46 protein-coding genes and 1 pseudogene (1 of these 47 running past the window's edge) are annotated in these 57,671 nt (G+C 69.1%); 17 read left to right on the top strand and 30 right to left on the bottom strand.

All coding sequences use genetic code 11. From position 1 onward, the window contains the following. The 3 genes in view from QM626_RS03255 to QM626_RS03245 are tightly spaced (each overlapping or abutting the next) and all read left to right on the top strand, a layout consistent with a single transcriptional unit that may run on beyond the window. Positions 1–785, top strand: partial view of a 3-hydroxyacyl-CoA dehydrogenase NAD-binding domain-containing protein gene (locus QM626_RS03255; protein ID WP_415073922.1) — the 3' portion only. 1,237 nt of this gene lie to the left of the window's left edge; only the last 785 of its 2,022 coding nucleotides appear in the window; its start codon lies off the left edge, out of view; its stop codon occupies positions 783–785. Next, complete coding sequence (locus QM626_RS03250) at positions 782–2,008, top strand: acetyl-CoA C-acyltransferase (RefSeq protein ID WP_415073920.1); 1,227 nt, start codon at positions 782–784, stop codon at positions 2,006–2,008. Before QM626_RS03255 ends, QM626_RS03250 begins: the two co-directional genes overlap by 4 nt. After that, the gene (locus tag QM626_RS03245) at positions 2,005–3,342 is read left to right on the top strand and encodes an aldehyde dehydrogenase (RefSeq protein ID WP_415073918.1); all 1,338 of its coding nucleotides are present in this window, start codon (positions 2,005–2,007) and stop codon (positions 3,340–3,342) included. The genes QM626_RS03250 and QM626_RS03245 overlap by 4 nt, the downstream gene beginning before the upstream one ends. A 25-nt stretch (positions 3,343–3,367) precedes the next feature. Here the strand turns inward: QM626_RS03245 and QM626_RS03240 are convergent, their stop codons facing one another. Next, on the bottom strand, positions 3,368–3,799 hold the full coding sequence (locus QM626_RS03240; RefSeq protein ID WP_415073916.1) for a hotdog fold thioesterase: 432 nt from the start codon (positions 3,797–3,799) through the stop codon (positions 3,368–3,370). A gap of 142 nt (positions 3,800–3,941) precedes the next feature. Here QM626_RS03240 and QM626_RS03235 point away from each other — a divergent pair, with 142 nt between their 5' ends. Beyond that, positions 3,942–4,778 carry a PaaX family transcriptional regulator C-terminal domain-containing protein gene (locus QM626_RS03235; protein ID WP_415073914.1) on the top strand — a complete coding sequence of 279 codons (837 nt, stop codon included), beginning with the start codon at positions 3,942–3,944 and terminating at the stop codon, positions 4,776–4,778. Positions 4,779–4,816: 38 nt separating this feature from the next. Here QM626_RS03235 and QM626_RS03230 read toward each other — a convergent pair whose 3' ends face one another. The 3 genes from QM626_RS03230 to QM626_RS03220 are packed head-to-tail and all read right to left on the bottom strand — an operon-like array spanning position 4,817 to position 7,204. Beyond that, positions 4,817–5,932: a glycerate kinase gene (locus tag QM626_RS03230; protein ID WP_415073912.1), complete on the bottom strand. Its 1,116-nt coding sequence runs from the start codon at positions 5,930–5,932 to the stop codon at positions 4,817–4,819. Further along, a complete protein-coding gene (locus QM626_RS03225; protein ID WP_415073910.1) occupies positions 5,929–6,969 on the bottom strand; it encodes a LacI family DNA-binding transcriptional regulator in 1,041 nt (346 codons plus the stop codon). The genes QM626_RS03230 and QM626_RS03225 overlap by 4 nt, the downstream gene beginning before the upstream one ends. Before the next feature lie 10 nt (positions 6,970–6,979). Beyond that, positions 6,980–7,204 carry a hypothetical protein gene (locus QM626_RS03220; RefSeq protein WP_415074039.1) on the bottom strand — a complete coding sequence of 75 codons (225 nt, stop codon included), beginning with the start codon at positions 7,202–7,204 and terminating at the stop codon, positions 6,980–6,982. A gap of 126 nt (positions 7,205–7,330) precedes the next feature. Here QM626_RS03220 and QM626_RS03215 point away from each other — a divergent pair, with 126 nt between their 5' ends. Next, the gene (locus QM626_RS03215) at positions 7,331–8,998 is read left to right on the top strand and encodes a glycoside hydrolase family 13 protein (RefSeq protein WP_415073908.1); all 1,668 of its coding nucleotides are present in this window, start codon (positions 7,331–7,333) and stop codon (positions 8,996–8,998) included. 7 nt (positions 8,999–9,005) lie between these two features. Here the strand turns inward: QM626_RS03215 and QM626_RS03210 are convergent, their stop codons facing one another. Genes QM626_RS03210 through QM626_RS03190 form a run of 5 tightly spaced genes read right to left on the bottom strand, consistent with a single transcriptional unit; the run spans position 9,006 to position 16,221 of the window. Then, a complete protein-coding gene (locus tag QM626_RS03210) occupies positions 9,006–11,183 on the bottom strand; it encodes a DUF6807 family protein (RefSeq protein ID WP_415073906.1) in 2,178 nt (725 codons plus the stop codon). Continuing rightward, positions 11,074–12,861 carry a hypothetical protein gene (locus tag QM626_RS03205; RefSeq protein WP_415073904.1) on the bottom strand — a complete coding sequence of 596 codons (1,788 nt, stop codon included), beginning with the start codon at positions 12,859–12,861 and terminating at the stop codon, positions 11,074–11,076. The genes QM626_RS03210 and QM626_RS03205 overlap by 110 nt, the downstream gene beginning before the upstream one ends. A 20-nt stretch (positions 12,862–12,881) precedes the next feature. After that, the gene (locus QM626_RS03200; RefSeq protein WP_415073902.1) at positions 12,882–14,324 is read right to left on the bottom strand and encodes an ABC transporter substrate-binding protein; all 1,443 of its coding nucleotides are present in this window, start codon (positions 14,322–14,324) and stop codon (positions 12,882–12,884) included. 57 nt (positions 14,325–14,381) lie between these two features. Next, positions 14,382–15,224: a carbohydrate ABC transporter permease gene (locus tag QM626_RS03195; protein ID WP_415073900.1), complete on the bottom strand. Its 843-nt coding sequence runs from the start codon at positions 15,222–15,224 to the stop codon at positions 14,382–14,384. Positions 15,225–15,282: 58 nt separating this feature from the next. Continuing rightward, the gene (locus QM626_RS03190; protein ID WP_415073898.1) at positions 15,283–16,221 is read right to left on the bottom strand and encodes a carbohydrate ABC transporter permease; all 939 of its coding nucleotides are present in this window, start codon (positions 16,219–16,221) and stop codon (positions 15,283–15,285) included. A 166-nt stretch (positions 16,222–16,387) separates the two neighbouring features. Between QM626_RS03190 and QM626_RS03185 the strand changes: the two genes are divergently transcribed. Further along, positions 16,388–17,458 (top strand): LacI family DNA-binding transcriptional regulator, encoded by a 1,071-nt coding sequence (locus QM626_RS03185; RefSeq protein WP_415073896.1) that lies wholly within the window; start codon positions 16,388–16,390, stop codon positions 17,456–17,458. After that, complete coding sequence (locus QM626_RS03180; RefSeq protein WP_415073894.1) at positions 17,455–19,113, top strand: FAD-dependent oxidoreductase; 1,659 nt, start codon at positions 17,455–17,457, stop codon at positions 19,111–19,113. The genes QM626_RS03185 and QM626_RS03180 overlap by 4 nt, the downstream gene beginning before the upstream one ends. A gap of 5 nt (positions 19,114–19,118) precedes the next feature. On the opposite strand, the gene QM626_RS03175 is transcribed toward QM626_RS03180, so the two are convergent. The 5 genes from QM626_RS03175 to QM626_RS03155 are packed head-to-tail and all read right to left on the bottom strand — an operon-like array spanning position 19,119 to position 27,069. Beyond that, the gene (locus QM626_RS03175) at positions 19,119–20,822 is read right to left on the bottom strand and encodes a hypothetical protein (RefSeq protein WP_415073892.1); all 1,704 of its coding nucleotides are present in this window, start codon (positions 20,820–20,822) and stop codon (positions 19,119–19,121) included. A 23-nt stretch (positions 20,823–20,845) separates the two neighbouring features. After that, positions 20,846–24,010: an alpha-mannosidase gene (locus QM626_RS03170; RefSeq protein ID WP_415073890.1), complete on the bottom strand. Its 3,165-nt coding sequence runs from the start codon at positions 24,008–24,010 to the stop codon at positions 20,846–20,848. After that, the gene (locus tag QM626_RS03165) at positions 23,892–24,764 is read right to left on the bottom strand and encodes a sugar phosphate isomerase/epimerase family protein (RefSeq protein ID WP_415073888.1); all 873 of its coding nucleotides are present in this window, start codon (positions 24,762–24,764) and stop codon (positions 23,892–23,894) included. The genes QM626_RS03170 and QM626_RS03165 overlap by 119 nt, the downstream gene beginning before the upstream one ends. After that, positions 24,761–25,936 carry a dihydrodipicolinate synthase family protein gene (locus tag QM626_RS03160; protein ID WP_415073886.1) on the bottom strand — a complete coding sequence of 392 codons (1,176 nt, stop codon included), beginning with the start codon at positions 25,934–25,936 and terminating at the stop codon, positions 24,761–24,763. Before QM626_RS03160 ends, QM626_RS03165 begins: the two co-directional genes overlap by 4 nt. A gap of 5 nt (positions 25,937–25,941) precedes the next feature. Beyond that, a complete protein-coding gene (locus QM626_RS03155; RefSeq protein ID WP_415074037.1) occupies positions 25,942–27,069 on the bottom strand; it encodes a Gfo/Idh/MocA family protein in 1,128 nt (375 codons plus the stop codon). A 358-nt stretch (positions 27,070–27,427) separates the two neighbouring features. Between QM626_RS03155 and QM626_RS03150 the strand changes: the two genes are divergently transcribed. Then, positions 27,428–28,414, top strand: coding sequence for a serine hydrolase domain-containing protein (locus QM626_RS03150; RefSeq protein ID WP_415073884.1), 987 nt, complete (start codon positions 27,428–27,430; stop codon positions 28,412–28,414). A 63-nt stretch (positions 28,415–28,477) separates the two neighbouring features. On the opposite strand, the gene QM626_RS03145 is transcribed toward QM626_RS03150, so the two are convergent. After that, positions 28,478–29,566 (bottom strand): Gfo/Idh/MocA family protein, encoded by a 1,089-nt coding sequence (locus QM626_RS03145; protein ID WP_415073882.1) that lies wholly within the window; start codon positions 29,564–29,566, stop codon positions 28,478–28,480. 81 nt (positions 29,567–29,647) lie between these two features. Between QM626_RS03145 and QM626_RS03140 the strand changes: the two genes are divergently transcribed. Continuing rightward, positions 29,648–30,976 (top strand): Gfo/Idh/MocA family protein, encoded by a 1,329-nt coding sequence (locus QM626_RS03140; protein WP_415073880.1) that lies wholly within the window; start codon positions 29,648–29,650, stop codon positions 30,974–30,976. 112 nt (positions 30,977–31,088) lie between these two features. Here QM626_RS03140 and QM626_RS03135 read toward each other — a convergent pair whose 3' ends face one another. The 5 genes from QM626_RS03135 to uxaC form a co-directional block, all read right to left on the bottom strand. After that, positions 31,089–32,396: an ABC transporter substrate-binding protein gene (locus QM626_RS03135; protein ID WP_415073878.1), complete on the bottom strand. Its 1,308-nt coding sequence runs from the start codon at positions 32,394–32,396 to the stop codon at positions 31,089–31,091. Positions 32,397–32,474: 78 nt separating this feature from the next. Continuing rightward, positions 32,475–33,377: a carbohydrate ABC transporter permease gene (locus QM626_RS03130; protein ID WP_415073876.1), complete on the bottom strand. Its 903-nt coding sequence runs from the start codon at positions 33,375–33,377 to the stop codon at positions 32,475–32,477. Beyond that, positions 33,370–34,290 carry a carbohydrate ABC transporter permease gene (locus QM626_RS03125; RefSeq protein WP_415074035.1) on the bottom strand — a complete coding sequence of 307 codons (921 nt, stop codon included), beginning with the start codon at positions 34,288–34,290 and terminating at the stop codon, positions 33,370–33,372. The genes QM626_RS03130 and QM626_RS03125 overlap by 8 nt, the downstream gene beginning before the upstream one ends. Before the next feature lie 142 nt (positions 34,291–34,432). Beyond that, on the bottom strand, positions 34,433–35,848 hold the full coding sequence (locus QM626_RS03120) for a mannitol dehydrogenase family protein (protein WP_415073874.1): 1,416 nt from the start codon (positions 35,846–35,848) through the stop codon (positions 34,433–34,435). Further along, positions 35,845–37,257 carry a glucuronate isomerase gene (gene uxaC / locus QM626_RS03115; RefSeq protein ID WP_415073872.1) on the bottom strand — a complete coding sequence of 471 codons (1,413 nt, stop codon included), beginning with the start codon at positions 37,255–37,257 and terminating at the stop codon, positions 35,845–35,847. Before uxaC ends, QM626_RS03120 begins: the two co-directional genes overlap by 4 nt. A 110-nt stretch (positions 37,258–37,367) precedes the next feature. Here uxaC and QM626_RS03110 point away from each other — a divergent pair, with 110 nt between their 5' ends. The 5 genes from QM626_RS03110 to QM626_RS03090 all read left to right on the top strand — a co-directional run bounded on the left by QM626_RS03110 (position 37,368) and on the right by QM626_RS03090 (position 45,797). Next, positions 37,368–38,375: a LacI family DNA-binding transcriptional regulator gene (locus tag QM626_RS03110; RefSeq protein WP_415073870.1), complete on the top strand. Its 1,008-nt coding sequence runs from the start codon at positions 37,368–37,370 to the stop codon at positions 38,373–38,375. A 96-nt stretch (positions 38,376–38,471) separates the two neighbouring features. Further along, a complete protein-coding gene (uxuA, locus tag QM626_RS03105; RefSeq protein WP_415073868.1) occupies positions 38,472–39,656 on the top strand; it encodes a mannonate dehydratase in 1,185 nt (394 codons plus the stop codon). Beyond that, positions 39,653–40,579: a sugar kinase gene (locus QM626_RS03100; protein ID WP_415073866.1), complete on the top strand. Its 927-nt coding sequence runs from the start codon at positions 39,653–39,655 to the stop codon at positions 40,577–40,579. The genes uxuA and QM626_RS03100 overlap by 4 nt, the downstream gene beginning before the upstream one ends. Continuing rightward, positions 40,579–41,184, top strand: coding sequence for a bifunctional 4-hydroxy-2-oxoglutarate aldolase/2-dehydro-3-deoxy-phosphogluconate aldolase (locus QM626_RS03095; protein ID WP_415073864.1), 606 nt, complete (start codon positions 40,579–40,581; stop codon positions 41,182–41,184). The genes QM626_RS03100 and QM626_RS03095 overlap by 1 nt, the downstream gene beginning before the upstream one ends. Before the next feature lie 284 nt (positions 41,185–41,468). Beyond that, positions 41,469–45,797, top strand: coding sequence for a carboxypeptidase regulatory-like domain-containing protein (locus QM626_RS03090; protein ID WP_415073862.1), 4,329 nt, complete (start codon positions 41,469–41,471; stop codon positions 45,795–45,797). 76 nt (positions 45,798–45,873) lie between these two features. On the opposite strand, the gene QM626_RS03085 is transcribed toward QM626_RS03090, so the two are convergent. The 3 genes from QM626_RS03085 to QM626_RS03075 form a co-directional block, all read right to left on the bottom strand. Beyond that, positions 45,874–47,883 (bottom strand): glycosyl hydrolase 115 family protein, encoded by a 2,010-nt coding sequence (locus QM626_RS03085; RefSeq protein WP_415073860.1) that lies wholly within the window; start codon positions 47,881–47,883, stop codon positions 45,874–45,876. Positions 47,884–48,075: 192 nt separating this feature from the next. Then, positions 48,076–49,149, bottom strand: a complete 1,074-nt coding sequence (locus tag QM626_RS03080) for a Gfo/Idh/MocA family protein (RefSeq protein WP_415073858.1) — start codon at positions 49,147–49,149, stop codon at positions 48,076–48,078. A gap of 21 nt (positions 49,150–49,170) precedes the next feature. Next, positions 49,171–50,331: a Gfo/Idh/MocA family protein gene (locus QM626_RS03075; protein ID WP_415073855.1), complete on the bottom strand. Its 1,161-nt coding sequence runs from the start codon at positions 50,329–50,331 to the stop codon at positions 49,171–49,173. A 233-nt stretch (positions 50,332–50,564) separates the two neighbouring features. Here QM626_RS03075 and QM626_RS03070 point away from each other — a divergent pair, with 233 nt between their 5' ends. The 3 genes from QM626_RS03070 (at position 50,565) to QM626_RS03060 (ending at position 52,134) form a co-directional block, all read left to right on the top strand. Further along, positions 50,565–51,221: a ThuA domain-containing protein gene (locus QM626_RS03070; RefSeq protein WP_415073852.1), complete on the top strand. Its 657-nt coding sequence runs from the start codon at positions 50,565–50,567 to the stop codon at positions 51,219–51,221. Between the two features lie 225 nt (positions 51,222–51,446). After that, positions 51,447–51,740, top strand: coding sequence for a type II toxin-antitoxin system Phd/YefM family antitoxin (locus tag QM626_RS03065; RefSeq protein WP_415073850.1), 294 nt, complete (start codon positions 51,447–51,449; stop codon positions 51,738–51,740). Then, complete coding sequence (locus QM626_RS03060) at positions 51,733–52,134, top strand: PIN domain-containing protein (RefSeq protein WP_415073848.1); 402 nt, start codon at positions 51,733–51,735, stop codon at positions 52,132–52,134. Before QM626_RS03065 ends, QM626_RS03060 begins: the two co-directional genes overlap by 8 nt. 26 nt (positions 52,135–52,160) lie before the next feature. Here QM626_RS03060 and QM626_RS03055 read toward each other — a convergent pair whose 3' ends face one another. The 7 genes and pseudogenes from QM626_RS03055 to QM626_RS03025 form a co-directional block, all read right to left on the bottom strand. Continuing rightward, a complete protein-coding gene (locus tag QM626_RS03055) occupies positions 52,161–52,787 on the bottom strand; it encodes a bifunctional 4-hydroxy-2-oxoglutarate aldolase/2-dehydro-3-deoxy-phosphogluconate aldolase (protein WP_415073846.1) in 627 nt (208 codons plus the stop codon). After that, entirely contained in the window at positions 52,784–53,734 is a 951-nt protein-coding gene (locus QM626_RS03050; protein WP_415073844.1) for a sugar kinase, read from the bottom strand. Before QM626_RS03050 ends, QM626_RS03055 begins: the two co-directional genes overlap by 4 nt. Next, positions 53,734–54,579, bottom strand: a complete 846-nt coding sequence (gene kduI, locus QM626_RS03045) for a 5-dehydro-4-deoxy-D-glucuronate isomerase (protein WP_415073842.1) — start codon at positions 54,577–54,579, stop codon at positions 53,734–53,736. The genes QM626_RS03050 and kduI overlap by 1 nt, the downstream gene beginning before the upstream one ends. A gap of 23 nt (positions 54,580–54,602) precedes the next feature. Beyond that, positions 54,603–55,367: a 2-dehydro-3-deoxy-D-gluconate 5-dehydrogenase KduD gene (gene kduD / locus QM626_RS03040; RefSeq protein WP_415073840.1), complete on the bottom strand. Its 765-nt coding sequence runs from the start codon at positions 55,365–55,367 to the stop codon at positions 54,603–54,605. Then, the gene (locus tag QM626_RS03035) at positions 55,364–56,224 is read right to left on the bottom strand and encodes a fumarylacetoacetate hydrolase family protein (protein WP_415073838.1); all 861 of its coding nucleotides are present in this window, start codon (positions 56,222–56,224) and stop codon (positions 55,364–55,366) included. The genes kduD and QM626_RS03035 overlap by 4 nt, the downstream gene beginning before the upstream one ends. Then, the gene (locus tag QM626_RS03030) at positions 56,221–57,396 is read right to left on the bottom strand and encodes a glycoside hydrolase family 88 protein (protein WP_415073836.1); all 1,176 of its coding nucleotides are present in this window, start codon (positions 57,394–57,396) and stop codon (positions 56,221–56,223) included. Before QM626_RS03030 ends, QM626_RS03035 begins: the two co-directional genes overlap by 4 nt. A gap of 23 nt (positions 57,397–57,419) precedes the next feature. Next, positions 57,420–57,671 (bottom strand): annotated as a pseudogene (locus QM626_RS03025) (ferredoxin-NADPH reductase); the annotation flags it as partial.

Genomic DNA, 57,671 nt, shown 5'->3' with positions numbered 1-57,671 from the left:
TGCTGGCGGCCGCTACGAGCCGGCCGGCGGACGTCGTGGGCATGCACTTCTTCAGCCCGGCCGACGTGATGCGACTCGTGGAGGTGGTGCAGGGCAGACTCACCTCACCGGCGGCGCTGGCCACGGCCGTGGCCACGGCGAAGCGCCTGGGCAAGCTCGCGGTCGTCGCACAGGTGGGTCCGGGCTTCATCGGGAACCGGATCTTCGACGCCTACCTGCGACAGGCCAACCTGCTGCTGGGCATGGGCGTGCGGCCCGAGCGCATCGACCGCGCCCTCGAGGCCTGGGGCATGGCGATGGGGCCGTTCCGGGTGCTCGACCTCGTGGGAAACGACGTGCCCTGGCAGGCGCGACAGGGCGCACCCGCGGATCCCGCATGGCGGTGGGCCGACGCGGTGGTCGAACGCGGATGGTACGGCCGCAAGACCGGACGCGGCTGGTACACGTACTCCGAGGACGCCGCCGTCCCCACACCGGAGCTGGCCGACGTGCTGCCGGCGGCGACCGCCGGGATCGACGACGACGAGATCGTGCAGCGCTGCGTCCTGGCGATGGTGAACGAGGCGGCCGCGGTGCTCGAGGAGGGGATCGCCGCCGATCCCGCCGACGTCGACACCGTGATGGTGCACGGGTACGGCTTTCCCGCGCATCGCGGCGGCCCGTGGTTCTGGGCCGGGCTGCGGGGAATGGACCGGGTGGTGCGCCAGATGCGCCGGTGGACGGCCGACGACCCGTCATGGCAGCCGCATCCGGCGCTGTACGCGGCCGAGGCGGTGAACGCATGACCGCCGCGATGATCGTCTCCGCCGCACGAACGCCGTTCAGCCGTTCCTGGTCGGGCGCGTTCAACCTGACGCCCGGCGCCGAGCTCGCCGGTCACGCCGTCGCCGCGGCGGTGGCCCGGGCCGGGGTGGAGCCCGACCGCATCGACGACGTCGTGCTGGGCTGCGCCAACGCCGAGGGCGCGACCGGGGGGAACATCGCCCGTCAGGCGGCGCTGCGCGCCGGACTGCCGCCGGCCACCGCGGGTGTGACGGTGAGCAGGTTCTGCGCGTCGGGCCTGGAATCCGTGGCGACCGCGGCCCAGCGCGTGCTCACCGGGCAGTATGACGTCGCCGTCGCCGGCGGCGTCGAGTCGATATCGCTGGTGCAGGAGCACATGACCGCGTTCATGGCGCAGGACCCTGCGCTGGTCGCGACGATCCCGAGCCTGTACTGGCCGATGCTGCGCACCGCGGAGGTGATCGCCCAGCGCTACGGCATCTCGCAGGAGCGCCAGGACGAGTACGGTCTGCGCAGCCACCTGCGCGCGGCCGAGGCCCGTGCGGCGGGCCGCTTCCGCGACGAGATCGCGCCGATCGAGGTACGACGTGCGCACTACCGGAAGGGCTCGATCGTGCCGGTGATCGAGCCCGAGACGATCGCGGAGGACGACGGCATCCGGGCCGACTCGACACTGGCCGGTGTGTCGGCGATCCGCCGCGCGATCCCCGGCGGCACGGTCTCCGCGGGCAATGCGAGCGGCTTCTCCGATGGGGCGGCCGCCTGCGTCGTGATGTCGGAGGAGGAGGCGACGCGTCGCGGGCTGGCGCCGCTCGGCCGCTTCGTCGACTACGCCGTGGCCGGCTGCGCCCCGGACGAGATGGGCGTGGGTCCCGTGTACGCCGTCCCGCGGCTGTTGGAGCGCAATGGCCTGCGTGTCGAGGACATCGACCTCTGGGAGCTCAACGAGGCCTTCGCGGTCCAGGTGATCCACTGCCGCGATGTGCTCGGCATCCCCGACGAGCGGCTCAACGTCAGCGGCGGGGCGATCGCGCTCGGCCACCCCTACGGAGTATCCGGCACCCGCATGACGGCGCATGCCCTCTGGGAAGGCCGGCGGCGGGGAGCGAGACTTGCCGTGGTGACCATGTGCGTCGGCGGCGGCCAGGGCGCAGCCGCGCTGTTCGAGATCCTCCCCGACCCCGGGACCGGGGCGGGGAACACCGAGAAAGGAACCGTTCGATGACGAATCCGATCGACGACGCCGTGGGCGCCGCTGCCGCCGCGTTCCCGGGCTGGTCCGGGCAGGGGCCTGGCGCACGCCGGGCCGTCCTCCTCGCAGCCGCCGACGAGCTCGCGGCCATGACCGACGAGGTCGTCGAGACGGTGCAGACCGAGCTCGGCGCCACGACCGGCTGGGCGATGTTCAACGTCGGCCTGGCTGCGGACATGCTTCGCGAGGCCGCGGCGCTGACCACGGCCGTGCAGGGCCGGACGATCCCCTCGGACAAGCCGGGGACGGTGTCGCTCTCGCTCCGGGTCCCGGCCGGCGTCGTGCTGGGCATCGCCCCGTGGAACGCCCCGATGATCCTGGGCGTGCGGGCCATCGCCACGCCTCTCGCCTGCGGGAACACCGCGGTCCTGAAGGCGTCGGAGCTGTGCCCCCGCACGCACGGCCTCATCGTCGAGGCGTTCCGCCGATCGGGTGCGCCCGCCGACATCGTCACGCTGGTGACGAACCGGCCGGCGGATGCCGCGGAGACCGTCGGCCGCCTCATCGACCACCCGGCCGTCCGGCGCGTCAACTTCACCGGCTCCACCGCCGTCGGACGCATCATCGCCCAGCGCGCCGCCGCGAACCTGAAGCCGGCGCTGCTGGAGCTGGGCGGGAAGGCCCCGTTCCTCGTGCTGGCGGATGCCGACCTCGACGAGGCGGTCACCGCGGCGCGGTTCGGCGCCTTCATGAACCAGGGCCAGATCTGCATGTCGACGGAGCGCATCATCGTGGTGGACGCCGTCGCGGACGAGTTCGTGACCCGGTTCTCCCGTGCCGCGGCCGCACTGGAGGCCGGCGACCCCGGCTCCTCCGACGCGGCCCTCGGCGCGATCGTCTCCGATGCCGCCGCCGACCACGTGCGAGAGCTGGTGGCGGACGCGGCGACCCGCGGCGCCACGATCACCGCCGGCGACGCCGGCGACGGCAGGTTCATGCCCGCGATCGTCCTGGACGGGGTGACCGCCGACATGCGCATCTACGGGGAGGAGAGCTTCGGCCCGGTCGTCTCGGTGATCCGGGCGCGCGACACCGAGGACGCCGTGCGCATCGCCAACGACACCTCGTACGGACTGAGCTCGTCGGTGTTCACGAGGGATCTGACGACCGCGATGACGGTCGCCCAGCAGCTGCGGACCGGCATGTGCCACATCAACGGCGCATCGGTGCACGACGAGGCGCAGATGCCGTTCGGCGGCGTGGGCGACTCCGGCTACGGACGCTTCGGCGGCGAGGCCGGGATCGCGGAGTTCACGGACCTGCGGTGGATCACCATTGACACCCTCCCCGGCGTCTACCCGCTCTGAGCAGGCCAGGAGCTCCGGAGGCCGGTCACACCATGGGCGGGCGGGCGACACCGTGGAAGCGGAACTCGCCGATGACCTCGTCCGGCCCGGCGTCCGCCGCGCGCGTCACGGTGACGTCGTACACGGCGCTGCGGGCGGCGCGGTGACGTTCCCGTCCGGTCGCGGTGAGGACGTCACCGCGACCGGACGGAGCGAGGAAGGCCACGTCCGCGGTCCGGGTGACCGGATGGGCGGTGCGCGTGCCGTAGGCGTACGCGAAGGTCGTGTCGGCCAGCAGGAACACGTAGCCGCCGTGACTGATGCCGTGCGCGTTGAGCATGGCGTCCATGACGGGCATGCGCATCTCTGCGCCCCCGGGCCATACCCGGACGAGCTCGATGTCGAGCGCGCGGACGGCGTCGTCGGACGCGTGCCTGTCGGCAGCGACCGCCGCCAGCTGCTCGGGGGACTCGGTCATGTGCGCTCCAGGGGACGGGGCCGGCCGGACACCGGCCATCCGGGACGGACGGGTAGAAATAGTACATATTGGTTACGATCGTATAGTCTATGTTGTGAATGCTCATCTCGGCTCAGCCCCTCCCCGCGATATGGTTCGGTACATGCCCCGGTCGAGCCTGGAACCGTCGACGGGAACGCGCCGCACCAAGACCTGGCTGCTGACCCTGCTTGGCGAGGCGGTGCTGCCCCTCACGCGTTACGTCTGGCAGGGATCGCTCGTCGACGGCCTGGTGGCTCTGGGCGCGTCCACGGCGGCGGCGCGTCAGACCGTGAGCCGCGCGATCGCAGACGGCTGGCTCATCAGCGAGCGGGTGGGACGCCGGTCGCGACTCGCGATCAACGATTCGGCAGCCATCCAGCTCCGGGAGGGACGCGCTCGCACGCTCAGCTTCGGTCAGCCGCAGGAGTGGGATGGGCGCTGGCTGCTCGTCGCACTCACGGTTCCCGAAGACAGCCGCTCGATGCGGTATCACTTCCGCACCGAGCTCGCCTGGCTCGGCTTCGGCTCGATGGGCAACGGGCTGTGGATCTCACCGCATGCCGTGAACGAGGCCGCGACCACCCGCCTGTTCGCGTCGGTCGACGGCCCGCAGGGCGCGTACGTGTTCACACACGCCGAGCCCGCGAATCGCAGCCCTCGCGAGATCGCCGCCGAGGCCTGGGATCTGGAGAACCTGCGCACGCGCTACGAGGGGTTCATCGAGCATTTCACGCAGCTCGCTCCGTCCACCCCGGACGCCGTCTTCGTCGCCTGGGTGGACCTGTTCACCAGGTGGCGGCATTTTCCCCTCTTCGACCCGGAGCTGCCGGACTCCCTGCTTCCCGCCGACTGGCCGAGATCACGAGCCCATGCGCTCTTCCACCGTCTGATCGAGCAGTGGACCGCCGAGGCGCTCGACTACTTCCACGAGCTGGAGAGCCGGGCGAGCGGCGCCTGAGCACGTCCCGCCCGCAGGGAGGCAGAACCCGGCACGCGTCAGCGGAGGCGGGCGGCCAGCTCGGCACTGGCGACGCGCAGCCAGCGCGCGGGCTCGGCGAGGGCGGCCTCGGGCGAGCCGGCGAGCTCGGTGAGCGAGACGGATGCGGCGAAGGCCGCGGTGTCCGCGCCGGGGTCGATGCGGCCGGCGACCAGGGCTGCGGGAACACCCGCGTCGGCGGCGAGCGCCGCCGCGTGCGCCGGCGCCTTGCCCGCGGCGGACTGGCCGTCGTACGCGCCCTCCCCGGTCACGACGACGGATGCCGTGGCGACGACCTCCGAGAGTCCGACCAGCCGCGCCACCTCGGACGCGCCCGGCACGAGCCGCGCGCCCCAGGCCAGCAGTGCGAAGCCGGTTCCTCCCGCCGCGCCGGCTCCGGGTGTCTCGGGATCGACGTCGAAGAGCGCCGCATACCGGGCGAGGGCGGCGTCCACGTCGGCGATCTCGTCCGGCGAGAATCCCTTCTGGGGGCCGAACACGGCTGCGGCTCCGCGGGGTCCGAGCAGGGGGTTGGTCACGTCGGTGAGCACGACGGCGCCTGCCGGGGGCAGCGGCCGCAGCCCGGTCGGGTCGACGGCGTCGACGGCTGCGAGGTGCGCCGCACCCCGAGCCCCGTCGTCGCCGGTGAACCGGCCGCCGAGCGCGCGCAGCATGCCGGCACCCCCGTCGGTGGAGGCGCTGGAGCCGATCGCGAGCACCAGACGGGAGACGCCGGCATCCAGCGCGGCGGCGATGGCGACGCCGAAGCCCTCGGTCGAGGCGTGCCACGGATCGCGGGCGTCGCCGAACAGCTCGATGCCGCACGTCGCCGCGAGCTCGACCACGCCTGTGCCGGCCGGCGCGTCGGGCGTCGGCGGCAGCAGCAGCCACTCCGCGTCGATGCCCGGGCCGGTCCCCGCGGGCGGTGGCACCGCGACGCGGATCCGCCGGGCACCGGGCACCGCGACGGCGAACGCGTCGAGCGTGCCCTCGCCGCCGTCGGCCATCGGACGCAGGACGAGGTCGGCGTCCGGGTCGGCGTCGTGCCATCCCGCCGCGAGCGCGGATGCCGCCTCCGCCGCTGCGATCGAGCCCTTGAAGCTGTCGGGAGCGAGGACGACGCGTCGCGCGCTCATGCCCGGAGCGGCGGCGTGCTGTCGCGCAGCACCACCTCGAGCGGGAGTGGCGCGGCCGGCTGCCAGTCGGCATCCACCGCCGCCCGCAGCGCCCGGTAGCCCACCTCGTCGAGCGGCACCCGCACCGTGGTCAGCGCCGGGGACACGTCACGGCCGGTGGGGATGTCGTCGAACCCGGCGAGCGCGACGTCGCTGCCGACGCGGCGGCCCGCCTCGCGCAGCGCGGAGAGCGCGCCGATGGCGACGACGTCGCTGATCGCGAAGACGAGCGTGCCGGGTTCGAGCCCGTCCGAGAGCGCCTGCGAGACCAGACCGGCTCCCGATTCCCGGGTGAACGCCCCGCGGTAGACGCGATCGACGGCGCCGCCGGCGGCGCCGAAGCCCTCGCCGAAGCCGGCGACGCGGTCGTCGGAGGTGCGCACGCCCTCGGCCGCGGCCAGGACGACCGCGCGGCGATATCCCTGGCCGGCGACCGCCGCCCCCAGCGCCTGCGCCCCGCCGCGGTTGTCGACGAGCACCGAGCGGACGCCGTCCGCGCCGGGGCCGAGCGCGACCACCCGGCCGCCGAACGCCGCGATCCTCGCGATCTCGTCTTCCAGCGCCGGCTCGGCGGACTCAGTGGATCGCGAGGCGGCGAGGATGACGCCGCGCGGGCGCTGGCCGCGCAGGGCCCGCAGCAGGCGCACCTCGCGATCGAGGTCGCGCTCCGTGATCGCGATCGTCACCACCAGCCCCGCTTCGTCGGCTCCGCGCACCACCCCGGCCGCGATCTGGCCGAAGTACGGGTCGGCGATGTCCGCGACGAGCAGAGCGATGATCGCGGCGGTGCCGCGGGCGGTCGCCTGCGCCGACAGGTTGGCGGTGTAGCCGAGCCGGACGGCGGCGGCCTCGACCCGCTCCCGGTAGGAGTCGGCCACCTTGCGGGTCGAGCCGTTGAGCACGCGCGACGCCGTGGCGAGCGACACGCCCGCCTCCCGGGCGACATCGTGCAGCGTCGAGGCGGCAGTGCGCCCGGAGTCCTCGCTGGTGTCCGACATCATCGTGAGTCTAGGTGTATTGGTCCCGACAAGCTGCTGCGGCTACACCATCACAGCCGGGACGACACGATCCGATCGCCAGTTCGACGAGGAACGGCCCCAGGCAGACCGCGAGGAAGACGGATTCGACGTCGTGGTGGTTGTGCGGCTCGGCGGCGATCGCATGATTTGCCTCTACACCGTTCGGGATGGTCACCTCGAGCCGGAATCCTCCACCGTCAATCGACCACGACACCTTTGCTTGACAGAACGGCGTGAAATGCGCCGCGTCCAACGAGGTGACGCCAGCACCCCGGCAGCCGTGCGATACGAGACCCAGGTGTGGAAAGCGCTTGCCTATACGTCTAAACTTCTCCGTGTCATGAGCGCAATAGAGCAGTGGTGGGTTGATGCCGTCGTCTATCAGATCTATCCAAGGAGCTTCGCTGACTCGAACGGAGATGGAATCGGCGACATACGCGGGATCTCCTCGCGCGTGCCCTATCTCTCGTCGCTCGGGATCGACGCCGTCTGGCTGAGCCCTTTCTATCCTTCGGCGCTGGCCGACGGCGGTTATGACGTCGACGACTATCGCGATGTGGATCCCCGTCTCGGTACGCTGGACGACTTCGATGAACTGGTAGATCGGTTGCACGCCGCGGGCATCCGGCTCTTGGTGGACATCGTCGCCAATCACACGTCAAGTCGTCACCCATGGTTCGTCGAGGCCCTCGCCTCCCCGCGCGGCTCAGCCGCGAGAGACCGCTATCATTTCCAAGACGGGCGCGGGCCCGGTGGCGGCGAGCCCCCTTCGGACTGGGAGTCGATGTTCGGCGGCTCGATCTGGGAACGCGTCCACTCATCTGGACGGGAACCCGACCAATGGTACTTTCACATCTTCGCCCGCGAACAGCCTGACCTGAACTGGGACCATCCCGACGTCCGGGCGGACTTCATTCGGACCATAAGGTTCTGGGCGGACCGTGGAGTAGACGGGTTCCGCGTCGACGTCGCCCACGCCCTCGCCAAGGACCTCACGCCTCCCCTGCCCGCTTGGCGGGACATCCACGTGGCGGACGCGATCGCCGACGGGTTCGAGAACGGGAGCCATCCGTATTGGGACCGCGATGACGTCCACGCGATCTACGCCGAATGGCGACAGGTGTTCGACGCTTATGACCCGCCGCGCACCGCCGTTGCGGAGGCGTGGGTGCACAGTTCGCGCCGCGAACGATATGCCAGTGGATCCGGACTAGGGCAGGTTTTCAACTTCGACCTATTGCAGGCCAATTTCGACGCAAACGCGTTTCGTACGACGATACGGCGCAATCTGGACGCGGCGGACACGGCGAGTACCTCATCGACGTGGGTACTCTCCAATCACGACGTTGTGCGCCACGCGTCGCGCTTCGGCCTTCCCGCGGGACCGTGGAAAGGCGGCCCAGTGGACCAGTGGCGGAAATCTCGCGGCATAGCGCCCGAACTGGACAGCGCCATGGGCGAACGGCGAGCGCGCGCAGCCACACTGCTCGTTCTCGCGTTACCCGGGTCGGTATACCTCTTCCAAGGCGAGGAGCTCGGTCTCCACGACGTTCCAGACATCCCCGACGAATTGCGCCAGGATCCTACCTTTGCGCGCACCGCCGGAGCAGATCCTGGGCGCGACGGCGCACGCGTGCCGCTCCCGTGGACGGCCGCCCGCCCCACGTTCGGGTTCGGCGGTCGGCCGCAGCTGCCACAACCGAACTGGTTCGCGCAATACGCGGTCGCTGAGCAGGCGGGAACCCCCGGCTCGACACTAGAGATGTACCGTCAAGCGCTGGACATCAGACGGCGTCTGCGCGGTACGGACGCTGTGACGTGGGTCGAGGATGCACCGAAGGATGTCGTCCACTTCGCACGCGCCGGCGGATGGCATTCGGTCACGAACTTCGGGGACACCCCTGTCACGATGCCTTCCGGATCGTTGATGCTTGCAAGTGGCGAGGTGACGGGCCGCGACCTACCACCCGCAACAACCGTGTGGTTGTTGGACGCCAATCGATCATGACCGCCACTCACCGGGCGAGCGCGATCCAATCGGCGATCTCGCCCGGTGCCGCGCGTCCGTCGGCCACGGCGACGACGAACGAGCGGTTGAGGGAGTCACCGCCTGCGATAACGATGTCCCGCTGCCCGGCGACGGCGGATCCGACTCCGGGGTACTCGCGCGTTCGGACGAACCACGGATCACCCGCGGTGGCCTCGTCGTACGGAGCGAAGGCGACTGTCGCCTCGCCCTCATCACCCTCGCCGAAGAACATCGCGGACCAAGCCAGCCATTCGGCCGGCTGACCATGGATCCCGTCGACACCCGAACGACCTCCGGCAGCCTCGACGCTGACATCGGTGCATGAGGGAAATCGCCAGAAGAACCCCCCATATCCGGAGCCGGCGAGACCGCGCCCTCCAGGGCTGCCGAGCACGAGGCCGTCACCGGAGACCGCGGTGAGACACGTCTGGTGGGTGAACAGCCACAGACGATCGTCCCGATGCCGGATCTCGATCTTCCGCACCTCTTCGGCGAGTGTGCGACCGTCGTGCGAGAGCCAATCGATGCGGAGAACCGTCGTTCCGGCGTGCTGGGTGCATGACATGACGACCTGGGATCCATGATCGCTCGACCAGCGGTATCCCTCCTCGCGCAGATACGTCGGCCCGCCCCACAGGTTGGAGTCCTGGACTCGGGGAACCGCGAAGGATGCTCCCGCATGCCAGGGATGATCCGCCGGTCGCGCATCCGTCACCGTGACGCCGCGCGCGGTCCGAACGGGGTGGAGGAACGGATGGGGGCTGGACGTCGGCAGCGTGCCGCTCCCGTCTCGCACCGTCGCGACCCGCAGCCCGCCCACATCCAGCTCCCCGATGATGCGGTCGTGTCCGATGAAGGCGAACGGCGCCGCCACCTCCGAGAACAGTGCCGCCGCACCGGCAGCCGCCCGCACGCTCGCGCCGATGTCGACCACGACGGCATGGCGGTCAGCGCCCGTGCCACGCCATTCGACCCTGTCTGGGCCGATGGGTGTCGGACGCGGGGCGTCCCTAATCGTCTGCAGGACTCGCATGTACCCCCCGCTGTCTACCAGTGGCGACAGCAGCGGCATCCCCGAGTCGATGTGGTCTAGAAGGTTCTCCAGAAGTCCGGTACGCCCGAACGCGATCGCCTCCTGACCGTCCGAACGCTGCACGATGTCGTCGACGTAGCGGAAGTCCCGTTCTCCGTGCGCGCCGGCGACGGTGACCACCGCGTCTTCCTGATCCGGGGCGCACAGCGTCAGCGCGCAGGCGATGGTGATGCCCTGACGCGTGACGATCCGGACGGACGAGGTGTCGTCGGCGTCGATGGCGTTCGCGCGATACAGCTCGACCTCGACGCTGTCGATGTGCTCGAGTCGCTGGCTGCGCGCGACCCGGAGCGCCGTGGCGACAGCGTGGGCGAGCGGATTCGTCACTACGCCGTCCATGATCGGCGTGGCCCCGACCCAACGACGCCCTGCCCAGGGCGACCGATGCCAGTAGTCGACGCTGCGTCGCCACAATCCCACAGCACGGACAGCGCGCACCTCGCCGATCCCGAACGCATCGTCGTCGAAGCGCCTGAGCGCATGGGAGCCAAGGCTCTGAAAGCCCACCTGGACAGATCGTCTGCGCTCACCGCTCAGCCGGAGCAGCTCGTCGAACTCCCCCAGCCCCGTCACCGGCGGCTTCTCGAGCAGGACGTGGGCCCCCATCTCGAGCGCGTCACGTGCGAGACCGTAATGCGTAGCGATCGGGGACGCGACGACCACGACGGTGGGAACGCCGACACGCGCCACCGCGGCGCGCAAGGACGGAAAGACGGGTGAGGCGTCTTCCCGATCGGCTGACACCGCGAGAACCGGGTCGACGAGCCCCGTCACGACGACGCGCCCCTGGGCCTCGAGCTCGGCGAGTCGATGCCTGTGCACCAGGCCGAACCCCCGCGCGCCCGCGAGGACGATCTGGCGTGGCGAGCGCGCGGAACTGGTTGCCACGTGATCTGCCTCACTTGTGTGGAGTGTCGGGACGTTCCGGAGCGCGCCCCAGGAAGGGCGCGCTCCAGAACGGTCAGAGCGATGTGTAGGCGATCGCCGGGACCCAGCTGACGACGGCGTCTGCCCCGCTTCCGGGCTCGCGGACTTCGAATCGAAGGATATCGCCGGCGTGCACCTGGACATCGTCGATCGAACTGCTGGCGACGATCGAGGACCCCGCCGACGTCAGCGAGCCGGACCAGATCACCACGCCGTTCAAGGTGACCGCCAGCTGCGCGTCCGGAGCCGCCTCGGCCGCGGCCAGCGCCGTGCCCCGGATGCTGATCGCGCCGTCGTCGGGTGCGGTCCAGACCCGAGCCACGACGGCCTTGGCGCTGCAGCCGGGCTGCGCATCAAATGCGGACAGAAGAGCGCCGGTCGCATCCGAATATGCATCTGCGGCGGCCGAGTATGTCATGCTCTTCCACGTGATGCCGCCGTTCGCGCTCGACGCGTACGACCATCCTTCATCGCCCTGTGTCCCGGAGAACTGTTCCGCCGCGTACCAGACGTGCTGCGCAGAGACCGCCGTCGGATTCGTTCCTATCGTGAAGTCGTCGAACGTGCCGTTGGCGTCGGTGTGTATGAATCCGGTCGGCTCGAAATTCAGATTGCCGTCGATGGTGCCCGTCGTCGGACCGTACGCGCCGGCGACCCGCACTCCGCCGACCTCGACGCGACGCGGAACGGTCAGCGCGTTGTTGACGAACACGTTGTCGACGACGGTGTTGTCCGTGTCGTAGTGCTCGACGCCGTCCGTGGGCACATGGATGTTGAGCATTGACAGCCCCGCTCCGGCGTTGTCCGCAAAATAGTTGCCGCGATACTCGATCGAGTCGGTGTCGATCTCGTGGTCGACGCCTGTCTCGTCGTGACTGCCGGTCTCCGGCGTGCTCACGATCATGTTGTTGAAGAACCGGATGTCGTCCGCTCTCAACACGATCACCTCGGACGTGCCCGCGGTGACGAAGCAGCCGGCGAGCCGGGCGAGAACGGAGTCCTGTACCGTGACGTCGCGCATGTTCGCGATCCGGAGGCTGTGCGGACAATAGGCGCCGTCGATGCCGCCGTCGTCGTCGTCGTGGAGGTAAAGGTGACGCATGCGCACGTTCGTCATGGTGTCGCGACTCGAGGCGCCGTCGATCAGTTCGAGACTGCTGTCTCCCTGCCAGTCGAAGGCGATGCTGTCCAGGTTGTGGGCACCCTCGAACCCGTCGATCAGCACGTCCGTGACGACGGTCGGGTTCTCCGGCGTGAGCGTGACAGGTCCGGTGAACTCCAGCCCCGCCGAGTCGTAGACGTAGTCCGAACCGTGCGTGTTCGCGCGATCCTGGTGGATGCCGGCCATGTTGTGCACCGAGAGGTTCAGGAAGTCGAGATCCTCGTGACCCGTGGTGTCGAAGTAGACCACCAGGCCCGCACCGGCGTCACCCAGCTCGAGATCGCGAACGGTCACGTGACTCGGGTTGGTGAGCGTCAACGCTCGCTGTGTGACGTCACCGTCACGGATGATCCGGGGACGGTCGCCGCTGCCGTACGCGCCGACGACGATGTGCTGCGACGCGGTGCCCTCCCCCGAGATCCGAAGCTCTTGATCCCAGGTGGCGCCTCGAGCGAGGAGGACCTCGTCTCCCGGCTGAAAGTCGATGCCGTCCGTGCTCGTGAGGTCGCACCAGGGCTCCGCGATCGTTGCCGGGCCGCTGTTGTCGCACGCCGAGAGTCGGTTGTCGATGTGATAGATGCGGCCGGACGAGGCAGCCGCCGGCGCCGCGGCGAGCAGAACACCCGCGCCGAGCAGGCTGGCGGCCAGCACGACGGACATCACACGTCCTACATACCGGATCATTGCGCCCATGATTCGGACTCCCATCCGTTCGCACTGACGAGGGCCTGCGACTGCGTGACCCACATGTCCTCCAGGTGAGACTGCTCATCGCTCAGCGACTTGGTGCCGAGGAGGTATCCGTCGTAAAGGCTCACCGTCGTCGATCCTGCCGGGGCGGCAGGCACGCCGCTGATGATCCGCGGCTCACCCCAGCTGCCCTCCAGCATGCCGGCGGACTGCTCCGGCGCCGAAGCGACGGTCACCGCAGGGATCGCTCCTGTCGCGTCCAGCCAATCCTGGATATACGGGGAGCTCATGAACTGCAGGAACTTGACGGCTGCGCTCAGCTGATCGCCCTCGATTGTCGAGGGGATCATGTAAGTCGTTCCACCCGTGCTTGCGCCGCGCTGCGGCTCGATTCCGGTCGCGAGGTCGGTGCTGGCCGATGTCACCTGCGGAAAGGCCATGCTTGCGTATTCGAAGTCCACCGAGCCGAGCGCCGAGCTCGCATAGTCGGTCCCCCACGTCATGGCGGCTTCGCCTGTCGAGAAGTCCTTGAGGTTGACCACCGCCCCCGACGTGCTGGAGATGCCGGACCAGTTCTCCGTCGCGCACTCGTCGAAGAACTGCTTGAGCAGCACCAGGGTCTCGGCCACTTCCGGGGTGGATGTGGTGAGTTCGCCGCTGAGAATCGCGCGCGACCAGTCCTTCGTCGTGAGTTGCGTGCTCGAGCCCGGCTCGCCTGCGGTGTCGTAGTAGTTCAGGTCGTCATATAGCGCCCCGATCAGCTGGTTGCCGATGGCGTTGACCGTCTCGTTCATGCCGAAGTTGCCGTTGTCCATCGCGAACGGCGTGTAACCCGCTGCCTTCAGCTTCGTGCAGGAGGTGAGCAGATCCGAGAACGTCTCGATGGGAGTGGTGATCCCGACCTCATCGAAGATGTCCTCGTTGTAGAGCACTCCCGCTGCCAGCAGGTTGAAGGGCAGCTTGCTGATGTGCCCGTCATCATTGAGAGAGCTCGCGACGTCGAACCCGACATACGTGGAATCGAACGCGTCGATCCACTGCGTGTTGCCCTCAATGTAGGGATTGGGCTCCTTCAGGTAGTCGTCGAGATTCGTGACCATGTACGGCTTATATGACGCCTGGCTGAACACCAGTTCTGGTGCCGTTCCCGCCGACAGCTGGGTCGAGATCGTCTCATTGAAGGAGGAGATGGGCAGCACTGTCGTGTTGACGGTGATGTCTGGCTCGAGCTCCTCGAACTTCGCGACAAGGGCATCCCACGCTTCACCGAAGCTCGACCCGCTGTCATTCCATTGGTTCGGACCTTCGATCGTGATCGTCACGTGATCGCCCGACGTCCCCGGTTGGCCGGCGCAGCCGGCGAGAACCGACGAGGACAGGGCGACGAGCAGGACGATCGATCGTCCACGCCGCCTGAATCTGTTTTCTGACATCGAGATCCACTCCTTCGAGTATCTGGTTGGGATGGAATGCGAACGGGCGAGGAGTCCCTATTTGCTGACGCCGGACAAGCCGCCCTGCATGCCGGCGAGGAAGTACTTCGAAAGAAAGACGAAGAGAAGCAGCAACGGAAGACTGGCGAGGATGTAACCCGCGAACAGCGGACCGTAATCGGTGCTGTTCTGCCCGCTGAAGAAGCTCAGTCCCACCGATATCGTGCGCAGCGAGTTCTCTGTGATCGTGAGGAGGGGCCAGAAGAAGTCGTTCCACACGTTGATTACCGTGAGCAGCGTGACCGTTCCGAGGACGGGGAGGGACAGCGGCACCGTGATGTGGAAGAACAGCCGCCAACCGTTCGCGCCGTCCACCGTCGCGGCTTCGAAGAGCTCTCTCGGCATGTCCTCGATGAAGCTCTTGATCAGAACCACGGCGAGAGCCGTGCTGGCGCACACGTGGGGGATGATGATCGCCCAACGCGTATTGAGCAGGTGGAGGTCGCGCATCATGACGAACAGCGGGATGAGTGTCGCCACCGACGGCACCATCAGCAGACAGCTGATCAGGACGAAGATGAGGCGACGCCCGAGGAAGCGATAACGCGCGAGGACGAAGGCGACGCCGGTCGAGAGCAGGATCGTGCCGATCGCGGATGCGGCCGCGACGATGACGGTGGTGACGATGTACGGCTCGATCTGCGCCCAGGCCTTCCCATAGTTCTCGAGGTGCATCGGCCAGGGGAACGCCCAGTAGCTGTCGTACAGCTGATCCGTCGTCTTGAGCGAGCTGAGGAGCACGAAGATGAACGGAACGAGACCGATGAGAAACAGCAGTGCGATCGCACCGTGCACGGCGGAGCTCGTCGCCCGCCGGCGGAGCAGCGGCAGCACGGGCACCTTGCGAGCTCCTGCGGACAAGCCCGTCTGATGCCCCGCAGTCAGGCCTGCGCCGTTCTCAGAGCTGTACATCGATCTCCCCTCCCTTTCGCCGCAGGAACAGGACGAATGAGCTGAGCCCGCATCCGAGGACGAACAGGATGCTGGAAAGTGCGGCCGCGTACCCCCAGTTCTGACCTTGGAACGCCTGGCCGATCAGTTGCAGCACGGGGACCTCCGTCGCGCCGTCTGGCCCGCCGCCGGTCGTGAGATATGCGAGCATTCCGAATTGGAGGATCCCCGCCATGACGAGGAAGAGCAGCAGCCGAAGCTGGCTGGCAAGCAGCGGGACGTCAATGAGAAAGAAGCGGCGAATACGTCCGACGCCATCCAGCCGTGCGGCTTCGAAGATCTCGTCCGGGATGTTCTGGAGTCCGGTCGTGAAGACGAGGAACGGGAGTCCTGCGACCCAGGGAACGCCGATGAACAGGAGGGCCGCCAGCGCCGTGTTGGGGTCGCCCACCCAGTTGTGAGCGAACTCGCCGAGTCCGATCGTCTCGAGCAGTCGGTTGATCATCCCGTCGTTGGGGTTGTAGAGGAATGACCAGACCAGGGCGGTCACGACACCGGGAAAGGCCATAGGAAAGAGCAGGAGGACGCGATACACAGTCCGGGCGCGCTCGCTGCGCACGGTGATGAGCAGCTCCGCAGCGATGAGCGGAAGGAGCCACTTCATCGTGATGTCGACGAGGAAGATGACTCCGAGATTCGCGAACGAGCGCCAGAACATCACGTCCGAGAAGACGGTCGCGTAGTTCTTGAAGCCGACGAATGGCGAGTCGAACCCAGGGCGCCAGTCAAAGAGCGAGTGCCATGGTCCGCTCAGCGCCGGGTAGAACGCGAAAACGGCCAGGAACGCGAGCGTGGGCAAAAGCGTCGCGACGATTCCCCATCTCAGACGAACGCGTCGTCGGGCTGGTGGGCATGTCCCTGCCGGTTCGATCGGGCTCGCCGTCACTGCACTGACCTCCTCGTCACTACTAACTCGCGTTAGCATCCAAAGCGTCTCAGGTCACCTCGGTCACTGTCAAGCTTCTATGCGGATAGTCCTCGATTCGGTGCAAAACTGGACGGGCAGAGACTAACTCGCGTTAAGGTGGGATCATGGAGATTTGGAGGCACCTGTGGTGACGACCGACGGACGTTCACGGCGACCGACTCAGAGCGACATCGCGCGGCTTGCCGGCGTCTCGCGGACCGCCGTCTCACTGGTCCTCAGCGGCAACACCTCGAAGATCGCGCTCTCTGACGACACCCATGCAAAGGTGGAGAGCGCGGCTCGCCAACTCGGCTATGTGCGCGACCCCGTCGCCACCAAGCTGGCCGCAGGTCGCAATAATCTCCTGGGGATCTACACCTTCTCGTCGATATTCCCGACCGAGATCGGAAACTCCTACTACGGCTTCCTCACAGGCATCGAGGAGGAGAGCGCCGAGATCGGATACGACGTCGTGCTTTTCACTGCCTCCAGCACGCCGTCGTTTGACCGCTCGGCCGGCGAGCTGCGCCGCGTCCGCCTCGCGGATGGTGTCATCCTGCTCGGACGTCACCTGCCCGCGGCAGAGGTGTCGGAGCTGCTCGACGATGACTTCCCGCTCGTCTATATCGGACGACAGGACGCCCTCGGGTCTCGTCTCCCATACGTCGGCATCGACTACGAGACGGCATCGCGCGACGTTGTCGATCGCCTGATCGAGTTCGGACACCGGCGGCTGCTCTACCTCCGCGAGGATGACGACGCGCCGTCGTCGACGGATCGCCAAGAAGGGTTCCTTCGGGGCGTTGGTGGTGGCCTTCATCGGGGAGTGCGCGGCCATGTCCTCCGCACGGCGGGCACGACCCGGGTCACCGCCGACTCCTTGCGCTCATGGTTGACGCAAGGATTCACGGCCATCGTCATCGAGCAGGAGGGGGCCAACCAAGCCCTGGTGCAGCTCACCGACGCCATGGATGTTCTCGGCCTGTCCGCGCCCGAGGACCTCTCGATCGCCGTGCTCGGAGACCCTACCGGGCTGCCCGCAGGGCAACCGGAATTCGCGGGGTTCGCGTATCCGCGGGAGGAGGCGGGTCGGCTCGCAGTCCGGCTGCTGCGACGCCTGCTCGCGGGCGAAGACGTCCCGTCGGCCGAGCGGCAGGCCCTCGTCCCGTGCGTCCCGATCACGGGTACCACGGCCGGCCCTCTGGCTGTCCGATGAGTTCGCGCGCCAGAGGCGGCGCATCCGAGCCACTCAGAAGGAGATCCGCCCGCAAACTCGACTTCGACGTCGCGGTGATCGGCGGCAGTCTCGGCGGAGTGGCAGCGGCACAAGCCGCCTGCGAAGCGGGCGCGAGGGTCATCTTGACCGAATCCGACGACTGGCTGGGCGGTCAGCTCACCGGCCAGGCGGTTCCCCCCGACGAGCACCCGTGGATCGAGCGCTTCGGGCGAACCAGGCGATATCACCTGCTGCGTACCGCGATCCGCGCCTACTATCGCGGGTGGTATCCGGTCGATCCGGCGGTCGACACCGAGGCGTTCAATCCCGGGGCAGCACGTGTGAGCCCGCTCGCCCACGAACCACGCGTTGCTCTCGCCGTGATCCGCGGAATGCTCGCACCCCACATCTCCTCCGGCCGGTTGACGGTGCTCACACGTACTCGGCCGGTACGAGCGTGCGTGGAAGACGACCTTATCCGTTCGGTGGAGATCGAGACCGCGGACAGCACAATCACGTCCATCGCCGCCAGATACTTCCTCGACGGAACGGACGAAGGCGATCTACTTCCCCTCGTCGGCGCCGAGCACACGGTGGGCTCGGAGGAGCAGAGCAGGTATGGGGAACCCCATGCGGGAGCGTTGGAACGACCCGAGAACCAGCAAGCGATCACATATTGTCTCGCTCTGTCCCACCACGCTGGTGAGGACCACACGATCGACCGCCCGCTCGACTACGCCTTCTGGCGTGACTACAGTCCCGAGGCCTGGACCGGCCGCTTGCTGAGCTTCACAGCCCCAGACCCACGGACCCTCGAGCCGCGAACCCGTTGGCTGGACCCCAACCCCGAAGACGAACTCGCCCCGCCATGGGCGGACACGAGCGCCGATAACGGCGACCTGGAACTGTGGCGGTTCCGACGGATTCTCGCCAGGCGGATGTTCCGTGCGGGCACCTTCGACTCGGACATCACGCTCGTAAACTGGCCCATGACGGACTACTGGCTTCGTCCGATCATCGGGGTGTCAGACGCCGAGCGCGCGGTTGCCCTCGCTGAGGCGAAGCAACTCTCGCTGTCAGTGCTGTACTGGCTGCAGACCGAGGCCCCGCGCCCGGACGGCGGCACGGGGTATCCGGGTCTGCGGCTCCGTCCGGATGTGGTCGGCAGCGATGACGGGCTCTCACGTGCGCCATACATCCGCGAGGGGCGCAGAATCCACGCGCGACGGACCGTGACCGAGCACGACGTGTCGACCGTCCTGCGCGGGGGCGTCAACATCCGGTCCTATCCGGACGCGGTCGGCATCGGCGCATACCGCATCGACCTTCATCCCACGACGGGGGGAGATCCATACATCGACATCTCGAGCACGCCCTTCGAGATCCCCCTTGGGGCATTGCTGCCCGTACGTATTCGCAATCTGATCGCCGCGGGCAAGTCACTTGGGACGACCCACATCGCCAATGGCTGCTACCGGCTGCACCCCGTCGAGTGGAACGTGGGCGAGGCAGCAGGGGTTCTCGCGGCACGCTGCAGCCGCGAGGGCATCCCGACGGAGGCCGTGTATGAGGGTGAGACGGCGCGCGACGACTACCTCGCAGAGTTGGACAAAGCGGGGGTCGAGCGGCACTGGCCGATGCTCCGGGCGCTTTGATGAAGTCAGACGCTGCCCGCCCACAGCTCGAGTTGGGCCGTCGTGAGGAGTTCCGGCGGCAGTGGGGCCGAAGGGATCGAAGATTCCTCTAACGCGTCCCCGGTCTTCACGCGCAGCCTGTATGCGGAGGCGGCTCGATGAAAATCCGTCCACCGCAGGGGCCGGCGAGGGCCGTCATAGTGGGGGAGCATCAGGCGGATACGGTCGAATGCCTGTCGTTCAACGCGCGCAGGAGGCACAATGCCCGGGGCCACGTCGTGACTCTCGATCTCCATCGCCATCTCCATGTCGACCGCTCGCAGCGTCAGAAGGATCTCGTCGCCCACTTGGACCTCGACGCGGGGGACGTCTGCGCTCAGCGTGATCCCGTTGATCATTAAGTCAACGGCATCTCCACGTCCGTCGACTTCAAGCACCGCACCGAGGAAAGCCGCCTCGACGCCATCGACGGGGCGCAGTATGTGTTCATCCGCTCCCGCCCCGAGAAATGCCCCGACCGACACCGACCCACGATGCTGGGATGACGTGAAGAAGCCGCTGCAGCAAGCCCGGCCATCGTGCATGTACCGATGACGTGCGAAAGCCACCCGCCCCGCTGCCGAGCGCCAGCACGCGATGAGGTTCTGGCGTTGCTCCCACCCGTCCTGGAACGAGATCGAGCCGATCGCGAACGTCGGGGTCAGCCAGGTCGTCAGTCGTCGCTCGATGTGCGGACTGGCGACCACGACCGACGACTCGACTCTCGGGCTCACGACCGCCTTCGTGAGCCCGAGAGTCGCTTGCCGCGGCACGCGGGGAGACAGCACCATCGGCCACACGGCAGCGAAGAGTTCATCACCCGCGGCAAGGTAGGAATGAAGACCGTCTGTCGCGTACTCGATCAACGGGCCCAGCCAGCCAGGGAGTTCTGCGAGAGTGGGGGCGTAAGCGCGGGCGTGCGGCCCCGCGAGCTCCCCGGACGGCGCGTGAAAGCGCGCGACGACCTGCCCCCAGAGGTGCCCCACGATCCGAGTGGCGCCGTCGCGCACGTGTGGGTCGTGCACGAGCTCCTCGATCGCGTGCGCGGCGACGAGACAGACACCGGCGTACGCCGGGCTGTTGTACTCGGCGGGTATGGGCTGGGACAGGATCAACGATCGCAGCCGCGCGAAACGGTCCGATGCATAGTCACGCATCCCAGGGGCGTCGTCGGACAGCTCGGCGGCGACGAGGACAACGAAGGTGCCCTTCATCGCGACGTTCGTGTACTCGAGGTCCACATTCCTGCGCCGAATGAAGTCCGCGGCTGAGACGACCGCTGCCACGCAGCGACCGACGAGGTCCGCAGGTAACGCCGACGCATATCGCTGGACGCAGACCGCGAGGCCCATGCCGATGAAGTCAGCCCAGTTGATGTCGACGCTCGGCGCCTGCGCGACGGACTCCTCCGCGAAATACGGCCACAGTCCAGAGTGAGGACCGGACCTGCACTGTAATCTCGTGATGCGGTCGAGGATCCGTGCTGCACGTGCGACTGCCTCCGGCTTGTCCGATGCCAGCAGTGCCAGCGCGTAGTACAACGACTCGCGGACCGGGTGACGCAGCGCATCGGGCGGGAGATGCGCGACATGCGCGTTTCGATACGACGTAATCGGCAACTCCAGCAGACTCGCGTCGGCGTCGAAGTGAAGTTCGCCGAAGGCCAGGATGCGCGCCGCGATCCCTGCCACGACGTTCCTCGGATGGCTGCACACTATCCCACCTTCCAGGACACGACTCCGCTGAGACGCACGGTGACGATCTCGAAGGCGTGGAACTCGAGCCGGATGCCGCCGTCCGGCGCGAGCGGAACCGCGGCATGCCCTCGTTCTAGCAGGTCTGTGACCACCGCACCCGCATGCGCGAAGGATGTCCGCATCGAGGTCACCGCCCTTCCGCCGCGGGACTCGTAGAGGCGCACCACCACATCTCCCGTCCGATCATCCGCGAGCTTCACGGTCTCCACGATGACGGCCGGATCGGAAGAGCTCACCAGCGGTTCGAATCCTGTTCCGGCGAGACGGCGAGGCGGGTAGGCAAGCCGATAACCGAGACCGACCGCGTCGCCCACATCCGCGCCCGGGCGGAGCACCGTGATGAAACGGTGCTCACCCTGGTCGGCGGTGGGGTCTGGGAACAGCGGTGCGCGCACGAGCGACTGTCGCACGAGGGTGCCGTGCGCGTCGTCGAGGGCACGCACATCGTGTCCGTAGGTGCGGTCGTTGGCGACGGCGACGCCATAGCCCGGCTCGCCGACGTGCACCCAGCGGTGGGCGCAGATCTCGAATTTCTCCGCATCCCACGAGGTGTTCTGATGTGTGGGTCGAAGGACGTGCCCGAACTGCGTCTCGGCCGCGGACCGTTCGGCTTGCACGGCGAGCGGGAACGCGAGCTTGAGCAGCTTCTGGCTCTCGTGCCAGTCGACGTCGGCGGTGAGACGGATGTCGGGGTCGCCGCCGCGCACCTCGATCGTCTGGGTGACATGAGAGGCGCCGAAGCTGCGCAGCACGCGGATCGTGGCCAGCCCGTCGGCGACGGTGACGGAAAGGTCATCGACTCCCGTGATGTCGTCCCCGACGCGTTCATACTCTTTGTCGATGTCCCAGGCGTCCCACCGGCGCGGGGTGTCGCGAAACAACTGGAGCAGGTTCGCGCGTCCGGCAATCACCTCGCGGTCCGCCCGGAGATCGCGGATCGAGTCGATGACACCGTCGACCGTGAGACGGATGCGGAGCACCCCGTTGTCGACGAGGAGAGTTTCGCCGTCGCGCGAGACGGAGACCGGAACGTCGCTGGGCGCCGGCTCACCCGCGCCGTAGGGCGCGACACCCGCCACCTCGAGGGGTGTCGCGTTGACGACGGCGAACGAACCGGCGTCCACCGCGTCTGCTCCGAGCGCCTCGAGCGCCGTGTTGATGATGCCCTCGAGCACGACCAAAACGCGTTCGTACGTGGCCTCGGCGTCGCGGTACACCCACTCGATCGACGAACCGGGGAGGATGTCGTGGAATTGGTTCAACAGCACGTCTCGCCAGGCCGACTCAAGCTCGTCGTACGGATAGTCGGCGCCGACGCGCACGGCAGCGGTCGCCGCCCACAACTCGGCCTCGTGCAGGAGCGCCTCCGAGCGGCGGTTGCCCTGCTTCGTGCGCGCTTGCGAGGTGTACGTTCCACGATGGAACTCGAGGTACATCTCCCCGCGCCAGAGAGGGCGGTTGGGGAACTCGCGCTCGACGTCCTCGAAGAAGCGGTACGGGCTGGACAGCTCCGTGCGGGCGACGCCCTCTAGCGAGCGGTAGCGCTCAGCGCGCGCGAGCATCTCGCGGGTGGGTCCGCCGCCGCCGTCACCGTAGCCGAACGGGACGATGGACCCGGATGACAGTGCTTTCTCGCGGTAGTTCCGTGCGGCGTGATCGAGCTCGGACGCCGCCAGGGTGCTGTTGTACGTGTCGACGGGCGGGAAGTGCGTAAGCACCCGCGAGCCGTCGATGCCGACCCAGTCGAACGTGTGGTGAGGCATGCGGTCGGTCTCGTTCCACGACAGCTTCTGCGTCAGGAACCGGTCCGCCCCGCTCAGACGTGCCAGCTGCGGGAGGGCGCCGCTGTAGCCGAACGAGTCCGGCAACCACACGTCGCGCGTCTCGACACCGAACTCTTCGAGGAAGAACCGCTTGCCGAACGTCATCTGCCGGACCAGCGCTTCCCCGCCGGGCATGTTCGTGTCGGACTCGACCCACATGCCGCCCACAGGCACCCACTGCCCGGTGCGGATCTTCTCGCGGATTCTCTCGTAGAGGTCGGGGTAGCCGCTCTTGATCCACGCATACTGCTGAGCAGACGAGCAGGCGAAGACGAAGTCGGGGTACTCATCCATGAGATCGACGACGTTCGAGAACGTGCGGGCGCATTTGCGCACCGTCTCGCGAACCGGCCAGAGCCAGGCCGAGTCGATGTGCGCGTGGCCCACCGAGTACGCGAGGTGCGCGCTCGCGTGGGCGGGCGAGGCGAGCGTCGGGGCGATTACGGCGCGGGCGTCAGATGCCGTGCCGCGGACATCGTCCGGATCGACCGCATCCACCATCGCATCAAGCGCATGCAGCACCCGGGCCCGACGCGTATCGTCAGCGGGCAGTATGCCGAGGAGGTCCTGGAGCGCGTCGGCATCCTGGAGCAGTTGCCATGTCGCGTCGTCGATGAGACGGATCTCCGCGACGCGCAGCCTGTATAGCTCAGCTCCGTCCATCGCACCGCGCGCCCCCAGCGCATTCGGGGTGAAGTTCGTGCCGTCGGCCATGATGCACGGGTTCCCTGCCGCTTCGAGATACAGGTCGACGGTACCGGTGTCGCGCAGTCGGTATGCGGAATTGCGTGGCGAGACGCCTTTGGCGAGCCTGCCGTCGGGGTGCCAGTATTGACCTTCCGCCTGGAATCCCGGCATGGCGCCATCGAAACCCAGGTCGACGAATACCTCGGTGCGGGCACCCTCGCACCGGCTCCACACCATGGGGATGTCGCCGGTGAGATGGAACCACGTTGTCGTCCAGGGGGCACCCCAGGAATCGCCGACCATGAACGGTTCGAAGTCGAGAGCGTTCGCTTCCACGAACGGGATCGGCTCATCCGGGATCCGCACACGTGTCACCGTGAGGGGCTGGCGCTGCGCGACCACCGCCGGCCGAAGGCGTTCGTCGATGAAGCGAGCGACACGCGCCTCGACCAAGGGGATGTTGATGTGCATGGCGTCCTCGTTGCCTCGATCGTCACCGGGAGTGCAACTGCGGCGACACCAGCGCGCCGAACGCTCGAACCGCAAGCTGCACCGCGCGCAGGGGTTCCGTTGACCAGACGTCCTCGTTGAAGATCTCCACCTCGATGTCACGGTCGTAGCCGGTGTCGAGCACCGCCCGGGTGAGGGGCGCGAAGTCGATCACGCCCTCGCCCGGGTAGTGACGCGAGAGCAGCACGTCGGCCGCCAGCGGCGTCTTCCAGTCGCACACCTGGTAGGTGGCGATCCGGCGCTCGCGACCGGCGCGCGCGATCTGGGCGAGCACGTCGGGGTCCCACCAGACATGGAAGGTGTCGACCGTGACCCCGACCACGCCCGGGTCGAAGTCGGCGGCGATGTCGAGCGCCTGCCCCAGCGTGGACACGACGGCCCGGTCGGAGACGTACATCGGATGCAGCGGCTCGATCGCCAGCGTCACTCCGGCTGCCGCGGCATCCGGCGCCAGCTCGCCGATCGCGTCGCGCACCCGCTCGCGGGCGCCGGCGAGGTCGCGGGAGCCGTCCGGGATGCCGCCGGCCACGAGCACGAGCACGGCCTGCGAGCCGGTCGCCCCGGCGGCCGCGAGTGTGGCGGCCTCGTCGATCGCCCGGCGGTTGTCATCGAGGGCGGCACGACGCTCGGGCCCCTCCGGAAGGGTGAAGAAGCCGCCGCGGCAGTGGGTCGAGAAGCGCAGACCGGAGTCGGCCAGCATCCGCGCCGCGGTGGCCAGGCCGACCTCCTGCACGGGCTCGCGCCACAGCCCGATCGCCTGCACGCCGGCGTCGACGGTGGCCTGCAGCGCCTCGGCGAGGCTCGCACGCTTGAGAGTCGCCTGGTTGATGGACAGGCGAGGATCGGGATGGGTCATGGCCTGACTCCGTTCAGGGTGAGGAGCGCGTGCCAACGCTCGGCGGCGAGGTCGGGCCGCTCGAGCGCGCCGGACTCGTTCGCGAGCCGGACGATCTCGGACAGGTGGGGCAGGCTTCGCGCCGAGTGCAGCCCGCCCACCATCTGGAACGCGGGTTGGTGGCCGCCCAGCCAGGAGAGGAACGCGACCCCGGTCTTGTAGTAGAAGGTCGGAGCGGCGAACACCTGCCGGCTGAGCGCCTCGGTGGGGCCGAGGACGTCCCCGTACGCGGCAGCGTCCCCGGCGTCGAGCGCCTGGATCGCCGCCGAGGCCACCGGCGTGATGGCCGCGAACGCGCCCAGCAACGCGTCGGAGTGCGAGCGCGAGGTGGTCTCGTCGCCCGAGTCGGCGATGAGCCGCACGTAGTTGAAGTCGTCGCCGGTGAACATGCGCACACCTTCGGGCAGCCGTTCGCGCACCGCGATCTCAGCATCCGCATCGAGCAGGCTCATCTTCACGCCGGCGACCTTGCCCGGGTTCTCCTCGATCACCCGGATCAGGACGTCGGATGCCGTGTGCCAGTCGTTCGAGCCGAAATAGCCCGCCAGCTGCGGGTCGAAGGCCGTGCCGAGCCAGTGGAGCACGACCGGTGTGGTCGCGGCCTGAAGGACCGCCGCGTACACGCGCAGGTAGTCGGCGCGGCTGCTCGCCGCCCGGGCGAGGTGCCGGGATGCCATCAACACCGGTCCCGCGCCCTGCTCCTCGGTGAAGTGCAGCTGCTCGAGGTAGGCGTCGATCACCTGCGGCAGCGTGATGGTCTCGTCCTCGACATGGTCGGTGTTCACCCCGACCACCACCGATCCGCCCTCCTCCCGCGCGACCTGCGCGGAGCGGGCGATCAGCTCGCGGGTGGCAGCGGCGTCCAGCCCCATGTTCCGCTGAGCGGTGTCCATCGCGTCGGCCACGCCCAGCCCCCACGAGTACACGTGACGGCGGAAGGCGAGGGTCGCGTCCCAGTCGATCTCGGCCGGGCGGCCGGGTGTGTTGTCCGCCCAGGCGTGGGGGACGACGTGCGCCGCGGCGTAGGCGACGCGGCTGCGCAGCGGCTGCGCCGGGCGGGCGGCGGCGATGGGCTCGAGGAGCGGGGCCGTCCTCGTGCCGCCTGCGCCGTCGATGAGGGTGAGCTCGGTCATCGGAGTCACTCCAGCGTGAGCGCGGGCAACTCGATCTTGCGCCCCTCGCGGTCGGACTGCAGACCGGCCTCGGCGAGCTGCACCCCGCGCGCGCCGGCCAGCAGGTCGAACGGGTAGTCGGTGCCGAGCACATAGGACGCGAGGAACTCCTCCCACTGCTGGCGGAAGCCGTTCTGGAACACGTCGTTGGTGGGAACCTGCGCCCAGTCGGCGTCGTAGTCGTGCTCGTCGGCGAGGTCGGGGTTCCACACCGGCTTGGGGGTGGCGTTGCGGTGCTGGATCTTGGCGCCGAACAACCCCACCACGGCCGACCCGTGCGTGCCGTCGACGTGGAACTCGACGAGCTCGTCGCGGTTCACCCGGGTGGTCCAGCTGGAGTTGATCTGCGCGACGATGCCGCCGTCCAGCTCGAAGATGCCGTAGGCGGCGTCCTCCGCGTCCGCGTCGTAGTGCTCGCCGTTCTCGTCCCAGCGATCGGCGACGTGCACGGCCGCCTTGGCATAGACGCTCTTCACGTCGCCGAACAGGTTCTCCAGGATGTAGTTCCAGTGCGGGAACATGTCGACGATGATCCCGCCGCCGTCGGCGACCCGATAGTTCCAGCTCGGGCGCTGCGCCGGCTGCCAGTCCCCCTCGAAGACCCAGTAGCCGAACTCCCCCCGCACCGACAGGATGCGGCCGAAGAAGCCCGAGTCGATGAGCCGGCGGAGCTTCTGCAGCCCGGGCAGGTAGAGCTTGTCGTGCACGACGCCGGTCTTCACGCCCGCCGCGGCGGCCAGCCGTGCCAGTTCGAGGGCCTCCTCGACCGTCTCGGCGGTGGGCTTCTCGGTGTAGATCGTCTTGCCGGCGGCGATCGCCTTGCGCAGCGCGGCCGCGCGCGCCTTGGTCACGAGGAAGTCGGCGTAGATCTCCCACCGCGGGTCGGCGAGGGCCGCGTCCAGGTCGGTCGTGTAGTCCTCGATGCCGTGCTGGGCCGCGATCTCGGCGAGCTTCGCCTCGCTGCGACCCACCAGCAGCGGCTTCACGGTGACCTTCGCGCCGTCGGGCAGCTCGATCCCGCCCTGCTCGCGGATCGCCAGGATCGACCGCACCAGATGCTGGCGGTAGCCCATCCGACCCGACACGCCATTCATGATGATCCCGATCTCACGCACCGCGGGGGCGTCGGCGGTCGGTGCTGCGAGGGTCGTCGTCTCTGACACTGCGGTTCCTTCGTTCGGGTTGTGCTCGCTGCGAATCGGTAAGCGCTTTCCACTATCTCATCGGAATGCACTTGCCGCAAGTGGGTGAACCGTCTCGCCGCCGCCTCGATCACCACCCCCGGCCGTCACGACGGTCAGGGATGTCACGAGGATCTGGTCGGTCCGCGACGGAGGAGAGCGCTGTGCATAATGGACGAGTCGACGACGAGGAGAATGGGATGCCACCGGCGAGCTCGCTATCAGACCGGGCAGCTGACAGGGCGTTCCCGGATCCGGGACATAACGCGTCATGACTTCGTTCGACGCCGCGTTCGACTGGGCGCGCCGCCATGTCGCCGCCGGTCGCCTTCCGTCCGCGATCGTGGGGGTCGCCACGACGGAGGGAGTCGTCGCACTCGACGCCCTCGGTGAAGTCGCCGGGCGCCCCGCGAGCGTCGACGACCGTTACCGGCTCTTCTCGATCACGAAGGTCCTCGTCGGTATCGCGGCAGCCCGGGCGATCGAGCGAGGCTTGCTGACCCTGCAGACCCCGCTCTCGGCAGCACTGCCGGACTTCGGGCACGCCCGTGACGACGTCGTCCGGCTGTGCCACCTCGTCAGCCACACCTCCGGCATCACCGAATGTCCGCTCGACGCCACCCGTCCGCTGCGGGACGAGTTGCTCCTGGCGGGCCGCGACTTCGCCGCGGGCACGGTCTCCCGATACTCGACGCTCGCCTATGAGGGCATCGCCGCACTTCTCGAAGACGTGACCGGGCAGGCATGGGCCGAGACCGTCATCGAGTGGGCCGCGCCGATCGGCGCGACGGGTCTCTCCCTCGATGACGAGAACGCGGCCGAGATCGTCGATGCCGCCGCGGCCGGGCTGAGCATCGACAGGTTCCGCGAGCTTCGATCACCCGGCGCGGGTCTCGTCAGCCGAGCCGAGGACCTGCTGCTCCTCGGCACCGAGCTGCTGCGGCTCAGCGCGGGAAGCCGCAGCACGGTACTGAGCCCGCGCACGCTGCAGATGATGCGCCGGCCGCTGTTTCCCGACGTCCCCCGCCTCGACCCCTACGCCGCAGAACGTGGTCAGGACTGGGGGTTCACCTGGAACCTTCGCACCCGCTCACCCGGGCTGATCGACCAGGATGCGTTCGGGCACGGCGGCTGGTCGGGCACGGAGTTCTGGGTGCACCCGAGCGCGGGCGCGGCCTACGTCCTTCTCACCAACCGGGCGATCCGCGCCAGGGTCGACGCGGACGAGCTCGACAACGCCGTGATCGGATCTCTGTGACCCGATCACGGAGGCAGACCGACATGACGCACACGCAAGAGCAGCCGACAAGGCCGCTGTGGCTCACGCTCGCGGATCGATGACCGGGCTCACGAAGCTCGCGCGATGCGTCGGATGGTCCGCGAGCGCAGCGGGTGTGACGACCGCGCCGTCGGCTGCAGCCGACGCGTAGATGGCGGCGACGAGCTCGAGTGCACGCGCCGGCTCGTCGGCGGTCGGCGGCAACGGCGCACCGGCCAACAGCGCGTCGAACACGTCACGCAGCAGCATCGCGTGATCGCTGCGCTCCTCAGCCTCGGGCAGCGTCCACGCGTCAGCCTCGACCTCGAAACCCGGCGCGGGCGTGATCCGCCAGTCGTCGTGGCCATGGCCGTACAGGTGGTCGACGGTGACGGTCGCCTTCTGAGTGTCGATGCGGATCGAGCTGGTCTGCCTGGGCGACACCGCGCTGGTGACGACCTGTGCGACCACGCCGTTCGCGAACGTGATCGTCGCGGTCGAGACGTCCTCGGTCTCGATCTCGCGGTCGAGTCGCCACAGTCGCGCCTGGACGCTCACCCAGTCGCCGAGCAGGAATCCCAGCAGGTCGAGCTGATGGATGCCGTGGCCCAGAGTCGTGCCACCGCCTTCGGTCTGCCACCTGCCCCGCCATGGCGCAGAGAAATACCGCTCGTCGCGATACCAGAGCGTCTCGCACAGCGCGACCAGCGGACGCCCGAGGACTCCGGCGTGCAGCAGGTGCCGCACGTGCGCGGCCGCGGTGCCGGTTCGCTGCTGAAAGACGACCGAGAGGGTACGGTCCGCCGCCGCCGCCGCCGCGGCCCGCATCTCGTCGAGCTCGGCGAGCGAGGCTGCCGGCGGCTTCTCGACGACGACGTGCGCGCCAGCGGCCACACTCTCCAGCACCTGCCCGTGGTGGGCTGCCGGCGGCGTGCAGACCAGCACGACGTCGGGACGCTCGACCGACAGCAGCGCGTCGAGCGAATCGTAGACGACCGGACCTCCCCACTCCCCGGAGAAGGACTCGGCCGCCGCCCGTGAGCGGTCGACGACCGCCACGAGGTCGGCGCGCGGATAGGCGGTGACGGCTTGCGCGTGCAGCCGGGCCACGGCGCCCGTACCGACGATCGCGCACCGCAGGACCGGGGTCATGCCGCCCAGTATATTGGAAAGCGCTATCCTATGGGTGATCGCACGGCCCGAGGACGTCCGAGCCGGGAACCTGGAGTACCGATGACCCGCACGCGCTATGGCCTCATCGGCGCCGGACACCGCGCGCAGATGTACGTCGACGCGATCCTGGACGACTATGCGGACCGGGCGGAGCTCGTCGCGGTCTGCGAGCCGAACCCGGCGCGCGCCGCCTACTACATCGGCGCCGCTGTCACCGCGGGACGGGCGGCGCCGACGGCGTGGCACCCGGATCGCCTCAAGGAGATGGTCCGGGCCGAACGGATCGACCGTGTCATCATCTGTGCCCGCGACGACGAGCATGCATCGCTGATCGTCCGCGCGCTGGTCGCCGGCGCCGACGCCGTCGTCGAGAAGCCGCTCACGATAGACGCGCCCAGCGCGGCCGCGATCGAAGACGCGGTAGCGCGCACGGGTCGCGAGATCGTGCTCACCTTCAACTACCGCTACTCACCGCGCAACAGCGCGCTTCGGAAGGTGATCCAGGACGGCGAGATCGGTCAGGTGACCTCCGTCGACTTCTCGTGGATGCTCGACACCAAGCACGGCGCCGACTACTTCCGTCGCTGGCACCGCGAGAAGAAGCACTCCGGCGGCCTGCTCGTGCACAAGGCGAGCCACCACTTCGACCTCGTCAACTGGTGGATCGGCTCCGCCCCGACACGGGTCTACGCCTCAGGGGGTCTGCGCTTCTACGGCGCGGCCAACGCCGCCGCGCGCGGCCTCGACACGCGACCGCGCCGCGGCACCCACGACGGAGAACACGATCCGTTCGAGCTCGACCTCCGCGACGATCCCCGACTGACGGCCCTCTATCTCGATGCGGAACGCCATGACGGCTACGTACGCGATCGCGACGTGTTCGGCGAAGGCATCACGATCGAGGACAACCTCGCGCTGGTCGTCGACTACGCCTCCGGCCCGACGCTGTCGTACTCGCTCAACGCGCACGCACCGTGGGAGGGCTATCGCGTCGCCGTCAACGGCACCCGGGGTCGTGCTGAGCTCGACGTGGTGGAGCGCGGTTCCGTTCTCGTCGACGAGGGTCTCCATCCCGTCCTCGATCCGAGCGCCGTCGCCGCAACGGCGAGATCCCTGCGACCGCGGTGCGAACGCCTGCTCGTGCAGCGCCACTGGGAGGACGCGATGGAGGTGCCAGTCACACAAGCGGGCGGCGGTCACGGCGGCGGCGACGCCTTGCTGCTCTGGGATGTCTTCGCGGGTGCCGGAGACGATCCGTTGGGCCGCCCCGCGGACTGGACGGACGGCGTCCGCTCGATCGCGGTCGGCATCGCCGGGAACCGTTCGCTCGAGACCGGCCTGCCGGTCCGAGTCGCCGAGCTGGGCATACCGCTGCTGGCGCAGGAGTGACCCGTCCCCCTCGAGTCCGTAGCCACGACGAAGCGGGCCGGCCGGAGGAGCACTGATGCTCATTCCGGCCGGCCCGCGGTCACCGGCGCAGAGATGTGCCGAGGGACCCGGCTCAGTTCGCGGCGTCGATCTCGCCCTGAAGTTCGCTGATGAACGCGTTGGCCGCATCCAATGGCGCGCTCTGTCCGGCGAACACCTCCTGCGTGTACCGCGCCAGGATCGTCTCGATGCTGGATGCACCGTTCGGGGTCACCAGCGGCGCGTCGCCGGGAGTGACGCTGTCCTGGTAGGCGATCGCCGTCTGGTCCAACTCGGACAGGTCAGGTGTGATCGCGGCGCGGACCTCGTTGTTGGCGGGCACGCCACGCTCGGTCTTGATGATCGAGCCGGCCTCGTCGCTGTTGAGCAGCCAGTTCACGAACAGAGCCGCCTCCGCGGGGTGCTCGGTCTGGGACGAGATCGACCAGTACATCGACGGCTTGTACGAGTTGGGGTGGATGCCCTCGGGCTCCGGCAGCTTCAGCAGCACGAAGTCGTCACCGCTCGCGCCCTGGATCGCCGTGATCTGCGTGTTGTACGCCGTGCCCAGGGCCACCGCGTTGGTCGCCAGCGCACCGGCGTTGATGCCCGCGTTCTGGCTCTCGGTGATCGCCGACGCCGACAGCATGCCGCCCGAGGCCTGCAGGTCGAGCTGGAACTGCCACATGTCGGCCAGCGCCTGCGGGTCCAGGGTCACGGTGTTGTCCTCGCCGAACAGCTCACCGCCCTCCGAGCGCGCCCAGTACTTGACGCTGCCGGCGTCGAAGCCGCCGATCTGCGTGGAACCGGTGATCGCGCCGCCGCTCGCCTCGGTCAGTTCATCGGCGAGCGCCGCGTAGTCGTCCCACGTCCAGGTGTCGTCGTCGGGCAGCGCGATGCCGTACTGGTCGAACAGCGTCTTGTTCGCGATGATCGCGTACACGCCGACGCCGATCGGCATCGCATACTGCGTGCCGTCGACCTTGCCGAGGTCAACCGCCGACGTGTCGAAGTTAGTCGTGTCGATGTTGAGGTTGCTGAGGTCGTACAGGGCGCCTCGGTTGCCGTACGAGGCGAGGTAGAGCTCGTCCATCTGGACGACGTCGGGCATGTCGCCGGCGGCGGTCTGGGTGGCCAGCTGGTCCCAGTAGCCGTTCCAGTCGGTGTACTGCGGCTCGACCGTGATGTTCGGGTACTCCGCCTCGAAGGCGTCGATCGCCTCCTGGGTCGAGGACACGCGGGCGTCGCCACCCCAGAAGGTGACGGTGATGGTGACCGGGTCGGTGCTGAGCTCGGTCGCCGACGAGTTGCTGGAGCCGGAGCAGCCCGCCAGCGCGGCGGCTCCCCCCAGCGCCACGGCGACGGCCGCTGCCGCGCGCCGCTGGTTTTTGCCTGTGATCATGTGACTCTCCTATGAGATCTGTGACGTGATTGGTACGGATGCGGGGCGGACACCCCAGGGTTCCGGCGACGACGCCGGTTACTTTCCTCCGGTGGTGGCGATTCCCTTGACGAGGAACCGTTGGCCGAAGAGGAAGATCAGGAAGACCGGGATCAGGGAGACGACGCTCATCGCGAACACGGCGCCCCAGTTGGTGACGCCCTGCGCGTCGACGAACGCGCGTAGCGCGAGCGGGGTGGTGTAGTTGTCGGGCTTGGTCAGGTAGATCAGCTGCGAGAAGAAGTCGTTCCACGTCCAGATGAAGGTGAAGATCACCGTCGTCCCCAACGCGGGGGTCATCAGCGGCAGCATGATCTGCGAGAAGATCCGGAAGTGGCCGGCGCCGTCGATGCGCGCCGCCTCGTCCAGCTCGCGCGGGATGCCGCGGATGAACTGGACCATCAGGAAGATGAAGAAGGCGTCCGTCGCGAACAGCTTGGGCAGGATCAGCGGCCAGAAGGTGTTCACCAGGTCCACCTGCGAGAACAGGATGTACTGCGGAACGATGATCACGTGGATCGGGACCATGATCGTGATCAGCATGATCGCGAACAGCCACCGCTTGCCACGGAACTCGAGGCGTGCGAACGCGTACGCCGCGAGCGAGCATGCCACCAGGTTGCCCACGATGGCCCCGAGCACCACGATCATCGAGTTGATGAGGTAGTGGCCGAAAGGCTGGGTCAGAGCCGACCAGCCGTCGATGTAGTTCGAGATCTCGAAGCTCTGCAGCAGCAGGCTCGGGTTTCCGAAGATCTCGTCGTTCGGCCGCAGCGAGCTGATTACCATCCAGAGGACGGGATACAGCATCAGCAACGCGGCCAGGATCAGCACGAGGTGTTTGACGAACGCCCGCACCGGCTGCAGCACCTGTCGGCGGCCGACCGGGTTGCGGGTCACGACCCGCTCCGGGGCGGACAGGATGGTGGATGTCTCAGTCATCGTAGAAAACCCAGTACTTCGAGAGCCAGAAATTGAGAGCGGTGAACGCGCCGATGACCAGCACCAACAGCCATGCCAACGCCGACGCGTACCCCATGTCGAATGAGCCGAACGCTCGTTGATACAGGTAGAGCGAGAACACCAGCGTCGAGTCCGCCGGCCCGCCCGTCCCGCCCGAGACCACGAACGCCTGCGTGAACGACTGGAACGCGTGGATGATCTGCAGCACCAGGTTGAAGAAGATGATCGGGCTCAAAAGCGGCATCGTGATGCTCCGGAACTGCCGCCACCGACTCGCCCCATCTACCTGCGCGGCCTCGTAATACGACGTCGGGATCTGCCGCAGACCGGCCAGGAAGATCACCATCGGTGAGCCGAACGTCCACACGTTCAGCAGGATCAGGGTTGCCAACGCGGTATCAGGACTGGAGATCCAGCCCTGCCCCTGGATCCCGAAGAACGCGAGAGCATCGTTGACCAGGCCGCCCGTGCCGAACACCGTGCGCCACAGCACCGCGATCGCGACCGAGCCGCCGAGCAGCGACGGCAGATAGAACACCGACCGGTAGAACGACAGTCCGCGCACTCCCCGGTCCAGGAACACCGCGAGCGCGAGTGCGAGCGCCAGTTGGAGCGGGACCGAGATGATCACGTAGAGGAACGTGTTGATCAACGATCGCAGCAGACGCTCATCGCCGAACATCCGCACGATGTTGTCCAGTCCGTTGAACACCGGCGCCTGCAACAGGTTGTACTTCGTGAAGGCCAGCACCAACGACGCCAGCATCGGCCCGGCCGTGATCAGCACCAGGCCGATGAACCAAGGGGTCAGGAACCAGGCCGCGGCGCGGTTATCCCGCTTGCTGCCTTTGCCGCCCTTCTCGAGCTTTCGAAGCTCTGCAAGCGCGCTCATACGGTGCACCGGCTCCGGCTCACGACTGGCGACGACTTACGCGCACAGTTCCCTGTTCCCGCGACCACGATGCTCCTTCGAATCAAAAAGTGTTCGTTCACTATTTGGCTGATCCCAAGATAGTGAACGATCACGAACCTTGTCAAGATCGACCGAGGCGCCATTCCGCGGCGGCCGTGGACAGCTCGGGTCCGCCGGTCAGAGAGCTGATCCGACCGCAGAGCTCGGCATCCGAAGCGAGCTGCGGATCGATGGCCCGCAGCAGTGCGGTGACCGAGTCGGACGCAGAGGCCGCGACAGCGATCTCCGCGTCGCGCGTGTCCTCCCCCGCCAGCCCGCGACGCACCGCCGCGATCCACGCGGCGATCGCGAGGGCCGCACCGTCAGCGGTTCGCCCCGATCGGCGCTCCGCCCGTGCGACCGGGGCGATGCGCAAGGAGAGCTTCGTCAGCGCGTCCGAGGCGATCTGCTCCAGCCGGTGCTCGATGCGCGGGTTCGCGAACCGTTCCCGAAGGGCGGCGCGATACGCATCGACCCCCAGGCCGTCGGGCAGCTGCCGCTCCGCCTCGTCCCACCAGCGCTCGACGGCTCGAGCGCATTCGGGGTCGGCCATCGCGTACGCCACCGTGTCGTGCCCACGGAGGCGGCCGAGCGCGGCGAGCAGCGTGTGGGCGCCGTTGAGCAGCCAGAGCTTGCGCGCCTCGTACGGCTCGATCTCGTCGACGAAGCGCGCGCCGGCCGATTCCCAGTCCGGCCGACCGGCCGGGAACGCGCCGGACAGCGTCCAGTCGGCGAACGGCTCCGCCGCCACCGGCGCGACATCCCGCCAGCCGGTAGTCGCCGCGACCTCGGCCACGAGCTCCGGGCCGACGCGCGGAGTGATGCGGTCGACGGATGTCGAGACGAAGGACACGGATGCCGAGATCCAGTCGGCCAGACCCGGATCGGTCTCACCGGCCAGCCGGATCAGCGCGCGACGCAACGCACCTCCGTTGTCGGGGAAGTTGTCGCAGGGCACGATCGCGAGCGGACCCGCTCCGAGCCGGCGCCGCTCACGCAGGCCGGCGACGAGCCGACCGGGCGTGGTCTCGCAGGGGCCGGGTACGGCACCACGCAGACGTGCGAGATCGGCGGCGACGCCCGGATGCGCGAGATCGAGGGCGCCCGTCGGATCGAGGCAGTACCCCCCCTCGGTGACGGTCAACGTCACGACGGCCGTGGAAGCCGCCGCGACGGCCGCGAGGAGCGCCGGTGCGTCGCTGCCGGCATGGGCCTCGACGATGCTGTCGACGATCTCGAAACGGTCGCCTTCCGGTCCGCGCTCCACGAGCGTGAACAGTCCGTCCTGGCCGGCCAGGTGATGAGCCAGCTCCGCCCCGCGGCCCGCGAAGGCGGCGATGCCCCATTCCTCGCTGTCAGTGGCACGCGCCGTGTACCACGCCTGGTGCGCACGGTGGAAGGCGCCGAGTCCGATGTGCACGATGCGTGCCGGCGGCCGTGTGGCGGCGATCCCCCGTGAACGCGCGAGGGCCGACCGCGTCAGCTGCCGCCCGGTCACAGCTTGAACGCCCGGCGCGGGATGGCGTCCACGAGGTCGGCGCAGATGCGCTGTGCGCTCTCGTGACCGAGGCGGCCCTCCACCACGAGACGTGCGAGGAAGGCCGAGTCCACGCGCCGAGCGGTGTCGTGGCGCGCCGGGATGGAGAGGAAGGCGCGGGTGTCGTCGACGAACCCCGAACCCCGATAGAAGCCGGCTGTCTCGGTCACGGCGGCACGATATCTCAGGATCGCGTCGGGCGCGTCGAGGAACCACCACGGCGAGCCGATGTACACGCTCGGATAGAAGCCGGCGAGCGGGGCGATCTCGCGCGAGAACGCGGTCTCGTCGACCGTGAACAGGATGAGGTGGAATCCGGGCTCGAGGCCGAACCGCTCGAGCAGCGGACGCAGCCCTTCGACGAACGTGGTCTGCACCGGGATGTCATGGCCGGTGTCCGGTCCGTGGCGGTGCAGCGTGGCGCTGCTGTGGTTGCGGTAGACGCCCGGATGAAGGGTCATCACCAGTCCGTCCTCGACGCTCATCCGAGCCAGCTGCAGCAGCATGTGCGCCCGGAAGCGGGCGAGCTCGCCACGATCCGCCGACCCACGCAGAATGCGGTCGAACAACGTGCTCGCCTCAGCCAGCTCGAGGTCGACGGTGGCCGTGTCGACGACGCCGTGGTCGGCGGATACCGCACCCGCCGCCACGAAGTGCTCACGTCGAGCCTGCAGGGCTGCGAGGTAGCCCTCGAATGTGGCCGGGGCGCTGGTGATGGCGAGCAGTCGCGGCAGCGCCTCCGTGAACCCGGGCTGCCCGGGGTCGACGTATCGATCGGGGCGGAAGGTGGGCAGCACTCTGAAGCCGTCGGCCTGCAGCCGGCGGTGCGGCTCGAGGTCGTCGAGCGGGTCGTCGGTGGTGGCGAGCACGTCGATGCCGAAGCGGCGGAACAGCGCGCGCGGACGGAACTCCTCAGTAGCCAGCCGCGCGGCGATCCGGTCGTAGAGCGCGTCGGCAGACGCCGGCGTGAGCTCATCGTCGATGCCGAAGACGCCGGCGAGAGCGTCCGCCAGCCACAGACCGGTGGCCGTGCCCGCGAAGACGTGCCAGTGCTCGGCGACGATCCGCCAGACCTGGCGCGGGTCGGCACCGCCACCGACTCCGAGGCGTTCGAGCGGGACCCCGTCGGCATGCAGCAGCCGCGTGAGGTAATGATCCTGGGTGATCAGAAGCGACGCGGGGTCTTCGAAGGGCACGTCTGCGGCGAGCTGCATCGCCGAGACATGCCCGTGCGGAGAGATGATCGGCGCGTCGGCGACCATCTCGTAGAGCTCCCTCGCGACGGCGCGGGTCGCGGCGTCGACCGGCAGCAGCCGATCCGGAGCGCCCTGCGATCGCGGTGTCGCCCGTGGTACGTCGTGTCCCAACATGACTCCCTCGTCGGATCGATGTGTCCATAGTGATCGTTCACCATTGTGCCGCGCCGCTACAGTAGTGAACGATCACGACCACGTCAATCGACTGACAGAGGGGGAAGTTGGTGGCTGAACGAATGAGCGCAGAGCGGCGTCCGACGATTCTCGAGGTCGCCCGACTGGCCGGCGTCTCGCACCAGACCGTCTCCCGGTTCCTGCGATTCAACGGCGACGGACTCAAGCCCGCGACGCGCGAGCGGGTGACCGCCGCGATCGAGGAGCTGAACTACCGACCGAATCTCGTCGCCCGATCCATGCGCACCCGCGTGACCGGTCGGGTCGCCGTCCTCATGCCTGCGCTCGCCTACAACCCGGCCCGCATGCTCGCCGGGGCGACGCAGAAGGCGCACGAAGCCGGCTACACGGTGGAGGTCATCAGTCCGGAAGGCGGTGCCGCCTCTCGTGCCGAGCGCATCCTGGAGCTGTCCGACACACGGCAGGTCGACGGCATCCTGTCGCTGGCGGCCGTCGACCTCGCCGACCGCGACCTGCCGACCGACACGGTCGTCGTCGTCTCCTCCAGCTTCGACGACGAGATGCGCGGCACGGGCGAGCTGACCGACGCCACGCCCGTCGTCGAGTTCATCGAGCGGCTGGCCGAGCTCGGGCACCGGCGCTTCTACCACGTGGCCGGCGATGCGGGCTTCCCCTCGGCCCGGGCTCGCGCGGCGGCGTTCACCGAGTCCGTCGAACGCTTGGGCCTGGAGTCGTTGGGGGTGTACGCGGGCGACTGGAGCGGCGAGTCGGGTGTCGCGGCGGTGCGCGCGATCCGTGCCGGCACGGAGCCCACCGCGATCATCGCGGCCAACGACGTCGCCGCCGCCGGCGTGATGCGCGGCGCCGCCGAGCGTGGCTGGAGCATCCCCGGCGACATCAGCGTGACCGGTTGGGACAACAACCCGATGGATCCGTTCCTCAGCCCCTCGCTGACCACCGTGGACGTGAACCTCGAACGCATCGGCGGCAATGCGATGGCACGGCTGATCGGCCTCCTGCGTGACGAGGAGGCCGAGATCAGCGACGTTCCGCTGAACCACATCATCTGGCGCGAGTCGACCGGCCCCGTCTCCTGACCGCAGGGCAGTGTCCGTGTCTTGTTGCACGTAAGGTGATCGTTCACTATTGTTCACGGCGGACGGCGGCAACCGCAGCTCCCGAAAGGATCGACGATGGAACACACCTGGCGCTGGTTCGGCCCCACCGACCCGATCACCCTCGCCGAGATCCGTCAGACCGACGCCACCGGCATCGTCACCGCCCTGCACCACATCCCGAACGGAGAGGTGTGGCCGGTCGAGGAGATCCTCGCCCGCAAGGCCGAGATCGATGCAGCCGGGCTGACCTGGTCGGTCGTCGAGTCGGTGCCGGTCCACGAGCACATCAAGTGGGGCGGACCGTATCGCGAGCAGGCCATCGCGAACTATGCGCGGACGCTGCGCAACCTCGGCGAGGCCGGCCTCCGCACGGTCTGCTACAACTTCATGCCGGTCATCGACTGGGCCCGCACCGACCAGCGCTACGCGCTGCCGACCGGCGGCTACGCGATGCGCTTCGACTTCGCGGCGCATGCCGCCTTCGACCTGTTCGTGCTCCGGCGCGAGGGCGCCGAAGCCGACTACTCCGACGAGGACCTGGCTCGCGCGCGCGCGTTCTTCGACGCCGCGGACGCGGATGCGCTCCGCGCCCTCAGCGACACGGTGCTGCTGGGACTGCCCGGCTCGGAGGAGTCGTACGACCTCGACTCGCTGCGCGCCGGGCTCGCCCTCTATGACGGCCTGTCGGCACAGGATCTGCGGGAGAACCTGGGGATCTTCCTGCGCGGGGTGGTCCCTGCGGCCGAGGAGGCCGGCATCCGGCTGGCGATCCACCCGGACGACCCGCCCCGACCGCTGTTCGGTCTGCCGCGGGTGGTCTCGAGCGCCGACGACGCGCAGTGGCTGCTCGACGCCGCCCCGTCCTGGGCGAACGGGCTCACGATGTGCGTGGGCTCGTACGGCTCGGTGCCGACCAACGACGTGGTCGAGATGACACGCCGGTTCGCGCACCGCATCTACTTCGCGCACCTGCGCAACGTCACGATCGAGGCGGACCGCAAGAGCTTCTTCGAGGACGGCCACATCGACGGCGGATCCGACATGGTCGGCGTCATCCACGCGCTGGTGACCGAGGAGCGGCGTCGCGCGATCGCCGGCGAGGACGCCGCGGTGATCCCGATGCGTCCCGACCACGGGCACTTCCTCCTCGACGACCTGTCGCGGCGCACGTACCCCGGCTACGCCCTCATCGGGCGGCTCAAGGGGCTGGCGCAGCTGCGCGGTGTGGAGCTGGCCGTCACGCGGACGCTCGAGGCGTGAACGCCGACGTGGTCGATCTGCTCGCGATCGGCGAGACCATGGCGCTGATCACGCCCGCGCCGGGACGATCGTTGGCGGCAGAGGGCGCGGCCCGCATCGGCTTCGGTGGCGCGGAGAGCAACGTCGCCGCCGGGGTCGTCGCCGGCGGCGGGCGAGCCGCTTGGCTGTCGGCGGTCGGCGACGACCCGTTCGGCGAGCTGATCGTCGCCGGGCTGCGCGCCCGCGGCGTGGACACCGCCGCCGTGCGCGTCGACCCGACACGCCCCACCGGGCTCATGCTCAAGCAGCCGGGTGCAGCGGGATCACGAGTCTTGTACTACCGCGCAGGATCCGCGGCCGCTGCACTGTCGCCCGCAGATCTCGGACGCCTGCCCCCAGCCCGCGTGGTGCACACCTCCGGCATCACGGCGGCTTTGTCCTCGTCGTGCCGCGAGCTCGTCGCACACGTGCTGGACGGCGCGGCCGGCGACGCCGTCGTCAGCTTCGATGTCAACCACCGGCCAGCACTGTGGCCGAGCCTCGAGGAGGCGGCGTCCACGCTCCTCGACCTCGCCCGCCGCGCCCACATCGTCTTCGTCGGGCGCGACGAGGCCGAACGGCTGTGGGGCACGGTCACCGCCGAGGCGGCGCATGAGCTGCTGCCCGACGTGCCGCACCTCGTCGTCAAGGACGGCGAGGTGGAAGCGGTCGAGTTCGGCGCCGCCGGCGTCTCCCGCATCCCGGCGCATCATGTCGAGGTCGTCGAGCCGGTGGGCGCGGGCGACGCGTTCGCCGCCGGCTGGCTGAGTGCGTGGCTGTCGGGCCTCGACGCGCCCGCGCGACTGCAAGCCGGTCACGACGGCGCCGCCGCCGTGCTGCGCAGCACGGACGATCTCCCGCCGGCATCGGCCGGCGGGATGTCCCCGATGAGAGAGGCCTCCTGATGAGCGACGACTACTTCACCCACACGTTCTCCGACGTCCCGGTGATGGGCATCTTCCGCCGGCAGGGGTTGGAGCGCACGCTCCAGCTGGCCGACGCCGCCTGGGACGCCGGCGTGCGCATCATGGAGGTGCCCGTGATGGGTCCCGACGACGTGCCAGTGCTGCGCGCGGTCGCCGAGGCGGCCCGTGCGCGCGGGCTCGACGTCGGTGCCGGCACGATCATCTCGCCGGAGCAGATCGAGATCGTCGCGGAGGCCGGCGCCGCGTTCACCGTCGCGCCGGGCTTCGATCCGGACGTCGCTGCCGCGAGCGTGGCACAGGGGCTGCCGCACATCCCCGGCGTCGCCAGCGGCAGCGAGGTGCAGGCGGCCCTGCGGGCCGGTTTCACCTGGCTGAAGGCGTTCCCGGCCGAACGGCTCGGGCCGCAGTGGATCCGGCATCTGCGCGGGCCGTTCCCGCAGGTGCGCTTCGTCGCGACCGGCGGCGTCACGCCGGAGACCGCCGCGACGTTCCTCGAGGCCGGATGCCGCGTCGTCGCGCTCGGCTCGGCGTTCGACACCGCGGAGCAGATCGACAAGGTGGGCCGACTGCTGCGCGGCGAGTGACAGCAGCCGCTCCGCGGCCGGACGCGCGTCCGGATCATGGGCACGAGGGGCGAGTCCAGTCGCCGCATATCCTCCGTTCGCATTCACGCACATAGACCCATTGACGTGGGGAATGATCGTTCACTATTCTCAGGTCAATCAGGGTGAACGTTCACGTTTTTCAGACGTGAACGTGGCACGACGACGTCCCTTCCTCCGACGCATGCATCGTTGCATCGCAACCGTGCTCGCGGCTTCGCGCAACGAGCGCACCGGCGGGGCGTCCCGACGGAAAGGATGCACCCATGCGACGACCGAGCCTCTGGAGGTCTGGTCTCACCGCTCTCACCGTCGCCGCCATCGGCGTCGGCACGCTCTTCGCCACGGCGATGCCGGCCTCCGCCGCGTCGGAGTCGACAGCGGTGTCGACCGCCACGGCGGACGCGACGTTCACCGGCTACACCGACAAGGACGACCTGCGCACGAGCGGACGCGCGATCGTCGCGAGCGGCGAGCTGCCGGTCACGGACGGCTCGGCGCCCTCGGGGACGGGCACGACCTACTACGTCGATTCCGCCTCGGGCGACGACACCGCCGACGGCACGTCGCCAGAGACCGCTTGGCAGTCGTTCGACAACGTGAACGCGACAGTGTTCCAGCCGGGCGACCGCATCCTCCTCAAAGCCGGCAGCGTCTGGCAGGCCGATGGCGACACCGTCGCGACCGAGGCCTACGACTACACGACCTGGAGCAACGGCGTCGGCACCGACGTCGTCGGCGCCGACGCCACCGCGCTGCTGGCACCCCAGGGCTCGGGCACCGAGGAGGACCCGATCGTGCTGTCCAGCTACGGCGACGGCGCGGCGCCGGAACTGGACGGCCGCGGCACCGTCAACGACGTGCTGCAGCTGACGAACCAGGAGCACTGGGACATCTCGAACCTCGAGATCACCAACGAGACCGATGGGTTCGACGCGTCGACGTACGACGCCGACGGCCTCGCCCCCGGTCAGGAGAACCCCCTGACGGGCGATCTGCGCGGAATCCACGTCCAGGGCGAGAGCGCCGGAGTGCTCACCGGCTTCGAGGTCCATGACGTCTTCGTCCACGACGTCAGCGGCGTGACCTGGTCGGTCACCGGCGCCGGCGTCGACCGCTCGAAGCGGACGGGTGGCATCGTCTTCGAGGGGCTGAAGGGCGACGGCGTCACCGCCAGCCAGCTCGAGGGCATCGTGGTGCGCGACAGCGTGATCGCGAACACCTCCTTCGCGAACATCGCCTTCCGCCAGTTCTCCGGGATGGGCACCTGGCGCTATCAGAACGTGAAGCCGGGGTGGGGCGACCGCGCCGTGGCCACGGCGAGCACCACGGGTGTGATCACCGAGGACTCCGACTGGCGCCCGTTGAGCGACGTACAGATCTCGGGGAACTACCTGAGCAATCGCGACACCACGTACGGCTGGGACGCGATGTACCTGACGAGCGTGCAGAACGCGACGGTCGAGGGCAACCTCATCGACGGCGCCGGCGTCTCCGGCATCGAGATGTACTGGGCCGACGACATCCTGATCCAGGACAACGAGGTCGCAGAGGTCGAGGGGCGCACGGACGCGGCGGACTCCAACGGCATCGATCCGGACCGGGGGACCTCGAACATCCTGATCCAGGGCAACTACATCCACGACGGCGGCGAGGGCATCCTGCTCTGCGGGTTCTCGTTCGGCACCGCGGTCGTGCGGTACAACATCATCGCCGACGTCGACCGGAACTACGTCAATCCCCACGGCGACAAGGGCGTGAACGTCGTCTACAACAACCTGATGTACAACGACCAGCAGGGCAACAGCAGCACCATCGGCTTCTTCCGGTCGTCGGGAACGGCGTCCAGCTACCTGAAGTCGAGCAATCTGCACTACGTGCTGAACAACGTGTTCGTCAACCGCCAGTCCTCCGGCGTGACCGGCTCCGAGTTCCAGACCGACTACCCCGGGGTGACCTTCAGCAACAACTCCTACTCGGGAGTCAAGATCAGCGCCCCGTCCGCCGACGCCGACGCCATCACCACGGACCCGCAGCTGATCGGAGACCCGCAGGACGACATCGCCGATGCGGCGATCGGCTCGGTCTCCTCGCCGCTGATCGCGGCCGGCACCTCCGTCGACCTGTCGACGCTCGTCCCCGGCTTCGCCGTCACCGGACAGTCGGACGCGAGCCAGGTCGACGCCAGCGCCGACTTCTTCGGGGCGAGCCTCTCGACACCGCCCACCGTGGGCGCGACCTCGTACGCGCCGGCCGCCGGCAACGGCGTGATCGCGGGCGACGTGCTGGACGAATGGGGCGACCCGGTACCCGGCGCGGCCGTCGACTACGGCTCGCAGTCGGTCACCGCCGACGACGAGGGTCACTATGCGATCGAGCTCGGCGCCGGCTCGTACACGCTGACGCCGACCGCGACGGATTATGCACCCGGCGACGACGTCGCGGTGACTCTCGCGGCGGGGCAGACGCTGCGCACCGATCTGACGCTGGGCGAGACGACCACGACCGTCGGCACGGTGACCGGCACCGTCACCTCGGGCGGATCGGCGGTCGAGAACGCGACGGTGGCTCTGTCGCAGGGCGGCGAGACCGTCACGACGACCACGACCGACACGGCCGGCGCCTACACGTTCTCCGATGTGCCGGCCGCAGTCGACTACGCGGTCGACGTGACCAAGGAGGGATACCAGCAGAGCTCCACGTCCGACGTGACCGTCGCGGCGGCGCGCACGACCACGATCGACGTCACGCTGTCGCGCGATCCGGGCGCCACGGACTATGCGATCGACGAGACGTTCGACGACGAGACCACGGGCACCTTCACCGGAACCGCGGACGGCGTGCTCGCGGCGAAGTCCTCATCGGCGGGCACGCTGAGCATCGTCGACGATCCTGACCGGTCGGGCAACAAGTATCTGGACATCTCGAAGACCGCGAGCGGCAACCTCGCCGTGTACACCGCCGACGAGCAGAACCTCACCGGCACCGTCACGATCGAGGCGAGGATCAAGCGCACGACGACGAACACCTCCGCGAACCAGGTGGGGATGTACTCGTACACCGGAACCGACTGGAACGCCTCGGCGCCATGGTCCTCGACCAATCCGGCAGCGACGTTCGCCCTGTCGGGCGGGAAGATCATCACGCACAACGTGACCGGGTCGAGCCAGACCGTGGCGGCATCCTCCTACGCGGCAGGGCAGTGGTACACGATCCGCAACGTCGTCGACCTCGACACCGGCACGTTCGACTTCTACGTGAACGACATGACGACGCCGGTGCTGGTCGACCAGCCGCTGCGCACGCAGGTGGCCGAGCTGGACTACTTCTCGTTCTTCTCGAACTCGTCGAACGTCGGCGACATGCTCGTCGACTACTTCCGGGTCAACACGGGCCTGCCGTACGACTACGACGACTCCGCGCTCGGCAGTGTCGATGTCCAGACCGCTGACGGCCCGGTGACGCTGACCGCGTCCGCCGACGGCTCGACGTACTCCGGAACGGTCGACCCGTTCACCGACGAGGTCACGGTCGCCGCAACCTCGGACAGCCCGTTCGCGAGCGTCTCCGTGAACGGCAGCGTGCTCGCGGACGGTGAGACGACGTCCGTGCCGCTGGACGCGGGTCAGGACGAGGACGCGGTGATCACGACCGACATCCCGGTGGTGGTCACCGCCGAGGACGGCAGCACGACCTCGTACACGATCTCGGTATCGCGGACGAACCCGAGCCAGTCGACGCAGCTGCGCGACCTGTCGGTCGTCGGCTACGAGCTGACGCCCGCGTTCGCCTCGGACCAGCAGGGGACGGACGTGCCGTACGCGCTGACCGAGACCCTGGACAGCTCGGTGACGTCGGTGCAGCTCGCGTGGGAGCTCGGCTGGGCCGGTCAGAGCGTGCAGGTCGACGGCGAGGATGTCCCTGCCGGCACGGCCGGCACGACGGTCGACCTGCAGCCGGGTGAGAACACGATCGAGATCACGTCGAGCTCGTTCGCGGGCGACTTCGGCACCTATGTGATCACGGTCGACGTGGCAGACCCGCAGCCCACGTCGGTCACCGTGGCCGGCGCGTCGAGCGTCGCGACCGGCGAGGCGACCACGCTCACCGCGACGGTGGAACCGGCGGACGCGGAACAGGGCGTGACCTGGGCGTCGTCGGACACCGCGGTGGCGACCGTCTCCTCCTCCGGTGTCGTGACGGGAGCGTCTGAGGGCACGGCGGTGATCACGGCCACGTCCGTCGCGGCCGAGGATGTCCAGGGCTCGGTCTCGATCACCGTCCTGCCCGCGGCCTGGTCGGCATCGACGGTCTACACGGCCGGCGACCGGGTCTCGTACGACGGCGCCGTGTACGTCGCGCAGTGGTGGACGCAGGGCGAGACCCCGGGCTCGACGTCGTACGGTGCGTGGGCCGAGATCGGCGCAGCCACGGAATGCACCGCCGGCACGACGCCGGCATGGACGTCGTCGTGGATCTACACCGGCGGCGAGACGGTTGTCTACGACGGCAAGCGGTGGCAGGCGAAGTGGTGGACCCGCAACCAGACGCCCGGCGATGTCTGGGGACCCTGGACCCTGCTCGACGCCTGCTGAGCGCGTCGCGAACGGAGAAGGCCGGCTCACCCGCGGGTGGGCCGGCCTTCCGGCGTCCAGAGCGGATGCTGCAGCGTCAGCGCTGCCAGACGGTCTTCATCGCCGCGAAGATCTCGTCGTCGTCCTTGCGGTTCTCGAGGTTGAGGACGATCACGACGTCCTTCTCCTGCGCGGTGTAGGTGAACTCGCGCTGCCACCGGTAGAAATACGGGCCGTCGCCCCGCACACGCAGGTAGCCCATGAGGGCGGAGATCACCCAGGCCGTCTCCTTGATGCCGCAGAGCGCCTCTTCACGATAGAAGTCGCGCCACTTGCCGTGTTCACGATCGCGCAGCTCGCGGTCGCCCGCCCGGAACTGATCGCGCGCGAGACCGGCGCGATAGAAGGCGTGCCGCCAGTCCCCCTCCCAGGCCGCGAGCAGCGCCTGACACACGAGAGACGAGCCGCGGATGCTGCGTTGATACACGCGGGCCTGCAGGAGGAGCGTGTCGCGGATGAGCTCGGCCGCGTGATCATCCGCATCCAGCACGGCACGTTCGACGGCCTTGACGAGGGCGTCGTAGCGCTCGACGGCGGGATCACACAAGGACGCGAAGAACCGCACCTGTTCCTGCAACGTCGGAGCCGCGCACAGCCAGAGCATGAGCTCGGCGCTCGGCGCTTCGCGATCGGTGAGGAACTGGCTGATCAGGATGCGCGGCACGAAGTTGAAGAGGAGCTCTCCCGCAGCGTTGTCCCACTCCGGTCCGAAGGAGGCGGCCGCCTGCCAGTACTGCTCGAACGCCGGGAACAGGGCGTCCGCGGCATCCGCGCCGTAGTAGCTCGCCACGTAGTCACGGCACACTCGTTCGGTGTCCACGTGCCCGTCTCGCCAGATCGCCGCCATGAGGTTCAGGAGGTAGACGTGCGGCTTGATGTTCGATGCGTTGATGACCCAGACGTCGTCTCCGCCCCGGTCGATGACCTCCTCGAGCTCGGCCGCGATCCTGCGCGGGTCCGCAGGCCGCTGAGTGATGTGGTTGCTGGCCTTCAGATCGAAGTAGGAGGCGTGGAAGTAGATGCCGTTGCCACCCGGCCCGTCGGGGTCGGGCATCGCCGGGATCCGCAAGTCCTCGCCGGCGGCGGTCATCCGCGACACCATGCGGGCGTATCCGTTGTCCGACCACAGCTTGATGATGTCGTCGGGATAGTCCAGCAGGCCCCGCTCGTACAGTTCCATCGACTCGTCGTAGAGATAGATGCAGCAGACGGCATCGGGGTCCGCGGCGCGCACCAGGTCGTGCTGGCGTCGGATGATCGTGTTGATGACCTCCGCGCGGGCCTCCGGGGTGTCGTAACGCGGGTCGTTGGTCCAGAACGGCGAGTCGCCCTGACCTCGGAATCCGAGCGTCCACACCACCCGCGCGTCCTGTCGCTCCTCGACGGCGTCCCGCCACAGCTCCTCGAATCGGTCGCGCTCCTCGGGCCATCGCGGCTCGACGCCGGGGTAGACCTCGGAGAACATCCGCGCGCCCAGCGGGCAGGCATGATGCTGCGCGATGTAGAAGCCCATGTCCTGGGCGAGCTCTGTGTGGTCGATCCGCTCTCCGGAGCCCGGGATGACGAGGTTACCGCCGAGGCGATAGATCGTCTCGAACACGATCCGCCAGGGCAGATCCTTGTCGCCTTCCAGCGACCAGCCGAGCAGCAGCACCTCGTCGTTGATGAAGAAGCCCTTGTACCGCACGGCGGACGGTGTGCTGCGGAGCCTGAACGAGTCGTCGAGGTCGACGCCGTTCACGGGGACGAACTCCTGGTCGTTCCAGAACCACAGGTCCTTCACGCCGAGCACCTCGCGGCTGATCGCGTACAGGCCGTAGATGAACCCGAAGTCGTCGGCGGCGACGACCTCGAGGCGACCGGCCGTGACCTGCACGTCGTACTGCTCGGCCGCCTGATCTCCCCGAACGAGGATGATCGGAGCACCCGGCTCGGTCATGGGCAGCAGCGTCTTGGCGATGTCTCGCTGGAGATCCTCCACGGCGTACCGCACGGCGGCGGAGATCTCTCCGGCGATGGTCGTCTGTGCTGTCAGCGTGATGCCCATCGGCGCCTTCGCAATCGGTTGGTGTGCTGTCGTTCGTCTTCGTCGAGAGCACGGCGCGCCCTCAACGATGAAACGGCGCCGTCCCCGGCATCTGCAACCGATCACCTATGGGTGATCGTTCACTATAGCCACGATAGTGATCGTTCACTCACTCCGTCAAGACGACAGGTGCCCCCTCGGCCGCCGAGCCCGCTAGTGCGTGAGCACTCGAGCTTGAGCCTGCGCCCGCACGCTGAGCTCGGCCGCCGCGAAGGCGTGCGCCTGCGTCATCGCGTTCTCGGTGCGGTTCAGGCAGTCCAGGATCAGCTCGCCGAAGAAGGGGTAGCCGACGGAGCCGGTCGCGTCGATCCGCCGTTCGCCGTCGCCGTTGATGAGCAGGAGCTGACCCGGGCCGTGATCCGTCGCGATGTCGACGTACTTGCGCAGCTCGATGTAGCCCGCGGTGCCGAGGATGAAGGTCCGCCCGTCACCCCAGGTGCTCAGCCCGTCGGGGGTGAACCAGTCGACGCGCACGTATCCCGTGGTGCCGTTGTCCAGGATGACGTGGGCGTCGCCGAAGTCGTCGAGACCGGGGGTGTCGGGGTGGGCATGGTTCGCGATCGTCGCACTGCTGATCTGCCCGTCGCGGGCGCCGGTGAAGTGCAGCAGCTGTTCGAAGTTGTGGCTGCCGATATCGCAGAGGATGCCGCCGTACCGCTCGCGTTCGAAGAACCAGTCCGGACGCCCGATACCGAGCCGGTGCGGCCCGAAGCCCGCCACGTGCAGCACCCTGCCGATCGCCCCCTGGTCGATGAGCTGGCCGGCCAGCACCGCCGCCTCGACGTGGATGCGCTCCGCGTAGTAGACCGCATACTTGCGTCCCGTGCGCTCGGTCGCGGCCCGCGCGGCGGCCAACTGGTCCAGGGTGGTCAGCGGCGCCTTGTCGGTGAAGTAGTCCTTGCCGGCATCGATCACGCGCAGTCCGAGGTCGCACCTCTCCGACGGGATGGCGGCGGCGGCCACCAGGTGCACGTCGGGGTCGCTGAGCACCTCCGCCTCGCTGCGGGCGACACGCACCTGCGGAAAGGCCTCGCGGAACTTCTCGACCCGCTCCGGCACCGGGTCGTAGACCCACTTCAGCGTGGCCCCGGCGTCGATCAGAGCTTCGGTCATGCCGCCTATGTGTCCGTGGTCGAGATGGGTGGCGGCGATGACGAACTCGCCCGGATCGACCACAGGCCGGGGCATGGATGCGGGCGCGTAGGTGGCACCGTCGTCGGCAGACATCAGCGTCTTCCGCCTCCCGGCTCAGCCGGCGTCCGACGAGGCGCCGACGATGATGGCACCCTGCTCGCGGCGGGATCCGGTCTTCTCGAAGAAGTGCGGAGCACGCGACTCGAGGCCTCCGGATCGGTAGTAGGGATTCTCCGGCGACAACGGCAGATCGACGGTGCGACGCTCGATCGCGGCCTGGTAGATCGCGGTGACGAGCTCGATCGCTGTGCGTCCGTCTGCGCCGGTGGCTTCCAGCGCGGCGTCACCGCGGATCGCGGCGAGGACGTTGGCGATCTGGCCCGCGTGGAGCAGGTGCCCCAGCGGCGCGTGCGCCGCGGCGAGCGCGTCGAGCTGTGCCACGAGATCCGCGTCACCACCCGGCACGGGGAACCCGTTCTCATCGCCCGTCGAGGCGGCCGCTCGCCAGGGCTGCGAGATCCGCGCCCGCGCGCCCTGCACGACGATCGCCTGCTCCTCGCCATGGTGGACCACCGAGCTGGTGAGCTCGGCGAGCGCACGGTCGTACTGCAGGATCGCGACCGACAGGTCCTCGACCTCGGCGTTGTCGTGCTGTGCGTTGGTCATCATGGCGGCGACCGCTCGCGGCCGGCCGAGCAGCCACAGCAGGAGATCTATGTGGTGGATGGCGTGGTTGAGGGTGCAGCCACCGCCCTCGGAGGCCCACGTCCCGCGCCACCACAGGTCGTAGTAGGGCTGGGCGCGCCACCACGACGAGTCGACCTTGACGTGGGAGATGGACCCGATCAGGCCGGTGGCGAGCACCTCCTTGAGCGTGGCCATGTCGTCGCGATAGCGGTTCTGCGCAACGACGGAGAGGATCTTGCCCGATCCCGCGGCGGCGGCGAGCATCGCGTCGCACTCTTCGAGCGAAGCGGCCATCGGCTTCTCGACGATGACGTTCACTCCGTGACGGAGGTACTGGATCGCGAGCGGCGCGTGCGACGAGGGCGGCGTGACGATGCTGACCAGGTCCAGCTGCTCCCCCGCCAGCATCGCGTCGGGACCGTCGTAGACCCGCGCGTTGCGCAGGCCGTGCGCGTCGCGCTTGACCGTCGCCTTCGCGAGCGTGAGGTCGGAGATCGCGACGATCTCGACGGCATCCGGGAACTCCAGATATGCCTCGATGTGCGCGCTCGCGATTCCGCCGGCCCCGACGATTCCGACCTTGAGCATCTGCGCTCGTCCTCCCGTAGATCCGCGATCTTAGTGATCGTTCACTAAATCTATCGCCCACAGTTCCGGTCGTCCAGTCCTGCCCGGCGGCAGATCGGCTGCACCCATCCGGCGAGCGGATGACCGTCGGATCCAGACAAATCGGCAAGCGCTTTCCACTAGCAACGCTGGCATGCCAGACTGGATCCGGTGCGCAGCAGGGACTCATGATGCGCCGGAGGAGACGAAATCCCATGAAGGCAGTGATCGCCGTCGGAACCGGCCGCTACGCCGACCCCTGGCACCCCTACCCGGCGATCGCCGACGAGCTCGCCACGCTGCTGGCCGAGGCGGGGTTCGAGGTGACCACCGAGCACGACGTGGACGCCGCGATGGCGCAGCTGGCCGGTGTCGACCTGCTCGTGGTCGACGCCGGTGACCCGTGGCGCGACAACGACGGCGCCTCCGCTCCCGGAGGACTCGACCGGGGAGCACTGCTGCGCGCGACGGAGCGCGGCACCGGCGTGCTCGCATTGCACTCGGCGGCATCCAGCCTGCGCGACTACGACGGATGGTTCGAGCTGCTCGGCGGCGAGTGGGTGCCGGGCATCTCGTGGCATCCCCCCTACGGCCGGGTCGACGTGCACACCGCGGATGTCCCGGGGTGGGAGGATCTCCGCGACTTCGCGATCGACGACGAGGCGTACACCGATCTGAGAATCCTCGACGGCGACACCGTGCTGGCCTGGCACGACCGCGACGGCGTCCATCACCCCCTGGTGTGGCTGCGCGAGACGAACGGATGCCGGGTGGCGTACGACGCCCTCGGCCACGACGAGCGCTCGTACGCGCCCGGCGCGCACCGCGAGCTGGTCGCGGCGCTGGCCCGCTGGGCCGGGCGCGCGGAGTGATCCGACGACCGCATCCGGCACGACGCAGCTGCAACTCGAGCGGGCCCGCCAGGCTGCGGAGGACGCCGGCGAGGCCTGAGCGCTCACGTGTCGTAATTCAGGCTGGACGCGTCCCGGAGTGCTCCAGAAGCTCGCCGCGCTGCGTTCAGCCTGAATTACGACACGCCTCCAGGCTCAGCCGCGCCGCGCCGCGCCGCGCGTCGCACAGCTCGCTACACTCGTAGCGTGAGTACGACGATCCCGCAGCGCGAGCTGCGCAATCAGAACAAGGCCATCCTCGACCGTGTGGCGGCCGGGGAGTCGTTCACCGTCACTCGCGACGGCGTGCCGCTCGCCGACCTCATTCCTCACCTCACGACGGCCGCACCGCCGCGGTTCCGTGCTGCGAACGATGTGGCGGCGACACACGCCATGACGCGGGAACAGGCTGAGGCGTGGCTCGCCGACATCCGGGCGGCCCGAGACGACCTCGACACCGCTCCGGTCGATCCGTGGGAACGAGCCCGCGCACATGGCTGAGACGAGACTCGCCGTGCTCGACACCTCGGCCGTGATCACGCCGCTGCAGGACTACTCGCCCTACGCCGATCTCGTGTGCCTCTCGGCCGTCACGATCGGAGAGCTCGCCTTCGGCCTGCATGCCGCGGCCGACCCGCTCGAGTCCGCGGCGCGGGAGCGTCGCTACCGCGACATCCTGACCGCATTCACCCCGATCGCGTACGACGCCGAGATCGCTCACGAATACGGTGCGATCGCGGCCGCTGTCCGCAGCATGGGCCGCAATCCGCGCGCACGCACCGCCGACCTCATGATCGCGGCGACAGCGCGCCACCTGGATGCGGCGCTGCTCACGCGCAATCCCGCCGATTTCGCGGGCCTCGACGGCATCGTCACCGTCGTCGACGTCACGTAGCGCGTCGCGACACGCCCAGGCCCACGTCAGCCACGCCGCGCGGCGAGCACCTCGGCGAGGCGCGGCAGCTGCGCCTCGTCCTCCAGCGCGGACCCGACGGCGGCCACCCGCACCCCGGCGTCGAGGAACTCCGCCACGTTCGAGGCGTCGAGCCCGCCGGTCGCGACGAACCGCGCCTGCGGGAACGGGCCGCGGATGTGCCGGAACCAGCCGGTGCCGAGCCAGGTCGCGGGGAACGCCTTCAGCCACCGCAGCCCGAACGCGACCGCCTGCTGCACCTCGCTGGGGGTCGCGACGCCGGGCAGGATCGGGATGCCGTGCTCCCGCGCCGCCGCCACGACCGCCGGGTCGAGGCCGGGCGAGACGAGGTAGCGGGCGCCGGCGGCCACCGCCACCGGCACCTGTGCCGGGTCGATGATCGTGCCGGCGCAGACGATCCGATCGCGCTCGACGGCCAGGCGGCACACCTCGCGCAGGGCGCCTTCGTCCTCGTCCGTCTGCAGCGGCACCTCGACGGAGTCGATGCCGAGGTCCCACGCGGTCGTCGCCAGCGCGAGGGAGCGCTCGACGCCCATCCCCCGCAGGATCGCCATGAGCGGGGCGGTGGCGAAGGTCTCGTCGAAGAAGGCCGCGGTGCGGTCCGGGTCGGTCATGGTGTCGTCCTCTCGGAGGCGGAGCCGGCGGGCGCGGCATCGGGCAGGTCGTGGGCGCCGTCGGCGAGCGAGTCGCCGAGGGTCCGCAGAGTCAGCGCCGCCCGCTCGTGGCCGGCCCGCAGCCGGCCGGGGACGTCGGCGCCGAGCAGGCGCGCGGCGAGATATCCGCCCGCGAAGGCGTCGCCGGCGCCGACGACGTCGACGACCTCGACCCGCTGCGAGGCCTCGAACCACTCCTCGTCGCCGGCGAAGCAGGTGGCACCGACCGCGCCGTCCTTCACCACGAGCTCGGGCACGTCCGGCAGGCGGTGTCGGACGTCCTGCGCGGTGACCGTGCCCCACAGGGTCTCGGCCTCGTCCCGGCCGACGAACACGATGTCGGCGGATGCCGCGAGGCCCGCCAGCACGGGAGCCGCCTCGGCCGCGGGCCACAGCGGTGCCCGGTGGTTCACGTCGAAGCTCACGGTGATCCCCGCGGCCCGCGCCCGTCTCATGATCGCCATCAGGAACCGCCGGGCGGAGTCGGAGATGGCGGCCGTGACGCCGGAGACGTGCAGCACGGCCACGCCGGCCAGCGGCACGGCGCCGGCATCCGTCTCGTCGAGCCCGGACGCTGCGGAGCCCCGCCGGTAGTACAGCACCCCATCGCCGGGGTCCTTCACGTACAGGCCGGTGGGCCGGGCCGGGTCGAACTCGACGCTCGAGGTGTCGATGCCCCGCGCGGCGAGCTGCCGCGCCACCCGGCGGCCGAGGGCGTCCTCGCCCAGCCGGCTGTGCCAGCGTGCCGGGATGCCGAGGGCCGCCGCGTGCGCGGCGACGTTGGACTCGGCTCCCCCGGCGTCCATGAGGAACGCCTCGGCACCGACGACCGGGGAGCCGTCGACCGGCGCGACCATCGCCATGGTCTCGCCGATCGCGAGAAGAGCCCCCGCGGGCACGCCGGACATCACTTCAGGTCGGTGACGGCGGCGGCGTCCATGTCGTCGAACGCCTGATTCTCCCCCGCCATCGCCCACACGAACGAGTACGCCGCGGTGCCCACGCCGGAGTGCAGCGACCAGCTGGGCGAGATGATCGCCTGCCGATCGGCCACCACCAGATGCCGTGTCTCGTCCCGCTCGCCGAGCAGGTGGATGACGCGGGCGCCTTCCGGCACGTCGAAGTACAGGTAGCACTCGGTGCGCCGGTCGTGCGTGTGCGCCGGCATCGTGTTCCACATCGAGCCCGGGTGCAGCTCGGTCACGCCCATCACGATCTGGCAGCTCTTGACGCCGTTCTCGTGGATGTACTGGTTCAGGGTGCGGCGGTTGCTGGTGAGCTGGTCGCCCAGCTCGCGCACGTTCCCCTCGCCCGGGCGCACCAGCGCCGACGGGTAGGAGGTGTGGGCGGGAGCCGAGAACAGATAGAACTTCGCCCCGTCGGAGCCGTCGGCATCCAGGAACCGGACGTCCTCCACACCGCGGCCGAGGTACAGGCACGCTCCCTTCACCAGCTCGAACGTCTCGCCGTCGGCGATGACCGCGCCGGTGTCGCCGACGTTGACGATGCCGATCTCACGGTGCTCGAGGAAGTACTCGCTGCGGATCTCCGGATACCCGGTGAGCACCAGCTCGTCGCCTGCGGGCACGGCGCCGCCGAGCACGATGCGGTCGTGGTGCGTGTAGACGAGCGTGATCTCGCCGGGCACGAACACCTGCTCGATCAGATAGGTGTCGCGCAGCTGCTGCGTGGTCATGCCGGGGATCTGCGCCGGGTTCGTGGCGTAGCGCTGCGGGATGTGGGTCTCGGTCATTTCGGACTCCTTCGGGGGATGGGTCAGCGCACGAGCCAGCCGCCGTCGACCGGCACGATCGCACCGGTGACATAGGCGGCAGCCTCGGACGCGAGGAAGACGAACGTGCCCTGCAGGTCTGCGGGCGTGCCCCACCGGCCTGCGGGGATGCGCGAGAGGATCGACGCCTCGCGGTCGGTGTCGGCGCGGATGGGCGCCGTGTTGTCGGTGGCCATGTAGCCGGGGGCGACCGCGTTGACGGTGACCCCGTAGGGCGCCCACTCGTTGGCCAGCGCCTTGGTGAGACCGGCGACCGCGTGCTTGGAGGCGGTGTAGCCCGGCACCAGGATGCCGCCCTGGAACGAGAGCATCGAGGCGACGTTGACGATGCGCCCCCAGCCCTGCTCGATCATGCGGCGGCCGGCGGCCTGCGACAGGTGGAAGACGGCGTCGAGGTTGATGCGCAGCACCTCGTCCCAGTCAGAGACCGGGTGCTCCGCCGCCGGGGCGCGACGGATCGTGCCGGCGTTGTTCACCAGGATGTCGACGCGCCCGAGCTCGGCTGCGACCTCGTCGATCGCGCCGTGCAGTTCGTCGGGGGTGGCTGTGGCCAGGTCGCGGGTGACGGTGTGGACGCGACGGCCGAGCCCCGCGATCAGCTCCGCGGTGTGCGAGGCATCGCCGCGGTCGATGAGGGCGACGTCGGCGCCCGCTTCGGCGAGGGCCACGGCGGCGCCCTGACCGAGGCCGCGGCTGGAGCCGGTGACGACGGCGACGCGGCCGTCGAGGCGGAAGGTGTCGAGGATCATGCGGAGGCCTCCGGGGGTGCGGTGAAGGTGGTGGTCAGCTCGCCGATGCGCGCGATGCGCACCGTGACGGCATCGCCCGCCTCGAGGGGCCGATGCGCGGCCTGGGCGGCGGGCAGCTTCTGCGGGGTGCCGGTGGAGATCACGTCGCCGGGCTGGAGGGTCATGACCTGGCTCAGGTAGTGGATCACGTACGCGACCGGGAAGATCGTCGTCGCGGTGGACTGCGAGACGGTCACCTCGCCGTCGCGGATCACCTCGACCAGCAGGTCCGCCGCGTCGCCGACCTCGTCAGGCGTGACCAGGTGCGGCCCGAGCGGCGCGAAGCCGTCGAAGCACTTGCCCAGCGCCCACTGGCTCTGCCGGCGCTGCCAGGCCCGGTCCGACACGTCGTCGAGGATCGAGTAGCCGGCGACGTGGTCGAGGGCGTCCTCGAGCGGCACCCGGTGGGCGCGGCGTCCGATGACCACGGCCAGCTCGCCCTCGTAGTCGACGTCGGTGGCCACGGCCGGCACGACGACGGGGTCCGCGGGCCCGGCGAGGGTGTTCGGGGTCTTCACGAACACGTCGGGGAAGTCCGGGTCGTCCGCGGTGGGATCGACGCCGTCGGGCACGTGGCCGCGGTAGTTGTAGCCCAGGCACAGGATCTTGCCGGGCACGACCGGCGCACGCAGCGCGGCGGGATCCAGCGGCGGCAGGGCGGCCGCATCCGCCCGCTGGATCTGCGCACGCACATCGCCCTGTCGCGTGTCGTCGGCCAGCAGCTCGACCAGGGGGGTGTCGCCGAGGTCGAGCACATGGCCGTCCACGACGGCGCCGGTGCGTTCGGCGCCGTCGCGGAGGTATCGGACGAGCTTCACCAGTACGGCCTCCAGTCGGGGCGCGCGGCGCGCATGAGCGCCTCCAGGTAGAAATAGTCGCCCCAGAGCGTGCCCTCGTCGATGCCCACGTCCTTCGGCAGGTCGTAGACGCTGTGCAGCAGCACCGCGTCGGAGTCCGCGGGCTGGGCGGGAGCGTAGTCCTCGGCGAGCGAGGCGAGGATGCGGTCGGCCGCCTCCCGCCAGCGCGCGGCGTGCGCGGGATCGAGGGCGGCGAGCTCGTAGAGGCCGCACACCGCGATCGCGCCGGCGGAGCTGTCGCGCGGGGCGTCGCTGCCGTCGGTGTACACGAGGTCCCAGTACGGCACGCCGTCCGCGGGCAGGTGGGCGAGGAAGTACTCGGCGCAGGTGCGGGACGCCGCCAGCAGCGCCGGGTCGCCGGTGGCGCGGTGGTTCAGCGCGAAGCCGTAGATGCCCCACGCCTGGCCGCGCGCCCAGCACGAGTCGTCGAAGGCGCCCTGCTCGGTCGCGCCGCGCAGCGGCTCCCCCGTCTCGGCATCCCAGTAGAAGGTGTGGAACGTCGAGCCGTCGGGCCGCAGGATGTGGCGGCGCAGCTGGTCGGTGTGACGGGCGACGGCCTCGGCGAACAACGGGTCGCCGGTCTCGCGCGCCGCCCAGGTCAGCAGCGGCATGTTCATGAGGCTGTCGATGATGGTGCGGCCGCGCTGCGCCGCGTCGGCGAGGTCGCCCCACGCCTGCACGATGCCCGCGGAGGGCAGGAAGCGGCGCATGAGGTGGCCGGCGGCGTCCAGCGCGGCGGCGCGGGCGGCCGAGTCGCCGAGCAGGCGCGACGGGGCGACGCAGGCCAGCGAGTAGAGGAAGCCGAGGTCGTGCGTGTCGAGGTCCTCGCCGTCGTGCACCCGGCGGCCGAAATCGGCGGCGTGAGCGGACGCGGCATCCCGGAACACGTCCTCGCCGGTCAGCTCCCACGCGATCCACTGCATGCCGGGCCAGAAGCTCGTGGTCCAGCCGCGGTTCGCGCCCTCGGCGAAGCCGTTCGCCGCCGGCCGCAGCGGGTAGCGCGCCCCGTCGGTCGTGGTGTCGTCCGGGTACGCGGCACCGAAGGACCCGACGTTGCGGCGCACCGTGGCCAGGACACGGGCGATGGCGCGCTCGGTCTCGAGGGTGCGGGCCGGGAGCGGAGTGGAGGTCATCGAGGGGGATCCTTCGTCGGGGGTCACTGCACGCTCGCCGGCTCGGCGGGCAGCAGCGGGCGGAGGGTGAAACGGGCGTTGGCCCACACCAGGTACAGGGCGGGCGCGGCGGTCAAGCCGATCGCGAACGCGGGCGACGAGCTGAACAGCAGGAACTGGGCGACCAGCACGGCGAGCGAGACGAGGCTCAGGTACCACCGGCGCACCGCGAGCGCCGTGCCGGCGCGCAGCAGGTCGCGCAGCCGGGTCGCCGGCGCCTCGGCGAGCGCGACCAG

This window comes from Microbacterium sp., from assembly GCF_047606385.1.
GTDB lineage: Bacteria > Actinomycetota > Actinomycetes > Actinomycetales > Microbacteriaceae > Microbacterium.
Note: the sequence above shows the minus strand (reverse complement) of the source record. Positions and strands in the feature narration are given on the sequence as shown.

Excerpts from the sequence above, each read along its gene's own strand:
- QM626_RS03250 (WP_415073920.1), top strand. The coding sequence starts at position 782 with ATGACCGCCGCGATGATCGTCTCCGCCGCACGAACGCCGTTCAGCCGT.
- QM626_RS03245 (WP_415073918.1), top strand. The coding sequence starts at position 2,005 with ATGACGAATCCGATCGACGACGCCGTGGGCGCCGCTGCCGCCGCGTTC.
- QM626_RS03240 (WP_415073916.1), bottom strand. The coding sequence starts at position 3,799 with ATGACCGAGTCCCCCGAGCAGCTGGCGGCGGTCGCTGCCGACAGGCAC.
- QM626_RS03235 (WP_415073914.1), top strand. The coding sequence starts at position 3,942 with ATGCCCCGGTCGAGCCTGGAACCGTCGACGGGAACGCGCCGCACCAAG.
- QM626_RS03230 (WP_415073912.1), bottom strand. The coding sequence starts at position 5,932 with ATGAGCGCGCGACGCGTCGTCCTCGCTCCCGACAGCTTCAAGGGCTCG.
- QM626_RS03225 (WP_415073910.1), bottom strand. The coding sequence starts at position 6,969 with ATGTCGGACACCAGCGAGGACTCCGGGCGCACTGCCGCCTCGACGCTG.
- QM626_RS03215 (WP_415073908.1), top strand. The coding sequence starts at position 7,331 with ATGAGCGCAATAGAGCAGTGGTGGGTTGATGCCGTCGTCTATCAGATC.
- QM626_RS03210 (WP_415073906.1), bottom strand. The coding sequence starts at position 11,183 with ATGTCCAGGTGCACGCCGGCGATATCCTTCGATTCGAAGTCCGCGAGC.
- QM626_RS03205 (WP_415073904.1), bottom strand. The coding sequence starts at position 12,861 with ATGTCCGTCGTGCTGGCCGCCAGCCTGCTCGGCGCGGGTGTTCTGCTC.
- QM626_RS03200 (WP_415073902.1), bottom strand. The coding sequence starts at position 14,324 with ATGTCAGAAAACAGATTCAGGCGGCGTGGACGATCGATCGTCCTGCTC.
- QM626_RS03180 (WP_415073894.1), top strand. The coding sequence starts at position 17,455 with ATGAGTTCGCGCGCCAGAGGCGGCGCATCCGAGCCACTCAGAAGGAGA.
- QM626_RS03165 (WP_415073888.1), bottom strand. The coding sequence starts at position 24,764 with ATGACCCATCCCGATCCTCGCCTGTCCATCAACCAGGCGACTCTCAAG.
- QM626_RS03160 (WP_415073886.1), bottom strand. The coding sequence starts at position 25,936 with ATGACCGAGCTCACCCTCATCGACGGCGCAGGCGGCACGAGGACGGCC.
- QM626_RS03155 (WP_415074037.1), bottom strand. The coding sequence starts at position 27,069 with ATGAATGGCGTGTCGGGTCGGATGGGCTACCGCCAGCATCTGGTGCGG.
- QM626_RS03150 (WP_415073884.1), top strand. The coding sequence starts at position 27,428 with ATGACTTCGTTCGACGCCGCGTTCGACTGGGCGCGCCGCCATGTCGCC.
- QM626_RS03145 (WP_415073882.1), bottom strand. The coding sequence starts at position 29,566 with ATGACCCCGGTCCTGCGGTGCGCGATCGTCGGTACGGGCGCCGTGGCC.
- QM626_RS03140 (WP_415073880.1), top strand. The coding sequence starts at position 29,648 with ATGACCCGCACGCGCTATGGCCTCATCGGCGCCGGACACCGCGCGCAG.
- QM626_RS03135 (WP_415073878.1), bottom strand. The coding sequence starts at position 32,396 with ATGATCACAGGCAAAAACCAGCGGCGCGCGGCAGCGGCCGTCGCCGTG.
- QM626_RS03130 (WP_415073876.1), bottom strand. The coding sequence starts at position 33,377 with ATGACTGAGACATCCACCATCCTGTCCGCCCCGGAGCGGGTCGTGACC.
- QM626_RS03125 (WP_415074035.1), bottom strand. The coding sequence starts at position 34,290 with ATGAGCGCGCTTGCAGAGCTTCGAAAGCTCGAGAAGGGCGGCAAAGGC.
- uxaC (WP_415073872.1), bottom strand. The coding sequence starts at position 37,257 with ATGTTGGGACACGACGTACCACGGGCGACACCGCGATCGCAGGGCGCT.
- uxuA (WP_415073868.1), top strand. The coding sequence starts at position 38,472 with ATGGAACACACCTGGCGCTGGTTCGGCCCCACCGACCCGATCACCCTC.
- QM626_RS03095 (WP_415073864.1), top strand. The coding sequence starts at position 40,579 with ATGAGCGACGACTACTTCACCCACACGTTCTCCGACGTCCCGGTGATG.
- QM626_RS03090 (WP_415073862.1), top strand. The coding sequence starts at position 41,469 with ATGCGACGACCGAGCCTCTGGAGGTCTGGTCTCACCGCTCTCACCGTC.
- QM626_RS03085 (WP_415073860.1), bottom strand. The coding sequence starts at position 47,883 with ATGGGCATCACGCTGACAGCACAGACGACCATCGCCGGAGAGATCTCC.
- QM626_RS03080 (WP_415073858.1), bottom strand. The coding sequence starts at position 49,149 with ATGTCTGCCGACGACGGTGCCACCTACGCGCCCGCATCCATGCCCCGG.
- QM626_RS03075 (WP_415073855.1), bottom strand. The coding sequence starts at position 50,331 with ATGCTCAAGGTCGGAATCGTCGGGGCCGGCGGAATCGCGAGCGCGCAC.
- QM626_RS03070 (WP_415073852.1), top strand. The coding sequence starts at position 50,565 with ATGAAGGCAGTGATCGCCGTCGGAACCGGCCGCTACGCCGACCCCTGG.
- QM626_RS03060 (WP_415073848.1), top strand. The coding sequence starts at position 51,733 with ATGGCTGAGACGAGACTCGCCGTGCTCGACACCTCGGCCGTGATCACG.
- QM626_RS03055 (WP_415073846.1), bottom strand. The coding sequence starts at position 52,787 with ATGACCGACCCGGACCGCACCGCGGCCTTCTTCGACGAGACCTTCGCC.
- QM626_RS03050 (WP_415073844.1), bottom strand. The coding sequence starts at position 53,734 with ATGTCCGGCGTGCCCGCGGGGGCTCTTCTCGCGATCGGCGAGACCATG.
- kduI (WP_415073842.1), bottom strand. The coding sequence starts at position 54,579 with ATGACCGAGACCCACATCCCGCAGCGCTACGCCACGAACCCGGCGCAG.
- kduD (WP_415073840.1), bottom strand. The coding sequence starts at position 55,367 with ATGATCCTCGACACCTTCCGCCTCGACGGCCGCGTCGCCGTCGTCACC.
- QM626_RS03030 (WP_415073836.1), bottom strand. The coding sequence starts at position 57,396 with ATGACCTCCACTCCGCTCCCGGCCCGCACCCTCGAGACCGAGCGCGCC.